A 55,730-nucleotide genomic window follows, 5' to 3' on the forward strand; every position below is an offset into this window, starting at 1 on the left:
TGGCTCCGTTTATACACGGAGGACATCGATGGGGGACATCCGATCGGTCGTTCGCGCCGCCCGCGGGGCGCTCGAGCGCGAGGAGCGTCCGCCGCTCGGGCTGACGCTTCTGTGTGCCGGAATCGCCGCCGCGATGGTGTTACCGTTGAGCTGGCTCGTGATCGAGGCCGGCACGGTCGATCCGGAGCGTGCGCGGGAACTCGTCTTCCGGATCGGGACCCTCGAGGTGCTGGCGAACAGCCTGGCGTTGACCGCCGGCGTCACGGCCGCCTCGATGCTGATCGGGGTTCCGCTCGCCTACCTCACCACCCGGACGAACCTCCCGTTCCGGCGCTTTTGGACCATCGTCGCCGCCCTGCCGCTCGTGGTGCCGAGCTACGTCGGCGCCTTCTCGTTCGTCTCGGCGTTCGGCCCCCGCGGCGAGTTCCACGACCTGCTCGCGCCGCTGGGCGTCGATCGAGTTCCCGAGATATACGGACTGGGGGGCGGGATCCTCGTCATCACGCTGTACACCTACCCCTACGTCTACCTCACGACGCGGGCGGCGCTTCTGTCGCTCGACACCACGCTCATCGAGGCGGCGAGAACCCTCAATCACACGCGCTGGGGAACGTTCAAGCGCGTGACGCTTCCGCACATCCGGCCGGCCGTGGCCGCCGGCAGCCTGCTCGCGGCGCTCTATGCGATCTCCGACTTCGGGACGCCGGCCATCATGCGCGTCGAGGTCTTTACCCGCCAGATATACGTCGAGTACAACTCCTTCGGCCAGGAGTACGCGGCGCTTTTGTCCCTGCAACTGCTCGGGGTGGTCCTCCTCGTGTTGGCGCTCGAACAGTGGATCCGCACGGACCGAACGGTCGAGGCCGGATCGGGCTCCGGCGGCGAGACCCGGGCCGACCTGGGCGTCTGGCGGTGGCCAGCGATGCTGCTCCCGGGAAGCGTCGCCGCCGTCTCGCTCGTGGTTCCGGTGTGGATCCTCCTCCTTTGGCTCACGAGCACGGGGACGGACCGCCGCCCCTCGCTCGCCTTCGAGTGGAGCTTCGCCCTCAACTCCGCGACGGTCGCGCTCGCGGCGGCCGTCGTCGCCTCGGCGGCGGCGCTGCCGATCGCGTACTTCTCCGCGCGCCACGAGTCGGTGCTGGCCACCGTCTTCGAGCGGGCGACCTACGTCGGGTTCGCGGTTCCGGGGATCGTCCTCGCGCTGGCGCTCGTCTACTTCGGCGCGGGCTATGAGGCCCTGGAGATCCCCTACGCGCCGGCAATCTACCAGACGATCCCGCTTTTGGTCTTCGCCTACGTCGTCCGGTTCACCCCGCAGGCGGTGGGCACCCTCAGATCCGGCGTACTCGGCGTCGATCCGACGCTCGTCGAGGCCGCTCGGTCGCTCGGCGAGACCCCCGGCGGAGCCTTCAGACGCGTCACCCTTCGTCTCATCGCGCCGAGCGTCACGGCCGGGGCGGCGCTCGTCTTCCTCACGACGATGAAGGAACTCCCGGTGACGCTCATCCTGCGGCCGACCGGCTTCGAGACGATCGTCACCCAGATCTGGCGCGCCCAGGCGGCCGCCTACTTCCAGTACGCGGCCGTTCCGGCGCTGTTGCTTTTGGCCATCTCGGGGCTCTCGATGGTGGTGTTGCTCGTCGGGAGCGGACGAGAGGGGCTTTGAGGAGCGACCGCGTACGGAGAGGGGAGTCGCTCCTCGTCGGCCCGCGCCCCTACTCGTCGACGCGCGCCTCGCCGCCCGAGAGCATCTCGAGGACCTGCATCACGCCGGAGTTGTCGTCGTGGTCCATCCCGTTTTGGAGCATCGTCTTGTAGAGCTCGTGGTTGATCGCCGTCTGGGGCATCGGCGAGCCGAACTCCTCGCCCGCGTCCGTGGCGATGCGCAGGTCCTTGTACTGGTAGGCGGCGAAGAATCCGGGATCGAAGTCGCCCTGGATCATGTCGGGCGCGCGGTTGTCGAGGGCCCAACACCCGGCCGCGCCGCCGCTTATCGCGTCGACGACCGCCTCGAGGTCGGCGCCGGCGTTGTCCGCGAAGACGAGCGCCTCGCTGACGCCGACCATCTGGGCCGCGACGACGATCTGGTTGCACGCCTTCGTCGTCTGTCCGGCGCCGCTCGGGCCGCAGTGGGTGATCGTCTCGCCCATGGCCTCGAGCACGTCCATCTGGGCCTCGAGCGCGTCCTCGTCGCCGCCGACCATGATCGAGAGCGTCCCGTCGATGGCGCCCTGCTCGCCCCCGGAGATGGGCGCATCGAGCATGTCCACCCCTTCCTCAGCGAGACGGTCCGCGACCGACTCCGCCACCGTCGGCGAGATGGTCGAGTGGTCGATCACGGTCATCCCTTCGCTCAGACCGTCGATGACCGGATCCGACTCGGAGCCCTCGCCGAGAACCACGTTCTCGACGTCGGGCGAGTCGGGCAGACAGAGGAGCACGACGTCGCTTCGCTCGGCGACGCCCGCGGGCGATCCGCCGTCCTCGCCGCCGTACTCGACGAGCTCCTCGGTCGGCTCGTCGGAGCGGTTGTACCCGACGACGGAGTAGCCCGCGTCGATCAGGTTCTTCGCCATCGGCAGTCCCATGATTCCGAGTCCGACGTATCCAACGGTTGGTGTTGGCATGGCTCCATATGGGGGCATGGTGCCTAAAAGTCTAAGCCCGATCGAGGCGATCGACCGGTCGGAATCCGATCGCGGAGGTCGGCTGTCGGGAGCGAGTCGGAGAGGACGACGTTCCGAACCCGATCGCGGCTTGCGCTCCGTCGACGGCCGGGCGATCGCCCAGGGTTTTTAAGCCGACGTCGCCGCAAGGGCGAGCCATGTGTACCCATGGTCGGTGAGGCACGAACCCCGACGGAAGGGGAGGGACCGCTCGACGGCGTGACCGTCCTCGACGCTTCACGGGTGCTCGTGGGGCCGTTCTGTACGATGCAGCTCGGCGATCTCGGCGCCGAGGTGATCAAGATCGAACGCCCGGGCGAGGGCGATCAGACCCGCGGATGGTACCCGCCGTCGTTCGGCGGATCGGAGACCGACGGAGGAGCGGATCGAAACGTCGGCGACCTGGAGGGTGGCGACGGGAGGGACGGCGACGGGAGCACCGGATCCGACGCGGGAGATTCCGAGGACGCGGGCGAGAGCGCCTACTACGTGAGCGTCAATCGCAACAAGCGCTCCGTCGAGTTGAACCTCGCGAGCGAGGCCGGCCGCGCGGTGTTTCGCGACCTCGCGGGCGAGGCCGACGTGCTCGTCGAGAACTTCCGGGTCGGCAAGATGGCCGAGTGGGGACTCGACTACGGCGACCTCCGCGAGTCGAATCCCGGGCTCGTCTACTGTGGCATCTCCGGCTACGGCGAGTGGGGCCCCGACCGCGACAAGCCCGCCTACGACATCATGATGCAGGCGCGCGGCGGGCTGATGAGCATCACCGGAGTCGAGGGAGGCCCGCCCGTTCGAGTGGGCGTGGCGCTCGCCGACGTCGGCGCCGGGATGTACGCCACCCAGGCGATCCTCGCGGCGCTGCTCGAGCGCGAGCTCGGCGACGGGAGCGGCCAGAAGGTCGACGTGAGCCTCCTCGACGGGCAGGCGGCCTGGATGAGCTACATGGCGACGAACTACTTCGCCTCCGGCGAGCCGCCGGGTCGAATGGGCAGCAAACACCCGAACATCGCGCCCTACCAGGCCTTCGAGACGCGCGACGGCTACGTCGTCGTCGCCTGCTCGTCGGACCCGTTCTGGCCGCCGCTCTGTGAGGCGCTCGACCGCCCCGATCTCCTGGCCGACGAGCGCTTCGAGACGAACACGAAGCGGGTGAGAAACCGGGAGATCCTCGATGCGGAACTCGACGCGGAGTTCGCCGAGTGGACGACCGAGGAGGCGCTCGAGGCGCTCTCTGCCCACGACGTCCCCGCCAGCCACGTGCGGGACATGGAGGAGCTGTTCGAGGACCCACAGATCCGCGCCCGGGGCATGCGCGTGGAGATGGACCACCCGACGGCCGGCACCGTCGAGATGCCCGGATCGCCGATGCACCTCTCGCGGACGCCGACCTCCTACCGGCGCCACCCGCCGCTCCTCGGCGAGCACACGACGGACGTCCTCTCGGAGTACGGCTACGGCGAGGACGACCTGCGGCGGCTTCGCGAGGCGGGAGCGATCCCGGAGGAGTGAGCCGGTTCGGCCGTCTCCTCAGTCGCCCAAGTCGCGCCAGGACAACACGGGATCGCGCGCGGCCGACACCTGGTCGATCCGGCGGGCGGTCGTCCGGTTCGGCGACGACTCGATCGTCTCGTCGTCGTCGCCGAAGGCGCGGTCGAAGGCCTCGCCGAGATCGTCGAGCGACGACCGGCTCTCGATCTCGGTCGGCTCGGTCAACATCGCCTCGGGGACCATCTCCGGCCACTTCGTCGTCGGCGGGTGGACGCCGTAATCGAGCATCCGCTTCGCCACGTCGGCGGCGTCACGCTCGCCGGCCGTGGCCGCGAACTCGTGGTGGAAGGGCCCGTAGGGCACCTCGAGGTCGATCCGCTCGGCGAGGTAGTTGGCGTTGAGGACCGCCTTCGCCGAGGCGTCGAGGAGTCCCTCCCCGCCGAGACGGGCGATGTAGGCGTACGCCTTGATCAACACGAGCCAGTTCCCGGAGAAACCGTGGACCTTGCCGATCGAGCGCTCGGGCTCGGTCAGCTCGTAGCCGGCTCCGCCCTCCCGCTCGCGAACGTGCGGGGTCGGCAGGAACTCAGCGAGTTCGGCCGTCACCCCGACCGGACCGGCGCCCGGACCGCCGCCGCCGTGGGGCGTCGCGAAGGTCTTGTGGACGTTGTAGTGCATCACGTCGAATCCCATGTCGCCCGGTCGAGCCCGGCCCAACAGCGCGTTGAGGTTGGCGCCGTCGTAGTACAACAGCCCGCCCGCGTCGTGGACGATCGCCGCGATCTCCTCGATGTCGCGCTCGAAGAGCCCGACCGTGTTCGGGTTCGTGAGCATCAACGCGGCGGTCTCCCCGGAGACCGCCGCCCGAAGCGCCTCGAGGTCGACCCGGCCGTCGTCGTCGGAGGGCAGCTCCACGACGTCGTAGCCCGCGAGCGCCGCGGTGGCGAAGTTCGTCCCGTGAGCGGAGGCGGGCACGATCACCTCCGAGCGGTCGTCGCCGCGGGACTCGTGGTAGGCCTTCGCGATCCGGATGCCCGTGAACTCGCCGGCGGCACCGGCCGGCGGCTGAAGCGTCACCGCGTCCATCCCGCCGATCGTCGCGAGGTACTCCTGGAGGCCGTGGCGAACCGCGAGAGTCCCCTGGGTAGAGGCCGCGGAGCGGTCGGGGTGGACGAGCGCGTTCGGGTCGGCGGCGACGTCCTCGGTGAACGGCGGATTGTACTTCATCGTACACGACCCGAGCGGATAGGGCCCGGAGTCGATCGACCAGTTCATCTGGGAGAGCCGGGTGTAGTGGCGGGCCAACTCCGGCTCGGAGAGCGAGGGGAGCGTCAACTCCTCGCGGGTCAGATCGTCGGGCAGCGGGCTCTCCTCGCGGACGTCGACCGTCTCCTCGCGCTTTTCGGCCAACAGCGGCTCGTGTCGGTCCTCGTCCTCGCGGGTGTACCGGGCCTGGTCGTGGCGCATTCAGGCCACCTCCTCGAGGGCGGCGACGAGGCCGTCCATCGCGCGGGCGTTCTCGTCCGTGACACACGCCTGCAGCAGGTGGTCGTCGATCGCGTGAACCGCGAATCCCTCGGCCTCGAGGTCGTTCGCGAGCGCCGGCGCGGGCTGGTCACAGCGGATCGCGAACTCCCGGAAGTGGTGCCGGTCGTGGACGGGCGCCTTGTACCCCGTGAGGTCGTCGATCCGTTCGGCGAGCCTCCCGGCGTCGCGCACGCACCGGTTCGCGAGGTCGACGAGCCCGTCGGGACCGAGGTGGGTCGCGTGCATCGCCGCGCGCAGGGCGACCCACGCCTGGTTGGTACAGATGTTCGAGGTCGCCCGCTGTTTGCGGATGTGCTGTTCGCGCGTCTGGAGCGTGAGCGTGTAGGCGCGGTCGCCGGCGGCGTCCTCGCTCGCGCCGACGAGCCGGCCCGGAACCTGCCTGAGGAACGCCTCGCGACAGGCGAACAGTCCGAGCCCCATGCCGTCGGCCACCGGCAGGCCGAGGGCCCCGGCGTCCCCGACGACGACGTCGGCGCCGACGCTCGCGGGCTCGCGAAGCACGGAGAGCGCGAGGACGTCCGAACCGAGCACGAAGAGCGCGTCGTCGTCCGCGGCGAGGTCGCCGATCGCGGCGAGCCGTTCCTCGATGCAGCCGCGAACGGTCGGGTTCTCCGCGTAGACCATGACGACGTCCTCGCCGAGACGCTCCGCGAGCGCGTCGACGTCGGCGATCCCGTCGTCCATCGGGTAGGACTCGACGGCGAGGCTCGCGCCGTCACAGTATCCCTCGAGCACCGCGCGCTTTCCCTCCCGCAGGTGATCGGGGACGAGAACGACGTTCCCGTCCGCCGATCTGGTCCGGTCGGCGAGCGTCGCGGCCTCCGCGAGCGCCGTGGCGGCGTCGTACATCGAGCAGTTCGCGACGCCCAGTCCGGTGAGCTCGACGAGGATCGACTGGTACTCGAAGAGCGCCTGGAGGAACCCCTGTGCGATCTCCGGCTGGTACTGGGTGTAACTCGTGAGGAACTCCGAGCGGTCCGCGAGGTGATCAACGACGCTCGGCACGTAGTGTGCGTAGTGACCCCGACCGAGGAACTCGACGAGGTCGTCGTTTCGCGCGAACGTGCGCGAGAGCTCCTCGCGAACCGCCCGCTCGGAGCGTGCGGGAATGTCGAGTTCGCCGTCGAAGGCGACGGGGCCGGGAATGTCGAAGAGGTCGGCCTCCCTCTCGACGCCGATCGTCTCGAGCATCGCCGCGACCTCCGCGTCCGTGTGCGGGGCGTACGGCGTCCCGGAGCCGGTAGGAACGCGGCTCGCTCCGCCGGACTCGGACTCGGAGCCGATCCCGCCCGATCCGTCGGAGTCGGAGCGGTCGCCCGTCATTCGATCCGGTCTCGGTACTCGGCGGCGGTGAGGAGATCGTCGAACTCCCCGTCGTCCGCGGGGTCGATCTCGAGCATCCAGCCGTCGCCGTAGGGGTCCTCGTTGACCAGCTCGGGCGCGTCGAAGAGCGCCTCGTTGACGGCGACCACCTCGCCGGAGACCGGGGCGTACAGGTCCGAGACGGCCTTTATCGACTCGACGACGCCGAAGGTCTCGTCGGCCTCGATCTCCTCGCCGGGGTCGGGCAGTTCGACGAAGACGACGTCGCCGAGCTCGTCCTGTGCGAACGCGGAGATGCCGATCCGCACGGGGTCGTCGGTGGTCGTCCACTCGTGTGATTCCAGGTAACGACGGTCGTCGGGTACATCGAAGCTCATGGTGTGGTGAAATGGAGGGTCAACGGTCGAGAAACGGGGGCGATCGCACGCGAGCACGCTTCCTCTCGCCGCGAACGACGACGCCGACCTCGGCGCCGTCCTCGGCGGCGTCCGCATCGAGGTAACCCAATCCGATGGGCTCTCCGAGGGTCGGGCTCATCGTACCGGAGGTGAGGTGACCGATCTCCTCCCCGTCGACGTCGGTCACGGCGTATCCGTTCCGGGGGACGCCGCGTTCGGTCAACACGACCCCCGTAAACCGCTCGTCGGTCCCCGCGTCCGACTGGGCCGCGAGCGCGTCCCGGCCCCGGAAGTCGACGTCGAGGTCGACGACGAATCCGATCCCGGCCTCGTAGGGGGTCCGCGGCTCCGCGTCCGGATCGAAGTCCTGTCCCGAGAGCAGAAAGCCCATCTCGATGCGGAGGGTGTCGCGGGCGCCGAGCCCGCAGGGGCGACACTCGAGGGCGCCCCAGACCGGCTCGGCGTCCTCGCTCGCACAGAGGACCTCGAAGCCGTCCTCGCCGGTGTAGCCGGTCCGCGCGAGGAGGCACTCGACGCCGGCGATGCGGGCGTGGTCGAACTCGAAGCGGCCGAGGTCGCGGACGTCCGCGAGATCGGGGCGTCCCGTCCCGGAATCCGGGTCGGCAGCCTCGGCGACCAGGTCCGGCGCGTCCGGGCCCTGGACGGCGACCATGGCCCACTCGTCTGTAACGTTCTTGACGGTTGCGTCGAGGTCCGCCGCGTCGCGGTGGTCGACCCAACGTTCGTAGGCCGCCTCGTCGTGGCCCGCGTTCGGGACGAACAGGTAGGCGGGGTCGTCGGAAAACCGGCGGTAGACGACGACGTCGTCGAGCATGATCCCCTGGTCGTCGGTGACCGCGGTGTACTGCGCCTCGCCCGGATCGAGGGCGGCGACGTCGTTCGTGGTGAGCCGCTGCATCAACGCCGTCGCGTCCGGTCCGGCGACCTCGATCTCGCCCATGTGGGAGACGTCGAAGATCCCCGCCGACTCGCGGACCGCCGCGTGCTCGGTCCGGATCGAGTCGAACTCGACCGGCATGTCCCACCCGCCGAAGTCCACGAACGAGGCGCCGGCCGCCTCGTGGACCGCGTGAAGTGGCGGTGTGCGTCGGGCCATGTCGACACCTCGCCCGCTCGCGCCAAAGGTTTTGCCATGGCGTCCGCGCGGACGGGACCCGGGACCGTTCGCGGGAGGAGCGAGGACGACCGATCGACGGCGAAGCGATCAGCACGCATATGCCGACGCGAGCGATACGGGACGTATGGACGCGGAAGGAGACGGAACGGACCGGGACTCGGGGACCGCCGGGGACGCGGGTCCGGAGGTCGGCGGTGAGAGGGGTCCGGACCCCGACGCGAAGGCGACTGTGGACCCGGAGACGGATCCCGTCACGGACCCCGAAGCGGATCCCGTCCCGGATCCGAACCCGAGCGGGATCGGCGGCTTCCACGTCGACCGGACCGTCGGCGTCGCGCTGTTCGTCGACGGGCCGAACGTGTTGCGCGACGAGTTCGACGTCGACCTCGACGACGTTCGCGAGGCGGCGGGCGAGGAGGGACCGCTCGTGACGACTCGGCTCTACCTCGACGAGCACGCGACGCCGGGGCTCATCCAGGCGGCGGAGGCCCGCGGCTTCGAGGTCGTGATCACCTCGGGGGACGTCGACGTGAAACTCGCCGTGGACGCGACGCGGTTCGCGGCGGAGGGGCGGATGACCACCCTGGCGATCGCCTCGCGCGACACCGACTTCAAGCCGGTCCTGGAGACGGCGAACGGATACGGCGTCCGCACGGTCGCGATCGCGCCCGGCGAGTTCGGCCGGTCGGACGCGCTCCGAAACTCGGCGACGGACTCCGTCACGCTCGACGGCGACGTCTGAGCGAACGCGGGGGCTGAGGGCGGACAAACGGAACGGTCAGGAGCGAGGTCTCAAGCGGAGACCGGCTCGCCGAAGGCGTAGACGGTGTTGTGGCCGGTCACCTCGACGGTGGCGAACTGGCCGGGCTCGAGGCCGTGTTCGTCCGCGTTCTGAACGATGACCTGTCTGTACGCCGAGTCGCGACACTTCACCGAGTCGCCGGTCCCCTCCCGGACGACGAGCACGTCCCGGACGGTCCCGACCATCGACCCGTAGGCCTCGCCGACGACGTCCATCTTCAGCTCGGACATCGCCTTCGAGCGCTCCTTCTTCACCGTCCCGCCGAGGCCCTTCATGTCGGCGGCGTCGGTGCCCGGCCGCTTCGAGAATCGTGTCACGTTGATCTTCTCGGGCCGGACCTCCCGGAGGAGGTCCATCGACCGCTCGTGGTCGTCGCTCGTCTCCGTCGGAAATCCGACGATGAAGTCCGTAGAGAGCGTCCAGCGGTCGAGGCGATCGTCGAAGGTCGAGACGATCTCGCGGAACTCGTCCACCCGGTGTTGTCGCCGCATCGACTCGAGGACCTCGTCGCTGCCGGACTGTACGGGCGCGTGGATGAAGTCGTAGAGCTTCTCGTTGCGGGCAAAGACGTCCGCGAGCTCCTCGCGGATGCCGTGGATGCCGCCCGGGTTGGCCATGCCCAGGCGCACCCGAAAGTCGCCCTCGATCTCACAGATGCGGTCGAGCAGCTCGGGGAGCTTGCGCTCGCCGTCGTCCCACCCGTAGACGCCGGTGTCCTGGCCGGTCACGCGGATCTCCTTCGCCCCGGCGTGGACGAGCGCGCGGGCCTTCTCGAGGTTGTGCTCTATCGGCGGGGAGTCGACGCGGCCGGTCGCGAACTTCGTGATGCAGTACGAGCAGTTCGACATGCAGCCGCGGGCGATGGGGAGGATGCCGACGACGCCGTCGAGCACCGGCTCGGCGTCGGCGGTGGGTGTCGGACACTCCCCGTTTCGCACGTGGGTCGGTACCTCGTCCCAGTGGAGGACCTCGGCGTCGATGCCCGCCTCGCGGAACTGTTCGCCCTGCGCGAGCGCCATGCATCCCGTGACGACGAGGTCCGCGGTCTCCTCGGCGAGCTCCTCCGCGCGCCGGAGCATGTTGCGTTCGGTCTTCTCGACGACGGTGCAGGTGTTGAGGATGGCGACGTCGGCGTCCCCGGGACCGTCGGCCGGACGGTGACCGCCGTCCCGCAGGGCGCGTTCGATCTGCCGGCTCTCACCCCGGTTCGACGTACAGCCGTACGTCTCGATGTGGTACGTCGCCATCGGTTGTCCCCGATAGCGCGCCTGCGGGCAAAAGGACGACGGATCAGGCTTGGAAAAATACGGGTCGAATCCGGACACCCCCGCGGAGACCCCGACCGAACCACGGTACCGAACCACGTCGTCTCCCCGTGTCGTGCCGGTTTTCACGCCCCCGACGCAAGGCGGCGTATGGGCTTTGGAAGCTACGACGAATCCGAACAGGAGACGCAGAGCCAGGACGACGAGGACGACTCCGAGGCCGTCAACGTCCACGAGAACGAACACGACGGCTCGGTCTCCTTCGAGAGCGAGGCGTCGACGGACGACCTGGTCGGGCGACTCTCGGAGATGCGGGACGCCGAGGACGACGCCGAAGGCGACGCCGACACCGCGTGAGCCTGCGCGGTCGGAGAGACGCACGGACGCCGATCGCCGCGGAGGGGCGTCCGGGAGGACTTTACGGCCGCGTCCGGTACGTCCACCGTGAATCCCGCCGACGTCCACGACCAGTGGGCAAGCCGATCCGGGGAATACTCGCCGCAGTACTACGCCTACTACGGGCCCGACGAGCGGAGCGAGCGGGTCCGCGAGGTGTTCGATCGGGTTCTCGAGCGGGACGCGTCGATCCTCGAGTTGGGCTGTAGCTCCGGGCGTCACCTCGCGCACCTGTATGACGCCGGCTTCGAGGACCTCTCGGGGATCGACCTCAACGACGAGGCGTTCGAGGTGATGGCCGAAGCCTATCCGGAACTGGCCGAGGCCGGAACGTTCCACGTCGGGTCGATCGAGGAGATCGTTTCCGAGTTCGAGACCGACCGATTCGACGCGGTCTACTCCGTCGAAACGCTCCAGCACCTCCATCCCGACTCCGAGTGGGTCCTCGAGGAGCTGTGCCGGATCACGGCGGATCTCCTCGTTACGGTGGAGAACGAGGGCGATATCGAGGATGACGCCCAGGACGACGTCGGGGATGACGCCCAGGGCGATCTGAACGCCGACGTCGAGAACGACGTCGAGAACGGAAGCGGGACGAACGCCGCCCCCGAGGTGAACTACGTCGACGAGGACTTCCCGCTTTATTATCGCGACTGGAACCGCGAGTTCACGGAACTCGGACTCACCCAGATCGAGGTCCGATCGGGCGACCGCGACGTTCTTCGGGCGTTCCGAGTGGAGTGAAACGTCGAGAGACCTCGGGACCCCTCAGTCGGATCGCTCCGCGTGCGCTCCCCACGTCTCCCAGATCCGGGCCGCCACGACGAGGTAGCCGACGATGACGATGAGCAGCCGCTCGCCGGAGTAGGCGAGCGGGAAGATCCGTTCGACGTCCGCGGGTTCCTCTCCGGGAGAGGGATTGACGCCCGTGTAGTAGTGGGTGTTCTCGGTCGTCCCGCCGACCGTGCCGCCTTCCTCTAAGTCGACGAACGTCTGAACGAACCCGCGCTGGTTCGAGAGGAACGCCCGTCCCTCGAGCTCGTAGAAGCGGTCGTGGAGCGGCCACAGGAGGTTGACCCCGTTGACGAAGGCGTCGTGGAGCGTGTGTCCGAGGGTGGCCGCGACGACGGCGACCCAGAACACCCGGACCCCCCGATCGCCCCAGCGTGAACGAACGGCGGATCGGTCCCGCCACCGCACGTCCCACGCGAGGAGCGCGAGCGCGACAGCCGGCCAGACGAGGTTGTGAAACAGCGCGCGGTGGAGTCCGGTGGCCCACACGTCCACGAACGTGTCGAGATCGATCAGGGCGGCGACGAGCAGGACGGCCGCGATTCCCTTCGCGTCGAAGCGTCGCCCCAACAGCGCGGTTCCGATCAGTCCCGCGAACGCCACGTGAACGAGGGTCGACGGCATACCGATCCCAGGACCCGTTCGTGATTAGGGGTTTCGTCGGAGCGGGAGGGTCAAAGGGACGTCACTCGATCCGTTCGACCCGCTTCGAGACCGTCTCCTCGAGGGCGGCGGTCAGGTTGTAACAGACCGAGACGCAAAGCCCCGCGGAGAAGATCGTGACCCGAGCGCCGATCGGGGCCTCGATCAGAAAGTGCGTGAGGCCGATCGGAACGAGCGCGGCCAGATAGTGTACGGCGGCCAGGACGTGATACGACGGGGACGAATCGAGCTCGATGGTGTCTATCGCCCCGCCGAAGGTGGTGACCGCGAGCAGCGCGAACCCCGTGATCGCGCCGGTGGCGTAGGCGATCACGCCGGGGGAGGCGAGGACGCCGAACCGTTCGATGAGGAGCAGTCCGGAGCCCCAGAACGCGATGGTGAACCCGTAGGCGAACGACTCGTCGACGAGGATGCCCCGGAGGAGCGTGCGGTTCATCGATCCGTCAGTCACGCGCGCGAGACATAAGTGCTCGCGGCATCGTCCGAGAGGGGAGCGAAATCGCGAGGATGCTAAGCGAATCCCCCGAGCCCGGGGGTTCACGATCCGGGAGTTCGCGAGCCGGGAGTCAACGGTACGCCTCGAACTCCCGACCGAAGGCCAGGAAGTATCCGGTTCCGACGACGCCGACGGCGGCCGCGACGGTGAAGGCGACCTCGGGACTCACGAACTCCCAGAGGTACCCGCCGAGGGCCGCGCTGGGGATGACGATCGTATTCCGGAGGAGGTAGTAGGTCCCCGTGACGCGACCGCCGGACCCTCGCTCTGCGGGGCCGACGATCAGCGCCTTGTGGGAGGGCAGCCCGGCGAACCGGAGCCCGGAGAAGGCGAAGACGAGGACCATGGTCCACTCGATCGAGAGGGCTGGAGACAGGATCGCGGGTGCACCGATGAGCACGACCGGAAAGAGGGCGTACACCGAAAAGCCGAGCGCGACGACCGGCTTGAGCCCGATCCGCTCTGCGGCCTTGGCGGCCGGCGCCATCGAGAGGAGGGCGATCAGCATCTCGACGCCGAGGAGGTACCCGAAGAACGCCTCCGGGGAGAGGTCGACGGCGAACGATCGACCGAGCGCCGACACGGTCGCATCGAGCCCGACCTCGTAGAACTGCGTGATCACGAGCACGAAGAAGACGTAGACCATGCCGTTCGCGAAGCGGACGAGCGTGTCCCCGACGAGCAGCGGCCGAAGCTCCGGGGGCATCTCGCGGAGGTCGCGTCGGATCGCGTCGATCCCGGAAAACGAGTCGCCGAGGGTGTCCTCGCTCGCGTCGTAGAGGAGGTGCTGGGCGACGGTCCCGACGATTCCGAAGACGACCGCCACGGCGAGGACGTACCGGAAGCTCACCTCGAAGTTCGGATGGAGGCCGATGAGGACGGCGGCGAGGACCGGGCCGATCAAAAACGCCGTCCGCCGGAACGTCTCCGTGCTGGCGAAGCCGGCCGCGAGCCGCGAGGGATCGGTCGCCTGTTTGACCACTGCGAAGGTCGCGCCGAGCCCGAACGACTTCCAGGCCTGCGCGAAGACCAGCCCGACGAAGATCCAGATCCACGGCCGGATCGCGACGTCGGCGACCGTGATCGTTCCGACGCTCGGGGCGAACAGCCAGACGGCGAACCCGAGCGTCGACACCAGTCCGAACAGCGTCAACGCGTACCGCGATCCGAGCCGATCGGAGATCGCGCCGCCGGGGTACGGATAGACGGCCGAGATGACGTTGCCCGCGGTGCCGAAGAGCCCGACGACGAACCCCGAAGCTCCGAGCGCCACCATGTACTCGGGGAGAAATCGGTTCGTCATCTGGAAGCCGAGGCTGAACGCGAACATCGCGAGCGACAACACGAGCACGTCGCGCTCGAGGGCGAAGAACCGTCGAAACGCGTTCAGAGCCCCCGATTCGTCCAGGTCGTCCGCCGATCGATTTCGTGTCATGATCGGATTCGCCGCGGTCACCTCGAGCGGGTCGGCGGCCTCGTTCCTACGTGGATCGTAGGGGGGCAAAAAGGACCACCATGCCGACGGAGACCATCAACAGGAGGACGTTGAGTCCGGCCGCCTACCCGTGGTCAGTCGCCCCGGGGCTTGACCCCGAGGTATTCCGCCCTGACTGCGGATACATATCGGTGGGAGTGATCGACGACTTCCCCAACGCGGATCGACCCCGTCGGAGCGATCGATGGCCGTACGATCCAATGGAGAAGAAGCGGGCTCGGCACTCACGACCCGCTGCGGCCCTCCCGGCCCCGATAAGCCAACCGAACACCCTTCTTGTAGCGCCCGGTATATGCACCAATGCGTGTTCTCGTCGTTGGATCGACCGGGTTCGTCGGCAGTCGGCTCGTCGAGTCGCTGCGCTCGGCCGGCCACGAAGTCGTCGCCTTTTCGAGGAGCGCGAGCCGGTCGACGTTCCCGGACGACGTCGAGAGATTCGAAGGCGACCTCGGTGACCCGGCATCGCTGAAGGGGCTCTGTGAGGGGATCGACGCGGCCTACTACCTGATTCACTCGCTGACGGCCGCGAATTTCGCGGAACTGGACCGGACGTATGCCCGCCGGTTCCGGGAGCTGGCGTCGGCGGCCGGCGTCGACAGGGTGGTCTACCTGAGCGGCATCAGCGGCGATGAGCGGAACCTCTCGCCACACCTCGCCTCCCGCCGGGAGGTCGAGTCGGTGCTCGAGGCAGGGAGCTTCGATCTGACCGTTCTCCGGGCGGCGATCATCATCGGTGCCGGCAGCGCGAGCTTCCGTATCGTCGACGACCTCACCGACCGACTGCCCGTGATGGTGGTCCCGAAGTGGGTTCGGACGCCGTGTCAGCCGATCGGCATCGAGGACGCCGTCGCCTACCTGATCGGCGTCCTCGACGTCGACGAGACCCGGGGCGGAACCTACGACATCGGCGCGCCGACGGTGTGGTCCTACGAGTCCCTGCTGAAGTTGACCGCCCAGGAGAAGGGAAAGCGCGTCCTGATCGTGCCGGTGCCGGTGATGTCCCCGAGGATTTCCTCGCACTGGCTCCGACTGACAACGGACGTCCAGTACGCCATCGCCCGGCCGCTGGTAGAGAGCATGCGGAACCCCGTGACGGTCGACCCCGAGCGCGATCTGCAGTCGGTCGTCCCCATCGATCAGACGCCGGTCGAGGTGGCGGTCCGGCGGGCGCTTGCGGAGGACTGATCAGGGCTCCTCGGCGGAGGGATCCTCGACAGGTATCTCTCGGGCTCGGCGGAGGTCCTCGAGGTGGGCTGCGGCGTCCGCCGACAGCGGGAACGTGCCGTCGAGTTCCGCCACCGTTCGCCCGTGGATCAGTCGTCCGAAGGGGACGCCCCCGACAGCGTAGGTTCGTTTCAGCCCGTCAACGAGCGGGTCAGCCAGGCACGTCCGGCGGAGGACTTGCGAGACGGTCTCCTCGCCGACGTGGACGGAGTCACCCTCAACGAGGATGAACGCGAAGGGGCGAGCATCGAACTGCGCCTCGAGGAACGCCTGTACAGGCTCTGCGTCCCAGCGGACGGCCACGATCTCGTCCGACCGATGGGTGGCCGCCTCGACGACCGCGCGGAACAGCGGATTGCTACCGTCGTAGACGAGGAGCGACTTTTTCACGGGGGCTGTAGGTGCTTTGAGGGTTTGAGTGTTTGTGAGGAGGGGGTCGTCTAGACTGGCCTCGGCACTCATAGGGCTCGTCACGGCCGGTGCCGAGCCGGCTCGGAGCGGTCGATCGTCATCGGCCGGGGCCACGTACGGTCGTCCGGCGGGTAAATCCTCCCATCGAGCGGGCGCGTGTCCCGCCGCCGGAAGTCGCTCGACGTCGAGTCCGTGTTCCGGGGATACCGCGGGAGGGTCCCGACGTCGATCGACCCGCGAAGCGATCCGGGTCCCAGGCGATTCGCGCCCGGATCTCGAACGGTTAATCGCCACGGTCCTCGGGACGAATGGGCGGGATTTAAGCGCCCGACGACCCCCTCTTCGGATGGCAATGAAGCTTCACGAGTATCAGGCGAAGGATCTCTTCGCCGACGCCGGAATCCCGGTTCCGGACTCGCGGCTGGCGGAGACCGTCGAGGAGGTTCTCGACGCCGTCGAGGAGATCGGGTATCCGGCGGCCATCAAGGCACAGGTACACGTCGGCGGCCGCGGCAAGGCCGGCGGCATCAAGATCGCGGGCGACCGCGAGGAGGCCGAGCGGTACGCCGAGGAGATCCTCGGGATGGATCTGAAGGGCTACACCGTCGACCGCGTCCTCGTCGAGTCCGGCGTCGACTTCGTCGACGAGCTATACGTCGGCGTGACGATGGACCGCGGCGCGGGCCGACCCGTCCTGATGGTCTCCACCGAGGGCGGCGTCGACATCGAGGAGGTCGCGGCCGAGACGCCCGACGCGATCGCACGCGAGCACGTCGACCCGGCGTTCGGCCTGCACCCCTACCAGGCCCGCAAGGTGGTCTACGAGGCGGGCGTCGACCGCGACGTGGCCGGCGACGTCGCCTCGATCCTCTCGACGCTCTATGATCTCTACGAATCCAACGACGCCTCGGAGATCGAGGTGAACCCGGTGATGATCACGGGCGACCGCGACGTGGTCGCCGCCGACGCCGTGATGAACATCGACGAGGACGCGCTGTTCCGCCAGCCCGAGCTCTCGGAGCTGGCCGAGGAGTCCTACGAGGACGACCTCGAGCGGAAGGCCGGCGAGTACGGGTTCGATTACGTCCGGCTGTCGGGCAACGTCGGCATCATCGGCAACGGTGCTGGCCTCGTGATGACGACGCTCGACCTCGTCGACCACTACGGCGGCGAGCCCGCGAACTTCCTCGACGTCGGCGGCGGCGCGAAGGCCGAGCGCATCTCGAACGCGCTCGACATGGTGTTTTCGGACCCCAACGTCGACTCCGTCGTCTTCAACATCTTCGGCGGGATCACCCGCGGGGACGAGGTCGCAAAGGGGATCAACGAGGCGTTGAGCCAGTTCGATGAGATCCCGAAGCCCGTCGTCGTCCGCCTCGCGGGGACGAACGCCGAGGAGGGCATGGAGATCCTGAACACGGACCTCATCGAGGTCGAGGAGACGCTGGAGGAAGCCGTCCAGCGTGCGGTCGAGAACGCCCAGGAGGTGGCCCAATGAGCATATTCGTCGACGACGACACGCGCGTGGTGGTACAGGGCATCACCGGCGGGGAGGGCAAGTTCCACGCCGGCCAGATGATCGACTACGGCACGAACGTCGTCGCGGGCGCGGTGCCGGGCAAGGGCGGCCAGGAGGTCGCCGGCGTCCCCGTCTACGACACCGTCGACGAGGCCGTCGAGGCCGAGGACGCCGACGCCTCGGTCATCTTCGTGCCGCCGGCGTTCGCCGCCGACGCGATCTTCGAGGCGCTCGATACGGACCTCGATCTCGCCGTGGCGATCACCGAGGGCATTCCGACCCAGGACATGGCCAAGGTGAAAAAGCGGCTCTCGGAGGTCGACACGCGGCTGCTCGGTCCCAACTGTCCGGGCATCATCACGCCGGGCGAGGCCAAGCTGGGCATCCTGCCGGGCAACATCTTCGCGGACGGCAACGTCGGGCTCGTCTCCCGGTCCGGAACGCTCACCTACCAGGTCGTCGACAACCTCACCAACCGCGGCATCGGGCAGACGACCGCGGTCGGCATCGGCGGCGACCCGATCATCGGGACCTCCTTCATCGACGCGCTCGAGGCGTTCGAGGCCGACGAGGAGACCGAGGCGGTCGTGATGTGCGGCGAGATCGGCGGCGAGGACGAGGAGCAGGCCGCCCGGTTCATCGGCGAGCACATGGACACGCCGGTCGCCGGCTTCATCGCCGGCCGCACCGCGCCGCCGGGCAAGCGGATGGGCCACGCGGGCGCCATCGTCTCCGGCTCCGGAACCGGCACCGCCGAGTCGAAGATCGACGCGCTCAACGCCGCGGGCGTCCCGGTCGGCGACACCCCCGAAGAGGTCGCAGACCACATCGAGAGCTTCCTGTAACGCTCACCGCAACGATTCCGCCACCGGCTTTTCCGATCGTAAAACCGACCACTTAGACGCCGGCGACGTCCTCGCGATACGTCGAGAGCCGGTCGCGGGCGGTCGCTATCTCGTCGCCGTCGTCGATCTCGGCTTCGATCTCCGAAAGCGCGTTCTGGAGCCGCGCGAGCGTCCCGTGATCGAGCGTCCGACCGGCGTCGACCGCGCTCTCGAGCCGGTCGGCGATCGACGCGAGACGATCGTCGAGTTCGCCGTCGGTTCGTTCGCGAGCCGTCTCGATCGAGTCACGCGCCGCCGTGAGTAGGTCGGGGTCGGGCATGATCCGGAGTAGAGCGTCGACCGGCAAAACGGTACGGTTCGAAGCGACGGCGGGACGACGCTGAGACGGTCGAGGCTTATATACCGTCGGCGAGTACGGAGGAGACGACCCCAATGGGACTGTCCTCGATCCTCGGCGGCGTGGTGAAACTCGGGCTCGCGTTCGCGGTGATCGTCGCCGTCGTCGGGGTCGGGGGCGTCATCGGGATCTGTTCGGCCACCGAGATGACCTGCGTCTCCGATCCGGGCCCGATCGAGACGCCGACGCCGGACGGAGCCACGACGTCGGAGGCCTCCTCGACGCCGAGCGAAGCCTCGACGTCGGACGGCGACGAGACGGGTACCGAGGCGTCACCGGGGACGGAAGCGGCGGGCGGGACGACCCGCACCGAAACACCGGATCCGGAGCAGGACAGGATAGAGGGGCCCGATCCGCCCGCGTATCCGCCCAGAACGGACAAGCAGTGGGACGGGACGCTGGAGTTCGACGGCGACCCCGGCGAGACGATCGCGGAGGGGGACCGCTGGCGGGTCTCCTCGGAGGACGTCGAGCGGTTCCTCGCCGAGGACGTCAACGACTACCGCGAAGAGAACGGCAAGAGCCGACTGGAGTACAGCCACGCGCTGGCGAGCGTCTCCCGCGAGCACAGCGAGGACATGCACGACAGGGACTACTTCGCCCACGAGAACCCCGACGGCGAGCGTGCGTGGGACCGATGGGGACACGGCCACTGTCGCGAGTGGTACGGCGAAAACCTCTTTCGGAGCTGGGCCAACGCGCCGCTGGAGGGGGCAGACGAGCCGCTACGCACCGCTGACGGCCTGGCTCAGCGAACCCTTCGCGGCTGGAAGAACTCCCCGCCGCACGACGAGGCGATGTTGGAGGACTCCTGGGACGCCGTCGGCTACGGGGTCTACCTCGTGTACAGCGACGACGACGACGGAAGCTACGAGATGTACGTGACGATGAACATGTGCACCTACAACGAGAACGAACGGTGAGAACGGTCACACCGTGCGGATGAACAAAAATGAACGGGCACAGTGAGTCTTGCCTTGGGGGGATTGAGCTACCTGTAGTGCCGGATTCATCACCTCCGAACTCCCGCACCTCGTAGACGTTGAATTCGCGTTCCTCGTCGGCGTCGTCAGGCGTGTAGGTACGGGTTTCCTCGGTACACTTGATGATATCGACTACATCGCCCCTCGCCGAGATCGTTGGACTCGAGCAGACGATCGATCTGCTTGTTCGACCACATGCACACGACGTCGCCGAGACCGCGAGCGATCTCGAGAACGGTCGTGTCGTAGTCACCGCAGTTGGGAGTGATCGCACGAACCTCGCCCACGACGTTCTCGTCGGGCTCGAGATCGATCCATTCGGTATCGTAATCGTCCTGTTCCTCCGTGTTGGCCTCGACGGGTTCGAGATCGTCGAAAGCCGGGGTTTTCTGGGTCGACATCTGCAAATGGGTCAAGACGCAAAACCATAGTTAAACTCGATATGGCTCTGTGAAACTATAAATTAAAAGAAACGATGAGTATAGATGATCGTATGTCTGTCGAAGAGTGTTGTACTCCGGTAATGAAGTGTTAACTAATTCTCATTTCCGAGAAACGCATCCTCAAATATAAGTATCAGACCATCAACGTAGGAGTATACACACACGGTTTGTCAGAGGTGTGTGTTGTTAATCAACCATGGAACTCAAAAAGATATTCAACGAGGATAGGGCTGTGAGCCCCGTTATTGGGGTAATTCTCATGGTCGCTATCACTGTGATACTGGCGGCTGTGATTGGTACATTCGTATTAGGTCTTGGAGACTCAGTGGGACAGAACGCCCCACAGGCATCATTCAGCTACGACTATAATATGTCCGCAACACCAACTGAGGTTACAGTCACTCACGAGGGCGGGGATACCATCACTAGCGACAATGCGAATTCGATTAATATCACCGATGAAGCCGGAGGTTCCACAAACTGGGGTCTAGATATCTCAGCAGGTGATAATAAAACACATACCGGCTTTAGCGCCGGAGATGAAATCCGGGTTATCTGGACTGCACCAGACGGTTCAGCCACGCAAACGATCGGGAGCTCCACGGCACCAAACTAATGAACATTAAAAAATTACTCAACGACGATCGAGCAGTGAGCCCCGTTATCGGGGTCATACTCATGGTCGCTATCACCGTGATACTGGCGGCTGTGATTGGTACGTTTGTACTGGGGCTCGGTGATTCGATTGGAGACAACGCGCCGCAGGCATCATTTGACTTCGACTACGGAAACACCGGCTCCGTCACGGTCACACACGAAGGAGGCGATACTCTGAACTCAGATAATTCAAATCAAGTGAACGTAACCAGTCCTAGTGGTACTGACACATGGGACCTTCCGATTAGTGCTGGATCAACCTCACCATCGGTGAGTGTCAGTAGTGGCGAAGAAGTCCGCGTGATTTGGGAATCACCAGGCGGTGGTGAATCCGCGACACTCGCCAGATCGACCGCGCCGTAATCAACGGAATAGACAATCCATTTTTTGTAGATCGTGGAACCAACTGCCCAATCAGTAGCGCGTACATACTCCGATCGGGTGTACACCGATCCGTGGGAGAAAGTTCTTGACTATCGACAGGTCAAGGAATATCGGGCGAAACACCCGAACGCCGGTCGTACCAGAATCGGAAAGGCACTCGAATTGCCTCCGGGTCGAGTTCGAGCGTGGATCAACGACGGAATGCCGGATTCCGTCCACGGCATTCAAACTGCGCTCGATTACGGCTGGATCGATCCCGATCCAACTAGCGATACGGCCCAAGCGCTCATCGAGCTGCTTGCGCACGTGCTCGCTGGAGGAAGCATCAACGCCAACTTTTCACCACGTCTCACGGGTGGCAATCGGGTTGGTTTGGAAGAATTACAGCGAGCGTTCACATCCGTTGGCGTGGACTCGACGATCCAACACGAAGACGTCGAGGGACGAGCGACCGAAGTGGTCGCAGCTGATGACGGTTCAGTCCTCGGCCGGTGTCTCGTCGCGATGGGTGCAGTCCACGGATCGAAAACCGATCTAAAGACCTTCCCAGGCGTCGTTGAAGACGTTCCCGTCGACGTCCGGGCGTCGTTCGCGCGCATCTATGCACGGCATCGCGCGGTGAGCTACGAACAGAAGGATACCACCCGCATCACGGAAGATCGACCGGAAAGGTACCGTAACGACCTCCGTGATCTATTCGTCGACGTGACTGGCAAGCAAGTGACCGTGGACGACAGCGGTCTTACCCTTTCAGCAGCTGCGTCGCGATCTCTCGGGATCGGACGGATTGAGATCGATCCGTAAGATGGGGACCAATCCGACCACGATCGCAAGATCGTAACGGTCCCCGTCAAGAGGTCGCCGATCGCACTCCAAAGTGACGAGCGCCAGCTGACCACGCGGCAGGCATATCTGACCACCGAGCTGCACCGACGAACTCGAACGAGGGATGTTTCGGCGAAAGCCACTAAACCGCAGGTTTTGGCACGGGCACGGTGGGATTCGAACCGGATCCAGACGTGCTCGCTTCGCTGCGCGCGACTGGCAGGGTTCGAACCCCGGTGTCGTCACTCCTCGCTTTGCTCGGAGATGACGGGCACGGTGGGATTCGAACCCACGACCATCGGATTAGAAGTCCGACGCTCTCATCCTGGCTGAGCTACGTGCCCTCATCCGTAGCTGTGTCCGATCGGTTAAAAGCGGTGAGGTTCGTCGCCGACGCCTCGTGAGGGTCGCCGTCGACGTTCGGAACCGATCGCAAAACGCGGATCGGGGCGGAGAGGCCGCGCTCCGCAGGCCTTAATGTCGGGCGCGGCGGACGAACCTACGATGCGCGTTATCGGCACCGTCGGGCTTCCCGGCAGCGGAAAGGGGGAGGCGGCGACGGTCGCGAACGAGGAGGGGATCCCCGTCGTGGTGATGGGCGACGTGATCCGCGAGGAGTGTCGAGAACGGGGACTCGACCCCGCCGAGGACCACGGGCGGATCGCGGGTGCCCTCCGCGAGGAGGAGGGCGAGGACGCGATCGCGAAACGGACCGTGCCGCGGATCCGCGAGGCGCTCGCGGAGTCCGACGCGGACGCGGTGGTGGTCGACGGCCTCCGGTCGATGGTCGAGTTGGAACGCTTCCGTGAGGCCTTCGGCGACGACTTCACGCTCGTGTCGATCCACGCCCCCTTCGACGTTCGCGCCGACCGGCTGGCCGACCGAGGTCGCGACGCCGCCGACGAGTCGATCGAGGCGCTTCGCGAGCGCGACGAGCGCGAACTGGATCTCGGCATGGGCGAGGTGCTCGAGGCCGCCGACGTCGAGATCGACAACGTCGGCTCGCTCGCGGCGTTTCGCGAGCGGATCCGGAAGGTGCTCGGCGTGTCGGAGGGCGCCGTGGAGGGGGACCGATGATCTACAGCATCGACGTCCGGATCGAGGCGCCGGTTCGAGACACCGAGGTGACGGACCGGGTCGCGGACGCGGTCGAGAACGTGTTCCCGGAGGCGGACCTCGAGTTTCGAGACGGGAGCCTCGTCGCCGAGACCCACACGCTCGATCCCTTCTCGGACGTGCTCCACGAACAGGAGATCCTCGACACCGCCCGCCGGGTGTTCCGCGACGGCGCCGACGAGGAGGGCTTCGCCTTCGCGTTGAAAAAGCAGGCCGCCTACGAGGGGGTCGTCAACTTCGCGGTCGGGTCGCCGGACGAGCTCGGCGACATCGCAGTCGACGTGACCGTTCGGGAGCCGGACGTCGACTCGTTCATCACCTACGTCGCGCCCGAGACCGAGGAGGGCGTCCCGATCGACGCCGACGCCCGCGATCGCGGGTCGTGACACGGACGGGTACCCACTCCACGGACGCGTTTCGCTTCTCGCTCGAGAACACGTCTCACTCGACGTACTCGTAGGTTCGCTCGTTCATCCGACCCCAGCCGGTGAAGACGAACTCCGCTTCGGGCGCCGTCAGCTCCTCGACCTCGACGCTCTTGTCGAAGTCGTGAACGTCGTGGACCTGTTCGTACTCCTCGAAGGCCAAGTCGTATCGGCTCTCGAGCTGGTCGTCGATGTCGAGCGCCTCGATCTCCTCGCGCCAGCCGTCGCGGACCGTCTCGGCGTGGATCTCCGCCTGGGCGCCGGATCCGTAGGAACCGACGAGAAGCCGGCGGCCGACGAACTCCGAATCGAGCCCGCGGGCGGCCGCATGGCGGAGCGCGCTCGCGCGTGCGAGGTGGACCGAGCCGGTGTACCAGTTGCCGACGACCCGCGAGAGCTCGAGCGTCGGCTCGATCGTCTCGGCGTACCACTCGCGGTACTGTTCCGCCCCCTTCAGTTCGTCCATGTACTCGCGGATCGCCTCCTCGTAGGCCTCACGGGAGTCGTATTCGTCCTCGCGGGGCTGGCGACGGCCGATCGCGGCCGCGATCTCGTCCTCGACCGGGGAGTCGCGGGTGATGTGGCGGTAGGCGAACAGGCCGGCCTTCCGAACCATCCCCGGGAAGGGCGTGTGGAACGGCGCGTAGGACACGTCCTCGACCCCGACGGGACCCGCGACGGCCTCGTAGTCCTCCAGGGCCTCGCGCATCCGCGAGAGGTAGACCTGCACCGAACGCTTGCCGTCGACGCTCGGGAACTGCTGGTTCGGCTTGAGGAAGTCCGTCTCGTCCATGCTCCCGTAGCCCTGATCGGTCGACAGCTCGACGATCGAGGGATCCTCGTCCACGAGCATGGCGACGGCACCGGCGCCCTGGGTCGCCTCGCCGGGATCGCCGCGCTCGTAGAGGGCCGTGTCGGTCGCGATCACGAGCGCCGACCGGCCGCGGTTTCTGCCGGCGCGGATCCAGTTGTAGGCGTCGTCGATGGCCTGGGTGCCGGCGACACAGGCGAACTTGCGCTCGCCCTTGTTGGCGTGTCGAAAGTCGCCGTCGTAGACCTGCTCGAGACAGCCCGCGATGTAGGTCGACACCGGCTTCGCGTGGTCGAAGGCGGACTCCGTCGCGACGTCGATGCGGCCGACGTCCTCGGGGGCGATCCCCTTTCGGTCCATCAGTCGCTTCGCCGCGTTCGCGCCCATCGTGACGATGTCCTCGTAGACGTCCGGGAACGAGGAGGCCTCCAGTCCGAGCCCCTTCGTGTACTTCTCGGGGTCCTCGCCCTTCTTCGGCGCGAAGGTGTTCGGCAGGTCGAGCCGGAGCTTGCCCGTTCGGATCTCGATCGCGTCGATGCCGACGGCGGTCATGCTCCGAGGTTCGGGAACGCCCCATAAGGGCCTGTCGATGGGCCGTTACGTCGATGATCGAAATCCCGAACGGAATCGGCGGTGATTCCGGTTCGATTCGTACACATCTGTGACCGCTTTCGCACACACTTTCACACCTCCGAACAGGTACACGTCCGATCAGTTACGTCTCCGATCAGTTTCGCGTACACGAGAAGTCCGCGAGGGAGTACGTCTCGGAGCCGCCGACGTCCTCGACGGTACACGTAACGCCGCCGTCCGGACCTTCGACGACCGCGCGGAGGGTGAGGTCGCGGTCGTTCGGCTCCTCGAAGGTCACCGAACCCGACTCGGCGTCGGATCCCTCGAACTCCGCCTCCGCGATGTCGTCGCCGCCGGCGTCGAGCACGACGAAGGAGACGCCCTCGACGTCGTCGGCACGCCACTCGAAGGTGACCGCGTCGACCTTGCCGGAGTTGCCTGTTTCGTCGGTCGTCGCCGTCAGCTCCTCGAAGTGGCCGATCGCTTCGACCTCGAAGTCGTCGGTCGTCGTGATCGGCGCGGCCCGGTCGGCGTCGACGGTGATCTCGTAGGCGTACTCGCCCGACTGGAGCGTTCCGACATCGAAGCTCGCGGTTCCCGACTCGTCGCTGAGGTCGCCAACCGACGCGTTCGTTCCGTCGTACACGACGGTTCCGTCGGAGTCCACGAGGACGAGACGGACGGAGACGTTCTCGGCGAGGATGCCCTCGTCCTCGACGACGTCCACGGACGCGGTGGTCGGGGTGACGGAGTCCGCGCCGTCGAGGCCGCGAACCTCGTCGACCGCCAGCTCGGGCCCCTCGACCTCGAAGTCGCCGGCGTCCGACACCGCCTCGGCTCCGTCCGCGTCGACCGTCGCGGTCCACTCGTACTCGCCGCGGTCCAGTCGACCGACGTCGAATGCGGCCGTCGCGACCTCGTCCGGATCGAGATCGCCGACCGGAACGGTACGGTCGAAGGCCGTTGTGCCGTCGGTCCGGGTGAGACGGAGGCGGACGGACGCGTTCTCGGCGCGCACCTCCTCGGCGCCGACGTCGATCTCCGGCGTGTAGCGGTCGTCGGTGTCGCCGTCGTCGAGCCCGCGGTCGTCCTCGATCGACAGCTCGGGACCGGCGACCTCGAAGGAGTCGTCGTCGCTCGCGCTCTCAGCGTTGTCGGCGTCGACGGTGACCTCGTAGACGTACTCGCCCGACTCGAGCGTCCCGACCTCGAAGGCGACGGTGTCGGTTGCCGCGATGAGGTCTCCGACCGACGCGTTCGTCCGCTCGAAGACGACCGGCCCCTCGCCGTCGTCAGCGAGTATCCGCAGGTCGACGGTCACGTTCTCCGCGAGCGCGCCGTCGCCCTCCGCGACGTCGATCTCGGGGCGGTAGTCGGTGAAGACGTCGCCGTCCTCGAACCCGCGGACCGCATCGATCTCGAGACTCGGCGTCTCGCCCTCCTCCTCGACGACGAAGGATCCCGTCTCCGTGACCGTCTCGGCGGTATCGGACTCGACGGTGACCGTCCACTCGTACTCGCCGACCGACAGCTCGCCGATGTCGGAAACGGTGACCGAACCGGTCGTTCCCGTGAGGTCACCGATATCCCGGGTCGCGACGTGGGAATCGGGCCCCCCGATGGCGAGTTCGACCGTGACGTCCTCGGCCGTCCGGCCGGCGGTCTCCTCGACCTCGATGGTCGCCGCGTAGGCGTCGTCCTCGGTGCCGTCCTCGAGCCCGGAGACGTCCGCGATCTCGAGGGTCGGATCGGGATCCGGCGTCGGCGTGGGGGTTGGCGTTGGCGTCGAAGTAGCGCCGTCATCGTCACCACCGCCTCCGTCCCCGCCGTCACCGAAGACCGCACGCTGGCGATCGAGGATCGTGTTCGTCGGCTCGTGGATGACGTACGCGTCGACGGTGACGTCGGAACCGTAAGGAACCGCCTCGAGAGCCCACTCGTCCCCCGGTTCGAAGGCTCCCTCGATCGACGTCCCGTCCGAGTCGAGCCGGTAGACGTCGGTGGTCCCGCCGTGGTCGATGCGGACGACCACCTCCGCTGCCGGCAGGGACTCCCCGCCGGCGTGAACGACGCTCACCGAGTCGAGGGAGACGTCGAGGTCCACGAGCGTCGTCTGGGTGCGGTCGGTGTCCTCGGGAGTGATCATCGCGAGCCCGGTCACGCCGACCGTCGTGGCGACGACGACGACGCCGAGGAGAACGACGACGCCGACGGTCTCGGACTGGGCGCGCACGAGAACGTGTTACTCGGGCGAGGAGTATAACGCTGTCCGTGTTCGAACGGCGAGGAAAGGGCGCCGATCGGGAGTCACTCCGAGGGGGAACACCGGGCGAATACGGCGGCGACCGCGGCGACGCCGACGACGGCGACAGCGACCGCGATCGGGCTCGAGATCGGGATCCCGAGGACGCTTCCGACGCCCGTCACGAAGGTGAACGCGAGGAAGACGGGCAACGCGACCGCGATCGCGACGTACCAGGGAAGCGAGACGAGACGGGCGAGGCGACCGGCGCCGCGTTCGAACTCCTCGCGGGCGAGGCGACCGAGGACCCACCCGTCGAAGAGCAGGAAGCCGATCAGCCCCGCGGTGAGCACGAGGTTGGCGATCGTGTCCGCGAGCAGGCCGAAGACGGCGGGGGAGGCGGCCGCGACGCTGCCGGTAACGAGGAGGAGCCCCCCGGCGCCGAGGGTCGCCTGAAGGCGGGAGCGCCCGTGTTCGTCGATGAGGTAGGAGACGAGCACCTCGAGGATGCTGATCGCAGACGAGAGCGCGGCGAGCAGCACCACGCCGAAGAAGACCACGCCGACGATCCGCCCGTACGGGAGGTCGCCGAACGCGCCCGCGAGGCTGACGAACAGCGCGCCGGGGCCGCCCTGGCCGGGCGACACGCCGAGGGAGAACAAAAGCGGAAAGACGACCAGCCCGGCGAGCACGCCGATGGCGGTGTTGAGCACCGCGATGAGCGTCCCGTCGGCGGCGAGCGACCGGTCCTCGCCGAGGTAGGACGCGTAGGTCAACATCGCGCCGGCGCCGACCGAGAGGGTGAAAAGCGCCTGGCCGGCCGCCGCCACGAGGACGTCGAGGAAGTTCTCACGCAGGTAGCCGACGTCGAGCGAGAGGTAGAACGCGTATCCCTCGGCGGCGCCGGGCAAGGTGGCGACCCAGACGGCGAGCCCGCCGAGGAGGACGACGATTCCGGGAACCATGAGGGTCGTCGAGGCCTCGATCCCGCGGTCGACGCCGAGGTGGACGACCGCGACGGTGGCGAAAAGGAAGGCGGCGTGAAACGCGACGGCGCCGAGGCCGTAGTCGATCGCGGCGAAGTACTCGCCCGGCGCCGCGAAGTAGGCTCCCGTGGCGCTCGAGAGCGTGTATCGGAGTATCCAGCCGCCGACCACCGAGTAGAACGAGAGGACGACGGCGGCCGCGAGGAGCGCGATGGCGCCGAGGAACCGAAACCGATCGCCGCCGAGCTCGCGGAAGGCCCCGACCGGGTTTCGGCCGCTTCGCCGGCCGATCACGAGCTCCCCGATCAGTCCCGGGACCCCGACGGCCACGATCAACGCGAGGTACAAAACCAGGAAGGCCGCGCCGCCGTTCTCCGCGGTCAACCACGGGAACCGCCAGACGTTTCCCAACCCGACCGCGCTGCCGACGGCGGCGAGGATGAACCCGATCCGCGTCCGCCAGGTGGCTCTCGTCATCGACGCGTCCTCGGCGACGGCGGCGAAAAAGGGTGACGAGACGCGACGAAGAAAAGGGGCGGCGAAAACGCGGCCGTGAGACGGCGGTGTCGCGAGTTCAGGCGGTGGTCGGCCTCAAAGCGGCTCGAAGAACGCGGCGTCCTCGACGAGGAACATCTCGTTGACGCCGAGCGCGAGCGTCGCGAGGACGGCGATCACGACGACGATCCGGATCGTCCACAGCCAGACGGTTCCGAACGTTCGATATCCCTCGGCGCCCGAAAGCAGCTCCTCGAGGGCCTCCTGGCCGACCACCCAGCCGACGAAGACGATGAGCAGCAACACCGAAAGCGGGAGGAACACCTGGTAGGCGAAGTTGTCGAACCAGGTCAGCCACGCGGTGTCCATCGCGGAGGGGACGCCGAGCAGGAACAGGGCAATTCCGATGCCGATGGAGAGCACGGGACGCGAGACGTCGAAGTTGTCGTTGGCGTAGGAGACGGTGACCTCGAGCAGGCTGATGGCCGACGAGAGCGCCGCGATGAGCACGACGCCGAAGAAGACGATCCCGAAGAGGCGGCCGAACGGGACCGACCCGAACCCGGCGGCGGTGGCGACGAACAGCGCGCCGGCGCCGCCGGTATCGGTGGTGACGTCCGCGCCGATCGTGAGCAGGATCGGGAAGACGACCAGCCCGGCGAGGACGCCGACGATCGTGTTGGTCACGACGACCGAGGCGCCGTCGACGATCAGGTTGTCGTCGCGGCCGACGTACGAGGAGTAGGTGATCATGATCGCCATCCCCAACGAGAGGGTGAAGAACGCCTGTCCCACCGCGAACGGGATGATGCTGCCCGCGTTCGCGATCATGGTGTCGACGTTGGGGGAGAGGAAGAAGGCGTATCCCTCCGCGGCGCCAGGCAAGGTGGCGACCCAGACGGCGAGGGCGATCATCAACACGACGATGCTCGGGACCATCACCTTCGTGGCTCGCTCGATGCCGTCCTCGATCCCGAGGGCGACGATGGCGACGACGATCCCGAGGAAGAGGGCCTGTGCGACCACGGCCTCCGGGCCGGACGAAACCGCGCCGAAGTAGGCGGCCGGATCGTCGAAGTAGGCCCCGGTCGCGCTCCCGAGGATGTACCGCATGACCCAGCCGCCGACGACGTTGTAGTACGAGAGGATCCAGAAGCCGGTCAGGACGGCGAGGACGCCGACGATCCGCCAGGACCGGTGGCCCATCCGGGAGAACGCGTCGACCGCGTTGCGCTTCGTCCGGCGGCCGAGCGAGAACTCGGCGAGCATCGCCGGGAAGCCGATGAGCAGGACGGCGACCAGGTAGAACACGACGAAGGCCGCACCGCCGTTGGTCGCGGTCTTGAACGGGAACTGCCAGAGGTTCCCCAGACCGACGGCGCTTCCGATCGCGGCGAGGATGAATCCCACCCGGGTCGCCCAGGTTTCTCGTTGTGGCATATACCGGCGTGCTACAGCGTTGAACACGATAATCCCTGTGATCCGAAAGCGGGCGCGGTGATCGCCGAGTGTGAGGGATGGTGATGAGCCGGAACCGGACGGCTCCGAACCGACATTTATACCCGGGGCGCCCGTACCGATCGGCATGGACGTTTCGCCCGATATCGGGTCGCTTGCCGGCGAATCCGTGGTCGTTATCGGCGGCGGGTTCGGCGGGCTCTCCACGGCGTGTTACCTCGCCGACGCTGGCGCCGACGTCACCCTGTTGGAGAAGAACGGGAGCCTGGGAGGTCGCGCCAGCCGGCTCGAGGTCGACGGGTTCCGGTTCGACATGGGGCCGTCGTGGTACCTGATGCCCGACGTCTTCGAGCGGTTCTTCGCCCACTTCGACCGGACGCCGGAGGAGTACTACTCCGTCTCGCAACTCGACCCCCACTACCGGGTGTTCTGGAAGGACGGCGATCAGGTCGACGTGGTCCCGGAGTTGGAGGCGAACCGAGAGCTGTTCGAGTCCTACGAACCCGGCGCCGGCGAGGCGCTCGATCGGTACCTCGAGAAGGCGAGGTACAACTACGAGGTCGGGATGGAACACTTCGTCTACGAGGACCGCCCGCGCCTCCGCGACTACGTCGACACCGACGTCCTCAGACACGCACACGGGCTCTCGCTTCTGGGATCGATGCAGGGACACGTCGAGGACTACTTCGAGCACCCGAAGCTCCAACAGCTGATGCAGTACTCGCTCGTCTTCCTCGGCGGGTCGCCGACGAACACGCCCGCGCTCTACAACCTGATGAGCCACGTGGACTTCAACATGGGCGTCCACTACCCCGACGGCGGGATCGCGGCGGTGGTCGACGGGATCGTCGAACTCGGCTCGGAACTCGGCGTCGAGTACGTCACCGACGCCGAGGCGACCGCCATCGAGGGGCACCGAGGCGGGTTCGCCGTCGACGCGGCGAACGGCGAGCGCTATCTCGCCGACCTCGTCGTCTCAGACGCCGACTACGCCCACACCGAACGGGAGCTACTGCCGCCGGAGAAACGGCAGTACACGGAGGAGTACTGGGAGTCGCGCACCTACGCGCCCTCGGCGTTCCTCGTCTATCTCGGCGTCGAGGGCGAGGTTCCGGAGCTGGCCCACCACACGCTCGTGTTGCCGACCGAGTGGGACGACCACTTCGAGCGGATTTTCGAGGACCCGTCGTGGCCCGAGGACCCGGCCTACTACCTCTGTGTGCCCTCGAAGACCGACGACGCGGTCGCCCCGGAGGGACACAGTAACCTCTTCGCCCTCGTCCCGATCGCGGCGGGCTTGGAGGACGACGCGGAAACGCGCGAACGATACAGAGAACGGCTGCTCGCGGACATCGCGGAGAACACGGGAACCGACCTGCGCGACCGGATCGTCGTCGAGGAGACGTTCTCGGTGAGCGAGTTCGCCGATCGGTACAACAGCTACCGCGGGTCGGCGCTCGGGCTCGCGCACACGCTCTCACAGACGTCCCTCTTGCGTCCCTCGCACGCCTCCGATGCGGTCGACGGGCTCTACTTCACGGGATCGTACACGACGCCGGGGATCGGCGTCCCGATGTGTCTCATCAGCGGGCAACTGACCGCGGAGTACGTCGCCGGATCGGAATGAGCGACGACGGAGCCGAAGATGGAGGTGGAGCCGAAGACGGAGACGGAGTTGGGAGCGTCGATCTCGACGGTGGCGGCGCGAACGGACCCCGTGACGGCGATCGAATTCGGTACCTCCTCGTGCTCTCGCGTCCGCGGTTCTGGTTGTACCTCGCCGGGCCGGTCGTCGTGGGTGTCGCATACGGCGCCGACGCGCTCTACGATCTGTTCGCGCCCGGCGCGCTCGTCCTGTTCGGGTACTTCCTGCTGCCGGCGAACGTGCTGTTGTACGGGATCAACGACGCCTTCGACGCCGATCTCGACGCGCACAATCCGAAGAAGGCCGACTCGGACTCGCGTGAGGCCCGCTGGCGAGGGGACCGTCTCGCGACCGCGGCGATCGCGGTCGCGGCCGGTCTCGGCGTCGTGACGTTCGCCGCCAGTCCCCCGGCCGCGTGGCCGTACTTGATCGGGTTCTTCGCGCTCGCGGTCGGCTACAGCGCGCCGCCGTTCCGGTTCAAGACGACCCCGTTCCTCGACTCGCTCTCGAACGGCCTCTACCTCCTCCCGGGAGCGGCGGCCTACGTGACGGTCGCTGGCGCACATCCTCCGTGGGCCGCGATCGCCGGGGCGTGGACGTGGACGATGGCGATGCACACCTTCTCCGCGATCCCCGACATCGGGCCCGACCGCGAGGCGGGGATCGAGACGACGGCCACGTTCCTCGGTGAGTCGCGAGCCTACGCGTACTGCGGGGCCTGCTGGCTCCTCGCGGCCGGCGCCTTCGGGCTCGTGGACGGTCGCCTCGGGGCGCTGCTTTGCGTCTATCCGGCCTTCGTCGCGGTCGTCGCGGGAACCGCCGTGTCGGTCGAGCGGGCCTACTGGTGGTTCCCGGCGCTCAACACGGCCGTCGGGACGGCGCTCACGATCGGCGGGCTCTGGCGTATCGCGCCGCTCGCGGAGGTGATCGCGGGTGTCGCGTGATCCCGCCTGGGCCCGCTACCTCCCCGTCCCAATTCCGGAGACGCGAGGGGACCTTCAGATCGCATTGGACCGGCTCGTCTCGCGCAATCGGTTCACGATCGCCGTCGTCTTCCCGGCGATCGGAGCGCTCTCGCTCGTCGCCAGCGCGGAGGGGTGGCTCCCCACGCCCCTGCGGTTCAACCCGTGGTTCCTCCTCGTCGGCGTGTTCGTGATGCGCTCGCCGCTCGTCGTCGGCGTGCTGCCGCTCGTCAACCGACGGGCCGGGGCGTGGATCGGCCTGCTGGTGGGATACACCTACGCGATCGAGGTGGTTGGAGTGCGGACCGGGTGGCCGTACGGCGCCTTCGAGTACGGCGTCGACCTCGGGCCGATGGTCGGCGGCGTTCCGCTCGCGCTGCCGGTGTTTTTCATCCCGCTCGTGATGAACGGGTACCTGCTTCGCGAACTCGTGTTCGGAGCGCGGGCCTCGGGCACGGTCGGCCGGTTCGCGATCGTGACCGCCATCGTGGTCGCGATGGACGTCGTGTTGGACCCTGGAGCGGTCGCGCTGGGGTTCTGGGCGTACGCCGCCGGCGGGGCGTTCTACGGCGTTCCGCTCTCGAACTACCTCGGGTGGGTGCTGTCGGCGGCGGTCGCGGTCGTCGCGCTCGATCGGGCCTTCGATCGCGAGCGGCTGGCGCGACGCCTGCGGACGTGTCCGTTCATGCTCGACGACGTCGTGAGCTTCGTGCTCCTGTGGTGTGGGATCAACCTCTGGTTCGGGAACGCGGTGCCGGCGGCCGTCGCCGTGGTCCTCGGGATCGGACTGCTCCGGTCGGACCGGTTCGACGCGCGGGCGTTCGATCCGCGTCGATCGTCGGGAGGCGAGCCGGGAACGAACCGGAGTTAGAGGGACGCCGAGAACGGATCGAAATTAAGAGGATGTAGAACGGCGATCGAAACGTGTCAGATCGAACCGGGAACGGCGGGACCGACGCCGGAGAAGGGGAGGTGCCGCGCGGGCGTCCCTGTCCGCTCTGTGGCGTCTCGATGATCCACCGCCACTGCAAGTACGTCTGTCCCGAACACGGCGTGATCTACGACTGCAGCGACACGTTCTATTGAGCGATGGACCGCCGCCCGCACAAAGCGATCGGGGGGCACACAAGCGCCGAACTGCACGAACAATTATGGTTCTACATGCCGTACGGATCGACGGCATGGGCACCCGCATTCTCAGATTCGATCGCTGTTCGGCGGTGTGTGAATGATCGACGACGATCGGGTCGCTCGCGGGAAACGGATCCAGCGACGCACGGGCCGGACCTTCCACGTCGCGACCAGGCTCCTTCCGGAGCGCATCCGGTATCCGACCTACGTCCTCTACGGGTTCTTCAGGGTGGCCGACGAGGTCGTCGACGCCGAGGACGCCGGCCCGCCGGCGAAACAGCGGGCGGAGCTCGCACGGATCCGCCGGGTGGTCTTAGGCGAGGAACCCGCGGGCGACTCCTCGACCGACGACGTGCTCGCCGCCTTCCGCGACCTTCGTTGTGAATACGGGATCGCCGAAAGCGACGTGGACGTGTTCCTGGACGCGATGGCCTCGGACGTCGATCGCTCGCGGTATGAGACCTACGCCGATCTCGAGGCGTACATGAACGGGTCGGCGGCCGCCGTGGGACGGATGATGACCGCGGTGATGGACGTCGAGGAGCCCGAACGGGCCCTTCCGCACGCCACGAAGCTCGGGGAGGCCTTCCAGATGACGAACTTCCTGCGGGACGTCGGCGAGGACGTCCGCGAACGCGAGCGGGTCTACCTCCCGGAGCGCACGCTCCGCGAGCACGGCGCCTCGGCCGAACAGGTTCTCGAGGGGCGGTTCGACGAGTCGGTCGCCGCCGCGATCCGCTCGGAGCTCGAACGCACCGAGGAGCTCTACGCCGAGGGCGTCGCCGGGATCCGATATCTCCCCGAGGACTGCCAGCTCGCGGTCCTGCTTTCGGCCGTCCTGTATGCCGACCACCACCGGCTCATCAGGGAGCGTGGGTACGACACCCTCTCCGGGACGCCGAGCCTCTCGCTTTCGCGAACGATCCGACTGCTCGTCCACACCCGGTGGCTCTGGCAGTGGAACGACGACCCCGAGACGGTCTTTTATGCCGTCGTCGACTCCTTCGACGCCGACACGCCGGCGTCGGGGACGCTCTCGAAACACGGATTCCGGAGCTGTCGGATCGTCTCGTACCTCTCGCGGTGATCGACGACCGATCGTTCGAATCGACGACGATCGTGAAAAACGACGTCAAAAGACCGCACCCCGCGTCAGTTCGCTCGCGTCGTCCGGATCAACACTCCGACCAGCCGCAGGACTCACACGTCTTACAGCCCTCCGAGAAGTAGAGGCTCATCCCGCCGCATTCGGGACACTCCGGCGACTCGCCGGCCGCGATGAGGTCCTGGGTGACGTCCTGGTCGGGCTCCGCCTCGTCCGCCGCGTCCGGGACGGGTGAGGAAGCGGGACCCTCGCCCACCGAGTCCGCGGCGACTCCGCCGCCGTCGGTCTGTTCGCTCGGGGTCGAAGCGCTGCCCTCGGCTCCCTCCTCGAGGTCGTCGAGTGATTGCTGTTGGGGGATGCCCTTGTCGATCTCGTCGTCGAGATAGCGGCGCAGCGCCGTGCCGATGGCGTCCGGGATCGACTGGATCTGCTCGCCCTTGTCCCAGGCGACCTTCGGGCTGCGAGTGCCCTGCAGCTCGTCGACGATCTCGTTCGGATCGACGCCGGAGCGGAGGGCCGTCGAGATGACCTTCGCGAGCGCCTCCGTGAAGGAGTTCGTGTAGCCGCCCGAGTGGCCGATGTTGGCGAACAGCTCGAAGGGGCCGCCGTTCTCGTCCTCGTTGATCGTCACGTAGAGCTTGCCGTAGCCCGTCTCGATCCGCTGGGTCACGCCGTTGAGCGAGTCGGGACGGGGACGCGTCTCCGCGTAGTTGACCGTCGGCCGCTCGCTCGCCTCGAGCAGGTCGTCGATCTCCGCGTCGAGTTGCGCCCGGACGTCCTCGTTGTCGAGGAACGCCTCCACGCCGCCGAAGACCTCCTCGATCTGCTCGACGATCGTCTCCGCCGCCTCGGACTCGTCGGCGAACTCCGCGTTCTTCGCGCGCGTCGTCAGGACCTGCTTCGAGCGCGTGCCGTCGCGGTAGACGGTGACGCCCTTTCCGCCGTGGTCGTAGATGTAGCGGTAGACCTCGTCCATGTCCTCGAGCGAGGCCGAGTTCGGGAAGTTGCAGGTCTTCGAGATGGCCGAATCGACCCCGCGCTGGCAGGCACACTGGACCGCCGCGTGCTGTTTGCCCGAGAGGTCGCCGGTGACGACGAACAGCTCGCCGATCGGGTTCGGAACCGTCTCGAGTCCCTCGACGCCGTCGAACTCGTTTTCGGCCATCTGTGCTTGGGCCTCGCGTTTGACCGCGTCGACGTCGATGTCGTTGGCCTCCAGGGTCCGCAGGAAGTAGTCGTCGAACTCGACGAGCATCTCGTCGCCCTGGACGTCGTCGGAGACGTTCTTGTAGTAGGCGACGTTGTAGATGGGCTCACAGCCGCCGGTCGTGTTGCCGACCATCGAGGTCGTTCCGGTCGGGGCGATCGTCGTCGTGTTGTGGTTGCGGATCGGGAAGCCGTCGGCCCACTCGTCGGCGTCGAGTCCCGTGTGGTGTTCGAACCACTCGCGGTACTCGGTCGGGTCGGCGTACTTCGAGTCCGCCCAGTCGTTGAACGAGCCGCGCTCCCGGGCGAGTTCGTGTGACGTCTGCTTCGAGACGTGGTTGATGTGGGTCATCAGCTGGCCGGCGATCTCGTTTCCGGTCTCCGAGCCGTACCGGACGCCGAGCTGGATGTACAGCTGGGCCAGCCCCATCACGCCGAGACCGATCTTCCGCATGTCCCGGACCTTCTGTTCGATCTCCGGGACCGGGAAGTCCGACATCGTGACCACGTTCTCGAGGAAGCGCGTGCCGTAGTCGATGCGTTCGTCGAACGCCTCGAAGTCGATCGCCTCCTCGAGGAAGGCGTCGATCGCCGCCTCCTGCGTGTCGTACTCGTCGGCGTGCTCCTCGCTCCAGACGCGCCAGTCGGGCGCGTCCATATCCGCGAGCGTCGAGAGGTTGATGTGGCCGAGGTTGCAGGCCTCGTACTCCTCGAGCGGCTGTTCGCCGCAGTTGTGAACCACGAGACCGTTAGCAACGAACGAACTGGTCTCGGGTTCAGTTAGGTCATATACGGTTTCGTGACCGTCCGGATCAACGGACGCGACCGTCGCTTCAAATCGCTCGGAATAGGGGCCACGATCGTAGTCGTCGAGTCGCTCATCGAGTGCCTCGTTCTTCGAGTCGAGCAGGAAGCCGATCTCGTCGCGGAACCGTAGCAGATTGTCCTTGGAGATGACGAGATCGTGATCCGCCTGACGTTCGTACTCGGCCGTTCCACCGTTTCCGTCCGGCATTTCCTGAACGCCGGCCTCGTGACGTTCCTCGTAGATCTTGCTGTGGACTCCGAAATTAAGCAGGAGTCGCTGTACCTGTTTCAGAAGGTCCGTACTCGTACTTGTCAGACGAACCGAGTTACCCTTCTCGTGAGTTCCGTGTACGCCGCCATCAGCAGTAAACAGAGCGCGAAGGAACCCGCGGGCCATCTCCTCGCTTCCTCGCATTACTGCGTCGGGTACCTGGAGTTTCTCGTCAACGAGGTCAGCCTCCGCAGCGTACTCGTACAGTCGAGACGACCGAACGCGCTGCTCGACTGCCTGTGCGCCGCGATAGTCATCGCTCCGAGCGATCTCCGAAACGCCGATCTCGTAGTCAGCGTTTCCGGCCGGCTCACGGACGACGTCATTTACGTCCGTGGCGAACGCATCGGAAATTTGACTGTCCTCGTCGTAGAAATTGAGAACCGCGCGTTCCTCGCCGTGCTTGAGGTGTCCGTCACCGACGAGCCAGCCAAGGACTCGACCCTCCTCGGCCGATCCGTGCTGTCCAAACTCGCCTTTCCGGTTCTGAACGTGGACGGAATCACCGGCCTCGAGGTTCTCCGCCTCGACCCAACCGTCGTCCGTCATCACGCGGTGGTCGGCAGTCAGACGGAGTTCGTACCCCTCCTCGGTGGTGAGCTTATAAACGTCCTTTTTACCGGTCTTGTAGACGCTGCTCGCTTCCTTGAGCGTCTCTTCACTGAGACGACCGTCGACCACGACGTCGCGCGCGACGCCCTGTTCGTAGAGTTCTTCAGCTTCGATGAGACCGTTTTCCGTACTGATCAGCGTGTCACCGGTGACACACGGATTCGTCGCCAGGATCCGGTGGTCGGGGTGTTCCTCGACGTCGAAGGAGTGCTGTTTGTTCACCCGTTCGAGGTAGATGACGCCTGGCTCGCCGTTCTCGTGGGCGCCCTCGACCATGTGCTCCCAGATCTCGTCGGCCGGGATCGACAGCTCCTCGCCGACCTCGACGTGGTGGCCGAGGTCGAACATGTCGTAGAGCTCCTTCGTCTCGGCGGTCGCGATGTGGGGCTCGTCGGTGCGGGGGTTCGTGAAGACGAACTCCTCGTCGTTGTACAGCGCCTCCATGAAGTCGTCCGTGACCCCGACGGAGATGTTGAAGTTCGACAGGTGGCCCTCGACGGCGTTCCGGAGGTGCTTGGGGACGCGCCCCTCGTCGTCGATCAGCTCGCGGGCCTCATCGAGGGCGTCCTTGAAGGAGGTGTGGGTGTAGTCGTCCGGGTCGTTGAGCCGCAGCGAATGGGCCAGGGAGACGTCCTTGTTCTTGGCGTGGATGAACTGGATGACGTCCGGATGGGAGACGCGCATCACGCCCATCTGGGCGCCGCGCCGCGCGCCACCCTGGGCGATCGTTTCGCACATCTGGTCGTATGTGCGCATAAAGGTGATCGGTCCGGAGGCGATGCCGCCGGTTGACCCGACCGAATCGCCGTACGGTCGAAGCTGCCAGAACGCATATCCCATGCCGCCGCCGCTGTTGTGCGAGACGACGCCGTTGGCGACGTATTCGTGATTGTCCGCGACCGTGACGTCGTAGACCGTCGCCGGGTCGGACTCCTCGACCGCGGTGACCTCCTGGGTCCACTCGCTCTCCGAGTCGAGGTCGCCACAGGTCGTCGCCTCGAGGTCGGCGTCGGCGATCGAGTCGGCCATCGTTTCGCCGCGATCGTCGATGAAGCCGACGTGGTCGGCGTATCGCGTCAGGCCGAGATCGTCGGTCGGCGCGACGGTGTAGTACTCGCGCTCGTCGTTCTCCCACTCCCACTTCGTGGCGGGGATCCCGACGCCCAAGAGGAGCTGGTGAACGCCGTCGATGAGGTCCTCCGAGGCGCTGTAGAGTCGGGGGTAGCGGTCCTTCGAGAGCGTGCCGTCGGCCGAAAAGAGGCCACGGACGAAGGCGCACACGCGCTCGCGGTCGGCCGCTCGGACCGCGTCGGGCACCGTCGCCTCCGCCGAGGAGGGTTTGGCGTCGCCGAAGTTCCGGAGCCAGAACCGCTTGATCTCGTGGCTGTGGATGACGGCCTCGTAACACCCGTCGCTCCAGGTCCAGTCGGCGCCGACGTCGAAGAGGTCACGCGAGAGGCGGTCGACGCATTCGAGCGTCTCCTCACGGGCGATGTGGAAGCGGATCCCGTCCTCGTGGATCGACCCGTCGCCGATCCACAGCCCGAGCAGCTCGGCGAGAGCGCTCGAGAGCGTCTCCGGCTGCGTGACGGTCTTCACGGCCCGGCCGTTCGCCGGGAGCGACTCGGCCGCTCGAGCGTTTCGAACGGTCGTCTGATGGACGCCGAGTTCGGCTGCGATCTCCGCGTCGGTGTGGCCGCCATCGTGGAGCTGTCGGAGTCGATCCTCGTCGAAGCTTCGACCCGCGGGGCGACCGCCGGATCCGTTCGCCGGAAGGTCGAGCTCGCCGGCACGCCGGCGCTGGATGGTCGACGGGGAGGAATCGAGTCGTTCCGCGATCGCGTAGTCGCTGAGTCCCGCCGCGTGCAGTTCCGCGACCGCCTCGTTGGAGACGGTTCGATTGGCCGCCCACTGTGGGCCCGCCTCGACGGACTCCAGCTCGACGTGGTTCGCAGTCTTCTCGGGGAGCCAGCCGAGACGGACCGAGACCGTGCTTCCGGCCTCGATCTCGTCGAGTCGAGTCCACTCGCCGTCGACGAGCAGCCGGTGGTTCGGCGTCCCGCGAACCGTGAGGCCACCCTCCGTCCGGAGCGTCATCGTCGGCGCATCGTCGTAGGCGTGAACCTCCTCGACGGTTCGCGTTCGATGGCTCTCGCCGTCGCGCTGCCGGATCGAATCGCCGGGCTCGACGTCGGCGATCGACACGAGACCCTTCCCCTCGACGTGAACGGTCGCGTCGGCGGTCAGACACTGGAAGACCTCCGCGGCCTCCTTGGCGGTCTGGTGGATGTCGGTGATGTCGTCGTCGGGGGAGTCGACGAAACACGCGGACAGCTGCTGGAGCTCGTCGCCGGCGTTCATCAGCGTCGGCGAGTTCGGCATGAAGGAGAGCGACTCCATCCCCTCGCGGAAGGTCGCGGCGGTCTCCTCGACGTGTTCGCGGATCTCCGCGGGGAGCTCCGGGACGATCGTCTCGTAGGAGAACTTGTTGACGTTGTGGGCTGTGAGCGTCGTCTCCGCGTCGTCGTCGGCGGTGACGCCCGCGCCGAAGACCTCGCTCGCGAGCTCGTCACGTCGCGGGTGGTCGGGTTTGATCTGGTCGGGCGTGACCGTGATCTCGACGTCGCGTCTCTCGGACTCGTAGACGGCCTCCGCGAGCGCGACGTTGTTCGCGACGCGGACGAACAGCTCCTCTTGGGTCTCGATCTGGTTCCCGTCGGCGTCCTTTCGCAGATAGCGGGCGGGGAGAATGTTGTGGTAGGCGTTCGACGTGAGGCGGTCCTCGAGCGTCTCGCCCGTGGTTCGTTTGATCGGCAGTTCGAGCTCGTCTGCGGAGAGATCGCTCCCGCTCATCGCGCGAGAGCGCCTCCTCGGTCACGTGTCGTATGGTGCATCTATCGTGGTGTGGTACTGGCGAGGTGGCCCCTTGTATCTTCGGCTTCCGGGTCCAAACGGACGTCTTTCTATACGATCACTGACACTCGTTCGGTCGCACGGACGAGGCCGTGCGTGTACGTAAATCTGATCGTCCCGGAAGCCACATAAACATGACCCCTCCGGGGCGAAAGTGAAAAATCGAATCGATGATCGCCAGATAGAGACCGGACACACAGTGGAACCGAAGGGGAGGTCGAGGGACGTCCTCGCGGTCGTGTCGGAGGAAACGGGCCGATCGAGCCTCGGCGTCGATCGGTCGTCACGGTCGTTTCGTCCGCGAAATGATCGAATTCATATATTTTTCGGGCGGGCCGAACAGCGCCGTTCCGTCACGCTCGCGCGCGATGGGACGATCGACGCAGAACGGGCCCGGAACGAACCGGTGGCCGGCGAGGGCGTCAAAGGGCGGTCGAATCGGGGGCGGTCAAATCGGTCGTCTCCGAACGCGCTCGGACGCGTTCGACACGTACACTTATACGGTCGGTAGCCCTGCATCCGGACATGTACGATCCGACATCGCTGATCGCGACGGCACCCATGCAGGCGGGCATCGCCGCGAGTCCCTTCGGACGGCTGTTGATCGGGCTCGTCGCCGTCGCGATCGTGATCATCGTCGGGCGCATGGTCCTGGCGGTCGCCTGGCGGCTCGTCACCATCGCGGCCGTGATCGTGGCGCTGCTGTTCGCGATCTCGGCCGCCGGGATCATCTGAACGGACCCGGGATCACTCGGTCGGGAGGTCCGCTCGGGACGAACGATCGGCGACGACCCGCGTCAGGAAGTTCCGGATCACGTCGTGGCCCGCGCCCGTGAGGACGCTCTCCGGGTGGAACTGGACGCACTCGATCGGGTGCTCTCGGTGGCGGATTCCCATCACGAGTTCGGTTCCCTCGTGGTCCGTCGTCGCGGACACCTCGAAGACGTCGGGGACGTCGGTCGCCACGAGCGAGTGGTAGCGGCCGGCCCGAAAGCCCTGATCGAGGCCAGCGAAGACGCCCGAGCCGTCGTGGTCGATCGGGAAGGCCTTGCCGTGGACCGGCTCGGGGGCGTGGCCGACCGACCCGCCGTACTCGTAGACCGCCGCCTCGAGACCCAGACAGACGCCGAGAGTGGGGACCGTCGGCGAGAGCTCCCGGAGCACGTCCATCGTCACCCCGACGTCGCGGTCGTGTTTCGGGTGTCCCGGCCCGGGACTGATCACGATCGCGTCGGGATCGGTGTCGGCGACGTCCGAGAGCGTAGCGCGGTTCTTCAACACCGACGTCTCCACGCCGCCCTCGAGGGGCTGTTCGGAGACGTACTCGACGAGGTTGTAGGTGAACGAGTCGTAGTTGTCGACGAAGGTGACCCTCACGCGCGATCGACCTCCGTCCCGGTCTCGGGTTCCGACCCGGGTTCCGGCGCGACGTCCTCCGAGGCTCCGTCGGGATCGTCGGCGACGTCGCCCTCGCGAATCGCCTCGACGGCGGCCCGCACGCCGTCCATCTTTCGTTCCGTCTCCTCGTACTCCGATTCGGGCACCGAGTCGGCGACGAGTCCCGCGCCGGCCTGGATCGTGATACGGTCGACGTCGTGGTCGCGTCCCGTTCCAGCTCCTACATCGGTGCCCGCGGCGTCGCCGATGTCCACCCCGTGATCGACCGTCGCGGTTCGAATGACGATCGCGAAGTCGGCGTCGCCGGTCCACGAGTAGTACCCCACGCCGCCGCCGTAGACGCCGCGAGGGGAGCGCTCGAGCTCGTCGATGATCTCCATCGCGCGAACCTTCGGGGCGCCGGTCAACGTCCCCGCCGGGAACGTCGCGCGCGTCGCGTCGAAGGCGTCGTTCCCCGCGGCGATCGTGCCGGTCACGGTCGACTCGATGTGTTGGACGTGGCTGTATTTGAGGACGTTCATGAACTCCTCGACGCGGACCGATCCCGGCTCGGAGACCCGACGGACGTCGTTTCGCGCGAGATCGACGAGCATCGTGTGTTCGGCGCGCTCCTTTTCGTCCGCGAGCATCTCGCCGGCGAGCCGCCGGTCCTCGACCGGGCTCTCGCCGCGCTTGCAGGTGCCGGCGATCGGGTTCGAGACGATCCGGTCGCCCTGGACGGACACGAGCGTCTCCGGGCTCGCGCCGACGATCGACCGATCGCCGTGGGACAGCAGATACATGTACGGCGAGGGGTTGATCGACCGCAGCGCGTCGTAGAGGCCGAGCGTGTCGACGTCGCCGTACAGCTCGCGTGTCCGGGAGATCACGCCCTGATAGATGTCGCCGTCGAGGACGCGCTCCTTGGCGGTTCGGACGGCCTCCTCGTAGGCGTCCTGCGGATCCGCCGTCTCCGAGACGCCGCGGAATCCGCCGGTCTCCGGCGTGCTCGCCTCCCGCAGCTCGGCGAGGACGTCTGCCGCCTCGGCCCGAAGCTCGTCGTGGATCTCGCCGGGATCGTCCCCGGAGCGGACGATCGGCGTGAAGACGAGCTCGGCCGTGTCGGCGACCTCGTCGAAGACGAGCGTCCGCGTCGTGAGGCAGAACTCGGCGTCCGGAACGACCGGGTCGGGGCGGTCGACGCCGACCTCCTCGAGCCAGAGATCGTAGACCGAGTCGTAGGCGAGAAATCCGACGAACCCGCCAGAGAGCGTCTGTCGCTCGGTGTCCGGGAATCCGCGCCGCTCGACGTCGGGGAATGCGTCGCGGACGCGGTCGAGGACGTCGCCCGTCCCCGGATCGCCGGCTTCCGCGAGCAGATCCGCGCCCGGACCGAGACGGGTCAGCTCGGTTCGGTCGGGATAGACGGAGAGGACCGCCTCGGGGTCGTAACCGACGAACGAGTAGCGCGCGTGCCGGTCGGCGTCGGTGCCCGCCGCGAAGGCGCCGTCCGGATCGCTGGAGGCGACCTTCTCCGCGGACTCCAACAGGAAGCTGTGGTCGCTGCGGTCCGCGAGCGCCGCGTAGGCGGCGAGCGGCGAGACGTCGGCGTCGAGGGCGACCGAGACGCGAACGACGACCGCGTCGGCTTCGTCGCTCAACGCGTCCTCGGCGTGGTCGACGAACGCCTCGCGGGACGTCGAGAGGTCGACCTCGATCGAGGCGGACTCGGAGCCCGGGGTCACGCGAGGGTCACCTCCCGTCCGGCGTTCCTGACGAACCGGGCGAGCGCGTTGTGGTCCTTGCGGCCACCCTCGAGCTCCACGCCCGAGGCGACGTCGACGGCGAAGGGGTCGGCCACCTCGACCGCCTCGGCCACGTTGTCGGGCGTGAGGCCGCCGGCGAGCACGACGGGCGTGGTGAGTCGCGCGGCCAGGTCGCCGGTCGCCTCCCAGTCGTGGGTGCGTCCGGTCCCGCCCGCGCCCTCCTCGGTGGTCGAGTCGACGACGAGCGCGTCCGCGGCCTCGGCGAGACGCTCCGCACGCTCGTGTTCGTCGGCGTCGACGGTGAGGAGCACCTTCGTTCCGGTCTCGGCACGGACGTAGGCGACCTCCTCGGGCGTCCACTCGCCGTGGAGCTGGAGGGCGTCCGGTCCCACGAGCCCGGCGAGTTCGACCGCGCGTTCCGGCGAGTCGGGCATCGTCACGAGCGTGCCGGTCACGAACGGGGGGACGTCCGCAAGCAGGTCCGCGGCGGCGGCCGGATCGACCTCCCGGGGCGTCTCGACGGGCACCTCGGATACGACGCCGACCGCGTCGGCGCCGGCCTCGATGGCGGCCCGAACGTCCGCGTCCCGGGTCAGCCCGCAGATCTTCGCGCGGGCCATCACTCGCCCGCCCGCGTTCCGCCGGCCCCGTCGGCGAGCGCGTCGGGGGACTCACCGCATAACGCGGCGAACTTCTCTGCGGCCGCGCCGGAGTCGATGGCGTCGCCCGCGACCCCCACGCCCTCCTCGATCGAATCGGCGAGACCGGCGACGTAGACGGCCGCGCCGGCGTTCGCGAGGATCAGGTCGCGTTTCGGGCCGGTCACCTCGCCGGAGACGATGCCGCGGAGGTCGGCCGCGTTCTCCTCGGGCGTGCCGCCGGAGACGTCCTCGATCGGGGCGCGTTCGAGTCCGAGGTCGGCCGGCGTGATCGCGTACTCGGTCACCTGATCGCCCTCGACCTCCGCGACGGCGGTCTCGTCGTGGAGCGCGATCTCGTCCATGCCGGAGCCGTGGACGACGAGCGCGTGTTCGACGGGCATGTGCGCGAGCGAGTTCGCGATCTGGGGGACCAGATCGGGATCGTAGACGCCGAGGACCTGCGCGTCGGCCCCGGCGGGATTCGTGAGCGGTCCGAGCACGTTGAAGATCGTCCGCATCTCCAGTTCCCGGCGCGGGCCGATCACGGCCTTCATCGCCGGATGGAACACCGGCGCCAGCATGAACCCGATCCCGTCCTCGTCGATCGCCGCCTCGACGGCGGGCGGTTCGGCCTCGACGTTCGCGCCCGCGACCTCCAGCACGTCCGCGCTGCCCGACGAGGAGGAGACGGAGTAGTTCCCGTGTTTGGCGACCGCCGCCCCGGCCCCGGCGGCGACGATGGCCGCCGTGGTCGAGACGTTGATCGTGTCGTAGTCGTCGCCGCCGGTCCCGCAGGTGTCGACGAGGTACTCGCGGTCCGGGTCGATCGTCCGTGCCGCGTCGCGCATCCCCTTCGCGAATCCGGCGATCTCCCGTTCGGTCTCGCCCTTCGTCCGAAGCGCCGCCAGCAACGCCCCGATCTGTGCCTCGGTGGCGTCCTCGAAGACGAGCCGGGCCGTCTCGCGAGCCTCCTCGACGGTCAGGTCCGCCCCCTCCGTCACGCGTGTGATGGTGTCGTTGATGGTCGTCATTGATGTATATGTCCGTCTTGTAGTGTACATATGTGTACATCTTCTTAAGCCTATCGTCCCGGGGAGTGCGTCCGCGGCGGGAACGGAGGGACGGAGGGCCGCGGAGAAGAAAGAAAAGAGGAGGAAGGACAGGGAAAAGAAAGGAGAAGAACGCCCCCGGGGGACCGGCGACGTCGGGAAAACGGGCTCCGGACACGTCTCACGTCGAACTGACCGACACCCCGTCTCCCATGGTCGACATGCCGAAACGGCCTATACGTCGCGGGGTCTCCCGATGTGACGCAGTTCGCCGCCGCAGTCCGGGCAGATTCGAACGTCGGGATCGGTCGTGCGCCCCATACATTCGAAACATTCGTACATCGATTCGGATCTAACGTCGATCTTTGGACGCATATGTCGGGTGAAACGAACCGAACATATAGTTCGAACCCTGAAACACCTAATATTCTCGTGTTCCGTTCAAGGCGAGGGGTCGCAACGAAGCGCGGAACGTCCGGCGACCGTCAGCCCGGGGTCCTACCGTGCGTCGTGAACGATCTCCCCGTCGACGACCGTCAGATCGACGTCGATCTCCCGGATGGACCCGGGCTTGTCCCAGGGGGACTCCGAGAGCGCGACGAGGTCGGCGCGCTTGCCGCGTTCGATGGTGCCCAGATCGTCCTCGTCGAACCCGGCGTATGCGGGTCCGCTCGTGGCGGCTCGAAGCGCCTCGGAGACCTCGAGACCCGAGCGCTCGTCTCCGACGTCGACCGCCCGGTGGGCGTCGGAGAGCGGATCAACGGGTCCGCCGCCGGATCCGAACGCGAGAGGGATCCCGGCATCGAGGAACGTGCGGTAGGAGATTCCGCCGTCGTCCGGGTCGGGCGCGGACGGCCGGACGGACGCGACCGCGTTCGCCGCCGCGATCCGGTCGATCTGCTCCTCACGTACGTGCTCTGCACGCTCGATCCGGTGGCGGGCCCCTCGATGTGGGTCGCCTTCTCCCGGTATCGTTTTTCCGCCCGCACCGTCCGTCGTTTTCCCGCCCGCACCGGCCCCGGAAGCGTCGAGAACTGCGTCGACGGCCTCGGCGTCCGTGGCGTCGACGGAGAGTTGGTAGCCGCCACCGATCGCCTCGGCGACATCCGCCGTCGTCTCCTCGGCTGGCGCGAACGCGATCGGACCGACTCGAACGTGCTCGCTGCCCGCGTTCGTGGGGAGTCCCGCCTCCGCGACCGCGTCGAGACGCTCGGCGCCGTAGACGATCCGAACGCGCAGGGACAGCTCGCCGGCCGCCCCGAGTTCCCTGAACGCGCGAGGGGCGAGCGCGGCGGCGGACGCGTCATGAACTCCCGTGACTCCCCGAGCGTTCGCGTGGGCGATCGCCGCCGCGAGGATCTCGCGCGTCTCGCGCGCGTTCGGCTCGTCTCCCGAATCCCCGGAGGCGCTCGTTCGTTCGGCATCGAGAAGCCGGCGTCCGAGGGACGTGAGATCGGCGTACGCGTCGACGAAGCCCGGCAGGAGGACCCGCCCGTCGAGGTCGACGACGGTCGTGTCGATCCCCGCGAGGAACTCGACGTCGTAGCTCGCGCCGAGACGCACGATCTCGCCGTCGCGAACCGCGAGCGCCTCGTGGGTTCGATCCGGATCGGTGAGCGTGTGGATCTCGCCGTCGAGCAGGACGAGGTCCGCGGCGTCGGTCATGTTCGTTCGAGCGGCGCAGATCGGGTTAATTGTTCGGGAGCGGGACGGTCGACGTGATCGCGATGGCGACAAGAATCGCGATAGCGACCGGGATCGATCCCGAGAACCGATACGCCTTAGCGTCCGCCGCGAACACGTCCGTCCATGCCCACCCCAGAGGAACTCGCGGATCGCGTTCGCGCGTGCGAACTCCGCCTACACGAGCTCGAGTCGCACGCCGACGCCGACATCGCCGCCGCGGCCCGGCGACGGCTCGTCGCCGAAACGGCGGATGCCGATCTCGAGACGATCGGCGAGTACACCTTCGAGGCCGCCGCCGCCGAACCGAACGTCGAGAACATGGTCGGAGCGGTCCAGGTTCCCCTCGGCGTCGCCGGCCCCGTGACGATCGACGGCGGCGCGCTCTCGGGGGATCGATACCTCCCGCTCGCGACGACGGAGGGCGCGCTCGTGGCGTCGGTGAACCGCGGCTGCTCAGTGCTCGAGGCCGCCGGCGGAGCGAGCGCGCGAGTGACGAAGACCGGCATGACGCGCGCGCCGGCGTTCAAGACGTCCGGAATAGTCGAATCCGAGGCGCTCGCCGGATGGGTTCGGGACAACGAGGATCGGCTGGCGGCCGCCGCCGAGTCGACGACGAACCACGGCGAGTTGACCGACGTCACGCCCTACGTCGTCGGCAACAACGTCTACCTGCGGTTCCGCTACGACACGAAGGACGCGATGGGGATGAACATGGCGACGATCGCCACCGGCGAGGCCTGCGAGCTGATCGAGGCGGAGACCGACGCCTCGCTCGTCGCGCTCTCGGGGAACCTCTGTACGGACAAGAAGCCGGCGGCGATCAACGCGATCGAGGGGCGCGGCCGGTCGGTGACGGCCGACGTGCGGATTCCCGAGGACGTCGTCGAGGAGCGGCTCCACACGACGCCCGACGCGGTGGCGGAGATCAACACGCGAAAGAACCTCGTCGGGTCGGCCAAGGCGGGGTCGCTCGGCTTCAACGCCCACGTCGCGAACGTCGTCGCGGCCATGTTCCTCGCGACCGGCCAGGACGAGGCGCAGGTCGTAGAGGGCGCGAACGCGATCACGACCGCGGAGGTGACGGCGGACGGCGACCTCTACGTCTCCGTCTCGATCGCGAGCCTGGAGGTGGGGACGGTCGGCGGCGGAACGAAGCTCCCGACGCAGGCGGAGGGACTCGACGTGCTCGGCGTTCGCGGCGGGGGGGACCCCGCCGGCGACAACGCGGACGGGCTCGCGGAGGCGATCGCGACGGGCGCGCTCGCGGGCGAGCTGTCGCTTCTGGCCGCGCTCGGGTCCAGACACCTCTCGTCGGCACACGCCGACCTCGGTCGATAGGGAGTCGAAGACCTGACTATACGGCCTCAGATCGACGCGCCCCCGCGTCCCCCGCGAAGGATCGCGTCCTGTAACAACAACACGCCGCCGACCCCCAGAAGGGCGATCCCGAGCCACGCGATGGCCCCGTCGGCGTCGAGCGCGACCACGAGGAATCCCGCGCTCGCGAGCGTGTGCCCGGCCATCTGCTCGTAGTAGCCCTCACGGGCGTACGCGATCGCGACGACGGCGAACCCGACCCCACAGACGCCCAGCGCGACCCGGACCGCCGCGGCGCTCGCGAGCCCGGGAGCGAACACCGTCGCGGCGACGGCGAGGACGACCGCCCCCACGAGCACCCCCCCGACCGTCCCGATTCCTCGAACCGGATCGACTGCCATGGTAACTGTACGCACAGCACCGGCTTAAACACCAGTCAGACGCCCGTCATCGACTGGAGGGACGGCGAGCGCGATCCGGGGGTCGTCAACTGCGAGTCACAGCCGCCGATAGACACCGCGGGACTCGGAGACCTCCCCCCGACGCCGAAGCTTCTCGAGCAGATCGCGGGCGGCATCGGGTGGAACGCCGTCGTCCGTCGCGTAGGACACGACGTCGTCCTCGGTCGGTTCCTCGAGATCGTCGAGGGCGCCACGGACCACGTCGATACGGGACCCGCTCCCGGATCGGGCGTCGCCGCGGGACGACCGCTCGCCGGCCGTCTCGATGGCGTCGGCGTCCAGTCCGGACCCCTCGAGGTACTCGCGGTCGTCGATGCCCGAGTCGTCGATTCGGTCCTCGAGCTCGCTCACGTGTGCCACCTCCGAGAACGCCTCGCTGTCGTCGTGTTTGTTTGCGAGGAGCGCCGCGCGGGCCTGACGGGCCGCGGCGCGGTCCTCTGACTCGAAGAAGCGCTTCAGCCGTTTCGTCCGGTGGGTCTTGCGACAGCGCGGGCAGGTGGCGGACTCGCTCGTCTCCGGGTCCGCGAGCAGCCACATCGTGCCGCATCGGTTGCACCCGACGACCGCGTACATACGGACCGGTTCGGCGCCATCGTACCTGAACGTGATGGTCGATCCCGGCATCATCGTACCTGAACGAGGTAGTCGGTCCGCCGCCCGAACTGCCACCCTTTTTACTTCGGCGAGCCGGAGTCGACGCCAATGAGCGAGTACGACTACGAGGAACTGGGCCTCGTCGCCGGCTTAGAGATCCACCAGCAGCTGGACACGGAGACGAAGCTGTTCTGTGAGTCGCCGACGACGCTTCGCGAGCCCGAGGAGTCCGACCGGGAGATCACCCGGTACCTCCACCCGACGAAGAGCGAGCTCGGCGAGCTCGACGAGGCCGCCCTCGAGGAGAGCCGCGTCGACCGCGAGTTCACCTATCTGGCCTACGACACCACCTGTCTGGTCGAGGAGGACGACGAGCCGCCCCGCCGCGTCGACGAGGAGGCGCTCTCCGTCGCCCTCCAGATCGCGGAACTCCTCGACGTCACCGTCGTCGACGAGGCGCACGTGATGCGCAAGCTCGTCATCGACGGCTCGAACACCTCGGGCTTTCAGCGCACCATGCTGCTCGGCCAGGACGGCGAGATCGAGACCGAGGAGGGCCCCGTCTCGATCGTCGACCTGCTGCTCGAGGAGGAGTCGGCCCAGCGCGTCGAGGAGACCGACGACGGCGTCGTCTACTCGCTCGATCGCCTCGGAATCCCGCTCGTGGAGATCGGCACCGGACCGGACGTCCGCACGCCGAAGCAGGCCCGCGAGGCGGCGGAGCGGATCGGAACCCTGCTTCGGTCGACCGGCTCGGTCAAACGCGGCCTCGGGACGATCCGACAGGACGTCAACGTCTCCATCGCCGAGGGCGCCCGCGTCGAGATCAAGGGGGTACAGGACCTCCAGGGGATCGAGGACATCGTCCGCAACGAGGTCGGCAGGCAGGCCGAGCTCGTTGAGATCGCGGCGGAACTCGACGAGCGCGACGCGTCGGTCGGCGAGACGCGTGACGTCACGGACGTCCTTTCCGACACCGACTCCGGAGTCATCCGGGGCGCGCTCGAGTCCGGGGGGTCGGTGACGGCGGTTCCGCTCTTCGGCTTCGACGGCCTCCTCGGCCGGGAGATCCAGGATGACCGCCGGCTCGGGACCGAGCTCTCCGATCACGCGAAGCGCCACGGCGCGGGCGGGATCTTCCACACGGACGAGCTGCCGGCCTACGGGATCACGGACGGGGAGGTCGCGGCCCTCCGCGAGGCGGTCGGCGCCGGTCCCGAGGACGGGGTGGCGATCGTCGCCGCGGATTCGGAAACCGCCGAGCTCGCGATCGAAGCGGCGGCCGACCGCGCGCGAACCGCCATCGAGGGCGTCCCCGAGGAGACGCGCGACGCGAACGAGGACGGCACGACCCGGTACCTCCGGCCGCTGCCGGGCGCCGCCCGGATGTATCCCGAGACCGACGTTCCGCCGGTCGAGCCCGACCCGAGCGACGTCGAGACGCCGGAGCTGCTCGACGAGAAGGCCGATCGGTACGTGGCGGACTACGACCTCGATCCGGGACTCGCCGAGCAGATCGCCTTCGGCCGGCGGTTTCCCCTGTTCGAGACGGCGGTCGAACGCGGGGTCGATCCGACGTTTGCGGCATCCACCCTCGCGTCGACGACCACGGAACTTCGCCGAAACGACGTGGCGATCGAGCGCGTCGCGGACGAACAGTTCCTCTCGACCATGGAGCTCGTCGAGTCCGGAGAGCTCGCAAAGGAGGGCGCCCCGGAGGTGCTCGCGGAGATCGCGGCCGATCCGACGCTGTCGGCCGAGGAGGCGATCGAGGAGGCGGACCTCGCCGGCGTGGACCGCGAGACCGTCCGCGAGGCCGTCGTGGCGGTCGTCGAGCGCAACGCCGACCAGGTCGAAACGGAGGGCATGGGCGCCTTCTCCGGGCTGATGGGCGAGGCGATGGGCGAACTCCGCGGGAAGGCCGACGGGGAGGTCGTTTCCGAGGTGCTCCGCGAGGAGATCGGCAAGCGGTCGTGACCCGGACGCGAGAGAACGGACCGCCGCCCGCCACGCCTCACTCGGCCAGCTCGTCGATGAGCGTCTCCAGGTCGTAGGTCGCGGGCGCCCGGGACTCCTCGCGCAACGACGAGATGACGAAGGTGGAGTTGGTCCGCTCGACCTCCGGGATCGCCTCGAAGTCCCCTATCAGCCGCTCGACGGCGTCCGACGAGGAGAGCCGAGCGATCACGATGAAGTCGGTCTCGCCCATGGTGAAGAACGCCTGGGTGACTCCCTCGACGTCCAAGAGCTCCTCCGCGACCTCCTCGTAGGGACCGTCGTAGTCCGCGAGCACCTCGACGATGACGGTCACCCCGAGCCCGAGCGCCTCGTGATCGAGGTCGTAGAGGTCGTTCTCGATGACGCCCGCCTCCCGGAGGTTGTTCAGCCGGTAGTGGATCGTGGAGACGGGGATGTCCGTCTCCTCGTGGAGCCGCTCGGGACTGCCCGTTCCGAGGTCGGCGATCGCCTTGAGCAACCGCACGTCGCGTTCGTCCATGTCGGCGGTATGGTCGCGATCCGTATTGATTGTGTGGGCGAGAGAATTGTATCATTCTCCAATCGAACCCCCGATATCGGAATCGATGTCGAACGAGGCACAATTGTTTGATTCTACATGTAGGAAAAGCTCTTTTCGTAAAGATTAGTTTAAATATTTGAATCTCGTTCGATCCAACAACCAATGTCACGTCTTTCGTTGCAGTCATCTCCGGTTGCGGCGGCGAGCGCGTTCGTCCTGCTGGCGGTGCTTTGGGGCGGCTCGTTCGTCGCCATCGAGGTCGGACTGGCGTATTTCCCCCCGCTGCTTTTCGCCGGGATACGGTACCTCCTCGCCGGGGTCGCGGTGCTCGCCTACGCGGCGGTCGTCGCCGACGGGTGGATCCCGACGACCCGCCGGGAGGTCTCGAGCGTCGTCGTCACCGCCGTGTTCGTCATCGCGATCTACCACGGATTCCTCTACGTCGGCGAACAGTACGTTCCGGGAGCGATCGCCGCCGTGATCGTCAGCCTCTCGCCGGTGTTGACGGCGGCCGTCGCCGCGGTGGTCCTCCCGAACGAGCGGGTCGGTCCCGTGGAGGTCGGCGGGTTCCTCCTCGGCATCGTGGGCGTGAGCGTGGTCGCGAACCCCTCAGCCGACGCGCTGGTCTCCACGCAGACGCTCGGGATCCTCCTCGTGTTCTGTAGCGCAGTCGCATTCGCCGTCGGGGCGGTCCTGTTGCGCCCGCTCCGGACGGACTTCCCCGTCGTCGCGCTCCAGGGATGGGGAATGACTCTCGGCGCCGTACTGCTCTTCGCGGGGGCGGGCGCGCTCGGGGAGTCGCCGGGCGACGTCTCCGTCACCCCGACCGCGATCGTCTCGCTCGCGTACCTCTCGGTGCTCTCGGGCGTTCTCGCGTTCCTCATCTACTTCGCGCTCCTGGACGCCGTCGGGCCGACACAGCTCCACCTCGTCGGCTACGCCGAGCCCGTGACGGCCGCGCTCGCGAGCTGGCTCGTCCTCGGCCACCTGATCGAAGGCGACGCGCTCGTCGGTTTCGCGGCGATCCTCGCCGGATTTCTCGTCCTGGAGCGCCACTCGGTCAGGCGGATGCTCGTGAACCGCGGTCGGACCGCGTGACCGGCTACAGCTCCGGCGGCTCCCCGCGGCCGATCACGAGCCGTCGTCCCTCGACGTCCTCCAGGGCGGCGACGCGGCCGCCGATCTCGACGCGGCCGTCGTCGGTCTCGACGACGAGCGCCGCGATCTCCTCGTTGTCCTCGAGCGTGACGCCGACGATCCGGCCGCGAACGGTCACGGCGTCGCCGGTTTCCACGTCGCGACCCTCGACGGTCGCGTAGAGATCGTCGCCGTCTCCGCCGTCTCCGTCGTCGTCGACCGTACCGATCTCGGAGACGTCCTTGACCGCGCGGCGGATCGACGCGTATCGACGCGGGAAGGGCCGGCCGTCGTCGCCCTCGGCGAGGGTCTCCGCGGTCGTCCACAGGACGGTTCCGAAGAACCCGGAGACGAGAAAGCCGAGCGCGGAGCGGTTGAAGATGACGCCGTAGCGCTCGCGCTCGTCGCGGAGGGCGTCCTGGGTGGTATAAAGCGAGTAGGTGCCGTCGCCGACCGCCACCACGGGCGTCGTGATCCCGCGTCGCGCGCGTGCGACGGTGGCGACTGCCGCGTAGTCGTACGAGCCGGGGTTCGGAGCGCGGCTCGCCGGCGTCACGAGCAGCTCGATGCTGACGCCCGCGCGGCGCTTTTCGGCGAGCCGGTCCTCGAAGCGGCGAAGCAGGTCGGGAGTCAAAGAGACCGCGAGTTCGTACTCCGCGGAGTCGATCACGTCCTCGAGGTACCGCAGGATCGTAGACCGCGACTTCACGAGCGAGACCGCCTCCGTCTCCCTGGCCGGTGCGGTATAGCGGGCGGACAGCTCGTCGACGAGCTCCTCCAGGGAGTCGTTGATGTCACCGAACGACTCGGTGGGATCGACGGCGGCGACCTTCATCGGGCGCGACTCGCGAAGCTCCACGAGTCCGCGGTCGGCCAGTCCGCGAACGGTGTCGTAGACGCGGGGCTGCGGGATGTCCGTGTGGTCCGCGATCTCGCTCGCGGTCAGCTCCCCGCGTTCGACGACCGCGAGGTAGGCGTCGATCTCGTAGGCGCCCAGATCGAAGCGGTCGCCGACGTACTCGAGCGTGCCGCGGAGATCGTCGGTCATACCGGGATACTCTCGACGGGGTCGTAAATCGATTACTATACATCGAGTTGCACGCGATTCCGAACTCGGTCCATCCGGGACGGGACTGCGAACCGGAGGCTCCGGGACGAAGCTCCGAACCCTGCCCTCCGGAGAGCGGGCGCGAACGGGTCACATGTACATCCGGTCGTCCGGGAGGTCGGCCTCCCGCTCGTTCATCCGCTCCGCGAGGTCGGCGTAGTACTGGCGGATCTCCTCGGCGAACGCCTCCAGCGGCCCCGAATCCACCTCGAGGTCGTAGACGGTGGAGACCGTCTCGACGAGACGGATGGCGGCCTCGACGTCGGGCACCTGTGCGTGGACGGGGGTGACGTACACGCAGACGCCGAGGGGAGAATCGATCCCGCGCTTCAGGAGGGCGGCGTTCGTTCCGTCGAGGAACCCGGAGTTCATCCCCTCGATATCGCCGTCCGCGAGGCGATGCTCGCGGTAGTCGTCGGTGGCGATGTAGTAGGTGCGGTGACCCTCGGGGCCGTGCGGAACCGGAACGCCGGAGACGACGGCGATCTCCGAGACGTCGTTCGCCTCGGTCCACCCGAGGATCGAGCCCGCAAACGGGTCCCCAAGCGCCGAAGGGACGAAGAGCTCGCCGACGAGCACGGTGAGGTCGACGTCGGGAGCCGAGAACAGCCGAGTGGGATGTCTCGGCGTCCCGTTCTCGAACGGGGTGATCGAGGGGAGCCCCTCGACCTCGATGTGGCCCGTCTCTCGAAGCTCCAGGGCGTCAACGAGGTAGTTCGCCGCCGTGAGCCCCGCGAGCCCGTACGAGGAGAACCCGGCGAGCAGGACGTCCGATGGCGCCGTCTCGTGTGTGACCTCGAAGGTCGGGTTCCGTCGAATCGAGCCGAACATGGGAACCTCTTCGCTCGGTCGTGTCTTAGCAGTTTGGGCGGGTCGCTCCTCGGCGGTTTGGGCGGGAGCCATCGCGGACGGCGACCCCGTCCGTCGCGGCGAGGAAACGCTTTTTCCGGTGGGGGTCACCCATAGGCCATGGGCAACACGGCGGTGGCGCTCGCGTCATCGATCACCGACTCGCTGCCGGCGTGGGCGGACGTCCCGGGCGTCGACGCACTCCTCGCGGTGCTCGTGGCGGTCGCCGGGTTCTGGTTCTCGAAGCTGCTGGTGCGGCTTCTCGGGCGTCCCATCGCGCGGCGGTTCCACCGCCAGAGCGTCGCACAGAC

Annotated in this window: 52 protein-coding genes, 1 tRNA gene and 3 pseudogenes (1 of these 56 cut by a window edge); 24 read left to right on the forward strand and 32 right to left on the reverse strand. The window is 67.5% G+C overall.

All coding sequences use genetic code 11. The annotated features are described in order from the left end of the window. The first annotated feature begins 28 nt into the window (after positions 1-28). Complete coding sequence (locus tag ACFQE9_RS10045) at positions 29-1,666, forward strand: ABC transporter permease (RefSeq protein ID WP_379744015.1); 1,638 nt, start codon at positions 29-31, stop codon at positions 1,664-1,666. 49 nt (positions 1,667-1,715) lie between these two features. Here ACFQE9_RS10045 and ACFQE9_RS10050 read toward each other — a convergent pair whose 3' ends face one another. Beyond that, a complete protein-coding gene (locus ACFQE9_RS10050; RefSeq protein ID WP_379744017.1) occupies positions 1,716-2,627 on the reverse strand; it encodes an NAD(P)-dependent oxidoreductase in 912 nt (303 codons plus the stop codon). A 207-nt stretch (positions 2,628-2,834) separates the two neighbouring features. Here ACFQE9_RS10050 and ACFQE9_RS10055 point away from each other — a divergent pair, with 207 nt between their 5' ends. Beyond that, entirely contained in the window at positions 2,835-4,175 is a 1,341-nt protein-coding gene (locus tag ACFQE9_RS10055) for a CaiB/BaiF CoA transferase family protein (protein ID WP_379744019.1), read from the forward strand. Positions 4,176-4,193: 18 nt separating this feature from the next. Here the strand turns inward: ACFQE9_RS10055 and gcvPB are convergent, their stop codons facing one another. Genes gcvPB through gcvT form a run of 4 tightly spaced genes read right to left on the reverse strand, consistent with a single transcriptional unit; the run spans position 4,194 to position 8,540 of the window. After that, entirely contained in the window at positions 4,194-5,621 is a 1,428-nt protein-coding gene (gene gcvPB, locus ACFQE9_RS10060) for an aminomethyl-transferring glycine dehydrogenase subunit GcvPB (RefSeq protein WP_379744021.1), read from the reverse strand. Continuing rightward, on the reverse strand, positions 5,622-7,025 hold the full coding sequence (gene gcvPA / locus ACFQE9_RS10065; protein WP_379744023.1) for an aminomethyl-transferring glycine dehydrogenase subunit GcvPA: 1,404 nt from the start codon (positions 7,023-7,025) through the stop codon (positions 5,622-5,624). After that, positions 7,022-7,402: a glycine cleavage system protein GcvH gene (gene gcvH, locus ACFQE9_RS10070; protein ID WP_379744025.1), complete on the reverse strand. Its 381-nt coding sequence runs from the start codon at positions 7,400-7,402 to the stop codon at positions 7,022-7,024. Before gcvH ends, gcvPA begins: the two co-directional genes overlap by 4 nt. 19 nt (positions 7,403-7,421) lie before the next feature. Further along, positions 7,422-8,540, reverse strand: a complete 1,119-nt coding sequence (gcvT, locus tag ACFQE9_RS10075; RefSeq protein WP_379744027.1) for a glycine cleavage system aminomethyltransferase GcvT — start codon at positions 8,538-8,540, stop codon at positions 7,422-7,424. A gap of 319 nt (positions 8,541-8,859) precedes the next feature. On the opposite strand from gcvT, the gene ACFQE9_RS10080 reads away from it, so the two are divergent. Next, positions 8,860-9,303 carry an NYN domain-containing protein gene (locus ACFQE9_RS10080; RefSeq protein ID WP_379745573.1) on the forward strand — a complete coding sequence of 148 codons (444 nt, stop codon included), beginning with the start codon at positions 8,860-8,862 and terminating at the stop codon, positions 9,301-9,303. A 50-nt stretch (positions 9,304-9,353) separates the two neighbouring features. Here the strand turns inward: ACFQE9_RS10080 and ACFQE9_RS10085 are convergent, their stop codons facing one another. Then, entirely contained in the window at positions 9,354-10,610 is a 1,257-nt protein-coding gene (locus tag ACFQE9_RS10085) for a tRNA (N(6)-L-threonylcarbamoyladenosine(37)-C(2))-methylthiotransferase (RefSeq protein ID WP_379744029.1), read from the reverse strand. A 168-nt stretch (positions 10,611-10,778) separates the two neighbouring features. Between ACFQE9_RS10085 and ACFQE9_RS10090 the strand changes: the two genes are divergently transcribed. Further along, complete coding sequence (locus tag ACFQE9_RS10090) at positions 10,779-10,985, forward strand: DUF5786 family protein (protein ID WP_379744031.1); 207 nt, start codon at positions 10,779-10,781, stop codon at positions 10,983-10,985. Between the two features lie 87 nt (positions 10,986-11,072). Beyond that, the gene (locus ACFQE9_RS10095) at positions 11,073-11,768 is read left to right on the forward strand and encodes a class I SAM-dependent methyltransferase (protein ID WP_379744033.1); all 696 of its coding nucleotides are present in this window, start codon (positions 11,073-11,075) and stop codon (positions 11,766-11,768) included. A 24-nt stretch (positions 11,769-11,792) separates the two neighbouring features. Here ACFQE9_RS10095 and ACFQE9_RS10100 read toward each other — a convergent pair whose 3' ends face one another. The 3 genes from ACFQE9_RS10100 to ACFQE9_RS10110 all read right to left on the reverse strand — a co-directional run bounded on the left by ACFQE9_RS10100 (position 11,793) and on the right by ACFQE9_RS10110 (position 14,410). Beyond that, a complete protein-coding gene (locus tag ACFQE9_RS10100) occupies positions 11,793-12,440 on the reverse strand; it encodes a metal-dependent hydrolase (RefSeq protein WP_379744035.1) in 648 nt (215 codons plus the stop codon). Positions 12,441-12,501: 61 nt separating this feature from the next. Then, entirely contained in the window at positions 12,502-12,915 is a 414-nt protein-coding gene (locus ACFQE9_RS10105) for a hypothetical protein (protein ID WP_379744037.1), read from the reverse strand. Between the two features lie 130 nt (positions 12,916-13,045). Further along, a complete protein-coding gene (locus ACFQE9_RS10110; RefSeq protein WP_379744039.1) occupies positions 13,046-14,410 on the reverse strand; it encodes an MFS transporter in 1,365 nt (454 codons plus the stop codon). Positions 14,411-14,770: 360 nt separating this feature from the next. Here ACFQE9_RS10110 and ACFQE9_RS10115 point away from each other — a divergent pair, with 360 nt between their 5' ends. After that, positions 14,771-15,655: an NAD(P)H-binding protein gene (locus ACFQE9_RS10115; RefSeq protein WP_379744041.1), complete on the forward strand. Its 885-nt coding sequence runs from the start codon at positions 14,771-14,773 to the stop codon at positions 15,653-15,655. Here the strand turns inward: ACFQE9_RS10115 and ACFQE9_RS10120 are convergent, their stop codons facing one another. After that, positions 15,656-16,084 (reverse strand): hypothetical protein, encoded by a 429-nt coding sequence (locus ACFQE9_RS10120; RefSeq protein ID WP_379744043.1) that lies wholly within the window; start codon positions 16,082-16,084, stop codon positions 15,656-15,658. Positions 16,085-16,457: 373 nt separating this feature from the next. On the opposite strand from ACFQE9_RS10120, the gene sucC reads away from it, so the two are divergent. After that, positions 16,458-17,603: an ADP-forming succinate--CoA ligase subunit beta gene (sucC, locus tag ACFQE9_RS10125; protein ID WP_379744045.1), complete on the forward strand. Its 1,146-nt coding sequence runs from the start codon at positions 16,458-16,460 to the stop codon at positions 17,601-17,603. Further along, on the forward strand, positions 17,600-18,469 hold the full coding sequence (sucD, locus tag ACFQE9_RS10130; protein WP_379744047.1) for a succinate--CoA ligase subunit alpha: 870 nt from the start codon (positions 17,600-17,602) through the stop codon (positions 18,467-18,469). Before sucC ends, sucD begins: the two co-directional genes overlap by 4 nt. A gap of 52 nt (positions 18,470-18,521) precedes the next feature. On the opposite strand, the gene ACFQE9_RS10135 is transcribed toward sucD, so the two are convergent. Beyond that, positions 18,522-18,788 (reverse strand): DUF7553 family protein, encoded by a 267-nt coding sequence (locus tag ACFQE9_RS10135; RefSeq protein ID WP_379744049.1) that lies wholly within the window; start codon positions 18,786-18,788, stop codon positions 18,522-18,524. A gap of 113 nt (positions 18,789-18,901) precedes the next feature. On the opposite strand from ACFQE9_RS10135, the gene ACFQE9_RS10140 reads away from it, so the two are divergent. After that, entirely contained in the window at positions 18,902-19,789 is an 888-nt protein-coding gene (locus ACFQE9_RS10140) for a CAP domain-containing protein (RefSeq protein WP_379744051.1), read from the forward strand. 146 nt (positions 19,790-19,935) lie between these two features. Here ACFQE9_RS10140 and ACFQE9_RS10145 read toward each other — a convergent pair whose 3' ends face one another. Then, positions 19,936-20,250, reverse strand: coding sequence for a hypothetical protein (locus ACFQE9_RS10145; RefSeq protein WP_379744053.1), 315 nt, complete (start codon positions 20,248-20,250; stop codon positions 19,936-19,938). 238 nt (positions 20,251-20,488) lie between these two features. On the opposite strand from ACFQE9_RS10145, the gene ACFQE9_RS10150 reads away from it, so the two are divergent. From ACFQE9_RS10150 to ACFQE9_RS10160, 3 genes are read left to right on the forward strand one after another with little or no spacing between them, the layout of a single operon-like run. Next, positions 20,489-20,908, forward strand: coding sequence for a type IV pilin domain-containing protein (locus ACFQE9_RS10150; protein WP_379744055.1), 420 nt, complete (start codon positions 20,489-20,491; stop codon positions 20,906-20,908). Continuing rightward, positions 20,908-21,312, forward strand: a complete 405-nt coding sequence (locus tag ACFQE9_RS10155) for a type IV pilin domain-containing protein (protein ID WP_379744057.1) — start codon at positions 20,908-20,910, stop codon at positions 21,310-21,312. Before ACFQE9_RS10150 ends, ACFQE9_RS10155 begins: the two co-directional genes overlap by 1 nt. Positions 21,313-21,345: 33 nt before the next feature. Next, a complete protein-coding gene (locus tag ACFQE9_RS10160) occupies positions 21,346-22,137 on the forward strand; it encodes a hypothetical protein (protein ID WP_379744059.1) in 792 nt (263 codons plus the stop codon). Positions 22,138-22,426: 289 nt separating this feature from the next. Here the strand turns inward: ACFQE9_RS10160 and ACFQE9_RS10165 are convergent. Next, positions 22,427-22,502, reverse strand: a tRNA-Arg gene (locus ACFQE9_RS10165). A gap of 160 nt (positions 22,503-22,662) precedes the next feature. On the opposite strand from ACFQE9_RS10165, the gene ACFQE9_RS10170 reads away from it, so the two are divergent. Further along, positions 22,663-23,235, forward strand: coding sequence for an AAA family ATPase (locus ACFQE9_RS10170; protein WP_379744061.1), 573 nt, complete (start codon positions 22,663-22,665; stop codon positions 23,233-23,235). Then, a complete protein-coding gene (locus tag ACFQE9_RS10175; RefSeq protein WP_379744063.1) occupies positions 23,232-23,660 on the forward strand; it encodes an RNA-binding domain-containing protein in 429 nt (142 codons plus the stop codon). Before ACFQE9_RS10170 ends, ACFQE9_RS10175 begins: the two co-directional genes overlap by 4 nt. 55 nt (positions 23,661-23,715) lie before the next feature. Here the strand turns inward: ACFQE9_RS10175 and hmgB are convergent, their stop codons facing one another. The 4 genes from hmgB to ACFQE9_RS10195 form a co-directional block, all read right to left on the reverse strand. Next, entirely contained in the window at positions 23,716-25,062 is a 1,347-nt protein-coding gene (gene hmgB / locus ACFQE9_RS10180) for a hydroxymethylglutaryl-CoA synthase (RefSeq protein WP_379744065.1), read from the reverse strand. A gap of 175 nt (positions 25,063-25,237) precedes the next feature. Beyond that, positions 25,238-27,316, reverse strand: coding sequence for a COG1361 family protein (locus tag ACFQE9_RS10185; RefSeq protein WP_379744067.1), 2,079 nt, complete (start codon positions 27,314-27,316; stop codon positions 25,238-25,240). 74 nt (positions 27,317-27,390) lie between these two features. Continuing rightward, the gene (locus ACFQE9_RS10190; protein ID WP_379744069.1) at positions 27,391-28,788 is read right to left on the reverse strand and encodes a sodium-dependent transporter; all 1,398 of its coding nucleotides are present in this window, start codon (positions 28,786-28,788) and stop codon (positions 27,391-27,393) included. A 114-nt stretch (positions 28,789-28,902) separates the two neighbouring features. Then, on the reverse strand, positions 28,903-30,246 hold the full coding sequence (locus ACFQE9_RS10195; protein ID WP_379744071.1) for a sodium-dependent transporter: 1,344 nt from the start codon (positions 30,244-30,246) through the stop codon (positions 28,903-28,905). 145 nt (positions 30,247-30,391) lie between these two features. Between ACFQE9_RS10195 and ACFQE9_RS10200 the strand changes: the two genes are divergently transcribed. From ACFQE9_RS10200 to ACFQE9_RS10220, 5 genes are all read left to right on the forward strand, one after another. After that, positions 30,392-31,891, forward strand: coding sequence for a phytoene desaturase family protein (locus tag ACFQE9_RS10200; protein ID WP_379744073.1), 1,500 nt, complete (start codon positions 30,392-30,394; stop codon positions 31,889-31,891). Further along, complete coding sequence (locus ACFQE9_RS10205; protein WP_379744075.1) at positions 31,888-32,853, forward strand: prenyltransferase; 966 nt, start codon at positions 31,888-31,890, stop codon at positions 32,851-32,853. Before ACFQE9_RS10200 ends, ACFQE9_RS10205 begins: the two co-directional genes overlap by 4 nt. Further along, positions 32,843-33,742, forward strand: a complete 900-nt coding sequence (gene cruF, locus ACFQE9_RS10210) for a bisanhydrobacterioruberin hydratase (RefSeq protein ID WP_379744077.1) — start codon at positions 32,843-32,845, stop codon at positions 33,740-33,742. The genes ACFQE9_RS10205 and cruF overlap by 11 nt, the downstream gene beginning before the upstream one ends. 101 nt (positions 33,743-33,843) lie before the next feature. Then, positions 33,844-33,957, forward strand: a complete 114-nt coding sequence (locus ACFQE9_RS10215) for an HVO_2523 family zinc finger protein (protein WP_379745576.1) — start codon at positions 33,844-33,846, stop codon at positions 33,955-33,957. Between the two features lie 142 nt (positions 33,958-34,099). Then, positions 34,100-35,089, forward strand: a complete 990-nt coding sequence (locus ACFQE9_RS10220; RefSeq protein ID WP_379744079.1) for a phytoene/squalene synthase family protein — start codon at positions 34,100-34,102, stop codon at positions 35,087-35,089. Between the two features lie 88 nt (positions 35,090-35,177). Here ACFQE9_RS10220 and ACFQE9_RS15265 read toward each other — a convergent pair whose 3' ends face one another. The 4 genes and pseudogenes from ACFQE9_RS15265 to ACFQE9_RS10235 all read right to left on the reverse strand — a co-directional run. Beyond that, positions 35,178-35,909: a TSCPD domain-containing protein gene (locus ACFQE9_RS15265; protein ID WP_465261201.1), complete on the reverse strand. Its 732-nt coding sequence runs from the start codon at positions 35,907-35,909 to the stop codon at positions 35,178-35,180. Beyond that, positions 35,885-38,858 (reverse strand): annotated as a pseudogene (locus tag ACFQE9_RS10225) (LAGLIDADG family homing endonuclease); the annotation flags it as partial. The pseudogene ACFQE9_RS10225 and the gene ACFQE9_RS15265, both read right to left, overlap by 25 nt. 24 nt (positions 38,859-38,882) lie before the next feature. Then, a pseudogene (locus ACFQE9_RS10230) lies at positions 38,883-40,100 on the reverse strand (LAGLIDADG family homing endonuclease); the annotation flags it as partial. A gap of 153 nt (positions 40,101-40,253) precedes the next feature. Continuing rightward, a pseudogene (locus ACFQE9_RS10235) lies at positions 40,254-40,856 on the reverse strand (ribonucleotide reductase N-terminal alpha domain-containing protein); the annotation flags it as partial. Positions 40,857-41,441: 585 nt separating this feature from the next. On the opposite strand from ACFQE9_RS10235, the gene ACFQE9_RS10240 reads away from it, so the two are divergent. Continuing rightward, a complete protein-coding gene (locus ACFQE9_RS10240; RefSeq protein ID WP_379744081.1) occupies positions 41,442-41,651 on the forward strand; it encodes a hypothetical protein in 210 nt (69 codons plus the stop codon). A 12-nt stretch (positions 41,652-41,663) separates the two neighbouring features. Here ACFQE9_RS10240 and trpG read toward each other — a convergent pair whose 3' ends face one another. The 6 genes from trpG to ACFQE9_RS10270 form a co-directional block, all read right to left on the reverse strand. Next, positions 41,664-42,293, reverse strand: coding sequence for an anthranilate synthase component II (trpG, locus tag ACFQE9_RS10245; protein ID WP_379744083.1), 630 nt, complete (start codon positions 42,291-42,293; stop codon positions 41,664-41,666). After that, on the reverse strand, positions 42,290-44,038 hold the full coding sequence (trpE, locus tag ACFQE9_RS10250; RefSeq protein ID WP_379744085.1) for an anthranilate synthase component I: 1,749 nt from the start codon (positions 44,036-44,038) through the stop codon (positions 42,290-42,292). The genes trpG and trpE overlap by 4 nt, the downstream gene beginning before the upstream one ends. Then, positions 44,035-44,679: a phosphoribosylanthranilate isomerase gene (locus tag ACFQE9_RS10255; protein WP_379744087.1), complete on the reverse strand. Its 645-nt coding sequence runs from the start codon at positions 44,677-44,679 to the stop codon at positions 44,035-44,037. Before ACFQE9_RS10255 ends, trpE begins: the two co-directional genes overlap by 4 nt. After that, a complete protein-coding gene (gene trpD, locus ACFQE9_RS10260; RefSeq protein WP_379744088.1) occupies positions 44,679-45,731 on the reverse strand; it encodes an anthranilate phosphoribosyltransferase in 1,053 nt (350 codons plus the stop codon). Before trpD ends, ACFQE9_RS10255 begins: the two co-directional genes overlap by 1 nt. Before the next feature lie 252 nt (positions 45,732-45,983). Then, positions 45,984-46,124: a rubrerythrin-like domain-containing protein gene (locus ACFQE9_RS10265; RefSeq protein WP_379744090.1), complete on the reverse strand. Its 141-nt coding sequence runs from the start codon at positions 46,122-46,124 to the stop codon at positions 45,984-45,986. A gap of 123 nt (positions 46,125-46,247) precedes the next feature. Next, positions 46,248-47,414, reverse strand: a complete 1,167-nt coding sequence (locus ACFQE9_RS10270; protein WP_379744091.1) for an amidohydrolase family protein — start codon at positions 47,412-47,414, stop codon at positions 46,248-46,250. Between the two features lie 144 nt (positions 47,415-47,558). Between ACFQE9_RS10270 and hmgA the strand changes: the two genes are divergently transcribed. After that, on the forward strand, positions 47,559-48,773 hold the full coding sequence (gene hmgA / locus ACFQE9_RS10275) for a hydroxymethylglutaryl-CoA reductase (NADPH) (RefSeq protein WP_379744093.1): 1,215 nt from the start codon (positions 47,559-47,561) through the stop codon (positions 48,771-48,773). Between the two features lie 26 nt (positions 48,774-48,799). Here hmgA and ACFQE9_RS10280 read toward each other — a convergent pair whose 3' ends face one another. Both ACFQE9_RS10280 and ACFQE9_RS10285 read right to left on the reverse strand, forming a co-directional pair. Continuing rightward, entirely contained in the window at positions 48,800-49,153 is a 354-nt protein-coding gene (locus ACFQE9_RS10280; RefSeq protein WP_379744095.1) for a hypothetical protein, read from the reverse strand. Between the two features lie 96 nt (positions 49,154-49,249). Then, entirely contained in the window at positions 49,250-49,786 is a 537-nt protein-coding gene (locus tag ACFQE9_RS10285; RefSeq protein ID WP_379744097.1) for a DUF5817 domain-containing protein, read from the reverse strand. A 129-nt stretch (positions 49,787-49,915) separates the two neighbouring features. Here ACFQE9_RS10285 and gatE point away from each other — a divergent pair, with 129 nt between their 5' ends. Continuing rightward, positions 49,916-51,784: a Glu-tRNA(Gln) amidotransferase subunit GatE gene (gatE, locus tag ACFQE9_RS10290; protein ID WP_379744099.1), complete on the forward strand. Its 1,869-nt coding sequence runs from the start codon at positions 49,916-49,918 to the stop codon at positions 51,782-51,784. Positions 51,785-51,821: 37 nt separating this feature from the next. Here the strand turns inward: gatE and ACFQE9_RS10295 are convergent, their stop codons facing one another. Further along, complete coding sequence (locus ACFQE9_RS10295; RefSeq protein ID WP_379744101.1) at positions 51,822-52,304, reverse strand: Lrp/AsnC family transcriptional regulator; 483 nt, start codon at positions 52,302-52,304, stop codon at positions 51,822-51,824. Between the two features lie 183 nt (positions 52,305-52,487). On the opposite strand from ACFQE9_RS10295, the gene ACFQE9_RS10300 reads away from it, so the two are divergent. Then, the gene (locus tag ACFQE9_RS10300; RefSeq protein ID WP_379744103.1) at positions 52,488-53,423 is read left to right on the forward strand and encodes a DMT family transporter; all 936 of its coding nucleotides are present in this window, start codon (positions 52,488-52,490) and stop codon (positions 53,421-53,423) included. Between the two features lie 4 nt (positions 53,424-53,427). Here ACFQE9_RS10300 and trmB read toward each other — a convergent pair whose 3' ends face one another. Further along, entirely contained in the window at positions 53,428-54,510 is a 1,083-nt protein-coding gene (trmB, locus tag ACFQE9_RS10305; protein ID WP_379744105.1) for an HTH-type sugar sensing transcriptional regulator TrmB, read from the reverse strand. 150 nt (positions 54,511-54,660) lie between these two features. After that, a complete protein-coding gene (locus tag ACFQE9_RS10310; RefSeq protein ID WP_379744107.1) occupies positions 54,661-55,401 on the reverse strand; it encodes a proteasome assembly chaperone family protein in 741 nt (246 codons plus the stop codon). Positions 55,402-55,539: 138 nt separating this feature from the next. Here ACFQE9_RS10310 and ACFQE9_RS10315 point away from each other — a divergent pair, with 138 nt between their 5' ends. Then, positions 55,540-55,730, forward strand: the start of a protein-coding gene (locus ACFQE9_RS10315) for a mechanosensitive ion channel family protein (RefSeq protein WP_379744109.1). Its footprint extends 931 nt past the window's final position; 191 of the gene's 1,122 nt are visible here — the first part of the coding sequence; its start codon is at positions 55,540-55,542; its stop codon lies off the right edge, out of view.

Origin of the sequence: Halopenitus salinus (genome assembly GCF_042662125.1) — an archaeon.
In the GTDB taxonomy this organism is placed as follows: domain Archaea; phylum Halobacteriota; class Halobacteria; order Halobacteriales; family Haloferacaceae; genus Halopenitus; species Halopenitus salinus.

What these genes read in the sequence shown, in the direction of transcription:
- ACFQE9_RS10115 (WP_379744041.1), top strand. Translation starts at nt 14,771, where the DNA reads ATGCGTGTTCTCGTCGTTGGATCGACCGGGTTCGTCGGCAGTCGGCTC.
- ACFQE9_RS10090 (WP_379744031.1), top strand. Translation starts at nt 10,779, where the DNA reads ATGGGCTTTGGAAGCTACGACGAATCCGAACAGGAGACGCAGAGCCAG.
- ACFQE9_RS10050 (WP_379744017.1), bottom strand. Translation starts at nt 2,627, where the DNA reads ATGCCAACACCAACCGTTGGATACGTCGGACTCGGAATCATGGGACTG.
- ACFQE9_RS10310 (WP_379744107.1), bottom strand. Translation starts at nt 55,401, where the DNA reads ATGTTCGGCTCGATTCGACGGAACCCGACCTTCGAGGTCACACACGAG.
- sucC (WP_379744045.1), top strand. Translation starts at nt 16,458, where the DNA reads ATGAAGCTTCACGAGTATCAGGCGAAGGATCTCTTCGCCGACGCCGGA.
- ACFQE9_RS10105 (WP_379744037.1), bottom strand. Translation starts at nt 12,915, where the DNA reads ATGAACCGCACGCTCCTCCGGGGCATCCTCGTCGACGAGTCGTTCGCC.
- ACFQE9_RS10100 (WP_379744035.1), bottom strand. Translation starts at nt 12,440, where the DNA reads ATGCCGTCGACCCTCGTTCACGTGGCGTTCGCGGGACTGATCGGAACC.
- ACFQE9_RS10150 (WP_379744055.1), top strand. Translation starts at nt 20,489, where the DNA reads ATGGAACTCAAAAAGATATTCAACGAGGATAGGGCTGTGAGCCCCGTT.
- ACFQE9_RS10190 (WP_379744069.1), bottom strand. Translation starts at nt 28,788, where the DNA reads ATGACGAGAGCCACCTGGCGGACGCGGATCGGGTTCATCCTCGCCGCC.
- ACFQE9_RS10145 (WP_379744053.1), bottom strand. Translation starts at nt 20,250, where the DNA reads ATGTCGACCCAGAAAACCCCGGCTTTCGACGATCTCGAACCCGTCGAG.
- ACFQE9_RS10205 (WP_379744075.1), top strand. Translation starts at nt 31,888, where the DNA reads ATGAGCGACGACGGAGCCGAAGATGGAGGTGGAGCCGAAGACGGAGAC.
- ACFQE9_RS10270 (WP_379744091.1), bottom strand. Translation starts at nt 47,414, where the DNA reads ATGACCGACGCCGCGGACCTCGTCCTGCTCGACGGCGAGATCCACACG.
- ACFQE9_RS10195 (WP_379744071.1), bottom strand. Translation starts at nt 30,246, where the DNA reads ATGCCACAACGAGAAACCTGGGCGACCCGGGTGGGATTCATCCTCGCC.
- gcvPA (WP_379744023.1), bottom strand. Translation starts at nt 7,025, where the DNA reads ATGACGGGCGACCGCTCCGACTCCGACGGATCGGGCGGGATCGGCTCC.
- ACFQE9_RS10285 (WP_379744097.1), bottom strand. Translation starts at nt 49,786, where the DNA reads ATGTACGCGGTCGTCGGGTGCAACCGATGCGGCACGATGTGGCTGCTC.
- trmB (WP_379744105.1), bottom strand. Translation starts at nt 54,510, where the DNA reads ATGACCGACGATCTCCGCGGCACGCTCGAGTACGTCGGCGACCGCTTC.
- ACFQE9_RS10135 (WP_379744049.1), bottom strand. Translation starts at nt 18,788, where the DNA reads ATGCCCGACCCCGACCTACTCACGGCGGCGCGTGACTCGATCGAGACG.
- gcvPB (WP_379744021.1), bottom strand. Translation starts at nt 5,621, where the DNA reads ATGCGCCACGACCAGGCCCGGTACACCCGCGAGGACGAGGACCGACAC.
- sucD (WP_379744047.1), top strand. Translation starts at nt 17,600, where the DNA reads ATGAGCATATTCGTCGACGACGACACGCGCGTGGTGGTACAGGGCATC.
- ACFQE9_RS10140 (WP_379744051.1), top strand. Translation starts at nt 18,902, where the DNA reads ATGGGACTGTCCTCGATCCTCGGCGGCGTGGTGAAACTCGGGCTCGCG.
- ACFQE9_RS10085 (WP_379744029.1), bottom strand. Translation starts at nt 10,610, where the DNA reads ATGGCGACGTACCACATCGAGACGTACGGCTGTACGTCGAACCGGGGT.
- ACFQE9_RS10255 (WP_379744087.1), bottom strand. Translation starts at nt 44,679, where the DNA reads ATGGCCCGCGCGAAGATCTGCGGGCTGACCCGGGACGCGGACGTTCGG.
- ACFQE9_RS10110 (WP_379744039.1), bottom strand. Translation starts at nt 14,410, where the DNA reads ATGACACGAAATCGATCGGCGGACGACCTGGACGAATCGGGGGCTCTG.
- ACFQE9_RS10045 (WP_379744015.1), top strand. Translation starts at nt 29, where the DNA reads ATGGGGGACATCCGATCGGTCGTTCGCGCCGCCCGCGGGGCGCTCGAG.
- ACFQE9_RS10295 (WP_379744101.1), bottom strand. Translation starts at nt 52,304, where the DNA reads ATGGACGAACGCGACGTGCGGTTGCTCAAGGCGATCGCCGACCTCGGA.
- ACFQE9_RS10155 (WP_379744057.1), top strand. Translation starts at nt 20,908, where the DNA reads ATGAACATTAAAAAATTACTCAACGACGATCGAGCAGTGAGCCCCGTT.
- ACFQE9_RS10265 (WP_379744090.1), bottom strand. Translation starts at nt 46,124, where the DNA reads ATGCGTCCAAAGATCGACGTTAGATCCGAATCGATGTACGAATGTTTC.
- ACFQE9_RS10055 (WP_379744019.1), top strand. Translation starts at nt 2,835, where the DNA reads ATGGTCGGTGAGGCACGAACCCCGACGGAAGGGGAGGGACCGCTCGAC.
- ACFQE9_RS10300 (WP_379744103.1), top strand. Translation starts at nt 52,488, where the DNA reads ATGTCACGTCTTTCGTTGCAGTCATCTCCGGTTGCGGCGGCGAGCGCG.
- gatE (WP_379744099.1), top strand. Translation starts at nt 49,916, where the DNA reads ATGAGCGAGTACGACTACGAGGAACTGGGCCTCGTCGCCGGCTTAGAG.
- trpD (WP_379744088.1), bottom strand. Translation starts at nt 45,731, where the DNA reads ATGACGACCATCAACGACACCATCACACGCGTGACGGAGGGGGCGGAC.
- hmgB (WP_379744065.1), bottom strand. Translation starts at nt 25,062, where the DNA reads ATGACCGCCGTCGGCATCGACGCGATCGAGATCCGAACGGGCAAGCTC.
- ACFQE9_RS10170 (WP_379744061.1), top strand. Translation starts at nt 22,663, where the DNA reads ATGCGCGTTATCGGCACCGTCGGGCTTCCCGGCAGCGGAAAGGGGGAG.
- ACFQE9_RS10280 (WP_379744095.1), bottom strand. Translation starts at nt 49,153, where the DNA reads ATGGCAGTCGATCCGGTTCGAGGAATCGGGACGGTCGGGGGGGTGCTC.
- gcvH (WP_379744025.1), bottom strand. Translation starts at nt 7,402, where the DNA reads ATGAGCTTCGATGTACCCGACGACCGTCGTTACCTGGAATCACACGAG.
- ACFQE9_RS10220 (WP_379744079.1), top strand. Translation starts at nt 34,100, where the DNA reads ATGATCGACGACGATCGGGTCGCTCGCGGGAAACGGATCCAGCGACGC.
- ACFQE9_RS10200 (WP_379744073.1), top strand. Translation starts at nt 30,392, where the DNA reads ATGGACGTTTCGCCCGATATCGGGTCGCTTGCCGGCGAATCCGTGGTC.
- hmgA (WP_379744093.1), top strand. Translation starts at nt 47,559, where the DNA reads ATGCCCACCCCAGAGGAACTCGCGGATCGCGTTCGCGCGTGCGAACTC.
- ACFQE9_RS10240 (WP_379744081.1), top strand. Translation starts at nt 41,442, where the DNA reads ATGTACGATCCGACATCGCTGATCGCGACGGCACCCATGCAGGCGGGC.
- gcvT (WP_379744027.1), bottom strand. Translation starts at nt 8,540, where the DNA reads ATGGCCCGACGCACACCGCCACTTCACGCGGTCCACGAGGCGGCCGGC.
- ACFQE9_RS10175 (WP_379744063.1), top strand. Translation starts at nt 23,232, where the DNA reads ATGATCTACAGCATCGACGTCCGGATCGAGGCGCCGGTTCGAGACACC.